Annotated in this window: 48 protein-coding genes and 2 pseudogenes; 23 read left to right on the top strand and 27 right to left on the bottom strand. The window is 77.1% G+C overall.

Features of this window, described 5'->3' with window-relative positions; translation table 11 throughout:
• Nucleotides 1-516 precede the first annotated feature (516 nt).
• Nucleotides 517-675 carry a hypothetical protein gene (locus ACFY07_RS20215; RefSeq protein ID WP_230652504.1) on the top strand — a complete coding sequence of 53 codons (159 nt, stop codon included), beginning with the start codon at nt 517-519 and terminating at the stop codon, nt 673-675.
• Nucleotides 676-1,220: 545 nt separating this feature from the next.
• On the opposite strand, the gene ACFY07_RS20210 is transcribed toward ACFY07_RS20215, so the two are convergent.
• From ACFY07_RS20210 to ACFY07_RS20200, 3 genes are all read right to left on the bottom strand, one after another.
• Nucleotides 1,221-1,970, bottom strand: coding sequence for a DUF4241 domain-containing protein (locus tag ACFY07_RS20210; protein ID WP_390870284.1), 750 nt, complete (start codon nt 1,968-1,970; stop codon nt 1,221-1,223).
• Nucleotides 1,971-2,059: 89 nt separating this feature from the next.
• Nucleotides 2,060-2,917, bottom strand: coding sequence for a carbon-nitrogen hydrolase family protein (locus ACFY07_RS20205; RefSeq protein WP_390870281.1), 858 nt, complete (start codon nt 2,915-2,917; stop codon nt 2,060-2,062).
• 284 nt (nt 2,918-3,201) lie between these two features.
• The gene (locus ACFY07_RS20200) at nt 3,202-3,891 is read right to left on the bottom strand and encodes an SDR family NAD(P)-dependent oxidoreductase (protein WP_390870279.1); all 690 of its coding nucleotides are present in this window, start codon (nt 3,889-3,891) and stop codon (nt 3,202-3,204) included.
• 439 nt (nt 3,892-4,330) lie between these two features.
• Between ACFY07_RS20200 and ACFY07_RS20195 the strand changes: the two genes are divergently transcribed.
• The 3 genes from ACFY07_RS20195 to ACFY07_RS20185 all read left to right on the top strand — a co-directional run bounded on the left by ACFY07_RS20195 (nt 4,331) and on the right by ACFY07_RS20185 (nt 6,591).
• Nucleotides 4,331-4,795 carry an ATP-binding protein gene (locus ACFY07_RS20195; protein WP_390870277.1) on the top strand — a complete coding sequence of 155 codons (465 nt, stop codon included), beginning with the start codon at nt 4,331-4,333 and terminating at the stop codon, nt 4,793-4,795.
• Between the two features lie 387 nt (nt 4,796-5,182).
• On the top strand, nt 5,183-6,031 hold the full coding sequence (locus ACFY07_RS20190) for an SDR family NAD(P)-dependent oxidoreductase (RefSeq protein ID WP_390870274.1): 849 nt from the start codon (nt 5,183-5,185) through the stop codon (nt 6,029-6,031).
• A 200-nt stretch (nt 6,032-6,231) separates the two neighbouring features.
• Nucleotides 6,232-6,591, top strand: coding sequence for a tetratricopeptide repeat protein (locus ACFY07_RS20185; protein ID WP_390870272.1), 360 nt, complete (start codon nt 6,232-6,234; stop codon nt 6,589-6,591).
• 340 nt (nt 6,592-6,931) lie between these two features.
• Here ACFY07_RS20185 and ACFY07_RS20180 read toward each other — a convergent pair whose 3' ends face one another.
• The 3 genes from ACFY07_RS20180 to ACFY07_RS20170 all read right to left on the bottom strand — a co-directional run bounded on the left by ACFY07_RS20180 (nt 6,932) and on the right by ACFY07_RS20170 (nt 8,967).
• Complete coding sequence (locus ACFY07_RS20180; RefSeq protein ID WP_390870270.1) at nt 6,932-7,486, bottom strand: GNAT family N-acetyltransferase; 555 nt, start codon at nt 7,484-7,486, stop codon at nt 6,932-6,934.
• Entirely contained in the window at nt 7,459-7,662 is a 204-nt protein-coding gene (locus tag ACFY07_RS20175; protein ID WP_390870269.1) for a hypothetical protein, read from the bottom strand. The genes ACFY07_RS20180 and ACFY07_RS20175 overlap by 28 nt, the downstream gene beginning before the upstream one ends.
• A 459-nt stretch (nt 7,663-8,121) precedes the next feature.
• The gene (locus tag ACFY07_RS20170; protein WP_390870267.1) at nt 8,122-8,967 is read right to left on the bottom strand and encodes an MFS transporter; all 846 of its coding nucleotides are present in this window, start codon (nt 8,965-8,967) and stop codon (nt 8,122-8,124) included.
• A 97-nt stretch (nt 8,968-9,064) separates the two neighbouring features.
• Here ACFY07_RS20170 and ACFY07_RS20165 point away from each other — a divergent pair, with 97 nt between their 5' ends.
• Nucleotides 9,065-9,709 carry a PadR family transcriptional regulator gene (locus ACFY07_RS20165; protein WP_390870265.1) on the top strand — a complete coding sequence of 215 codons (645 nt, stop codon included), beginning with the start codon at nt 9,065-9,067 and terminating at the stop codon, nt 9,707-9,709.
• An 82-nt stretch (nt 9,710-9,791) separates the two neighbouring features.
• Here ACFY07_RS20165 and ACFY07_RS20160 read toward each other — a convergent pair whose 3' ends face one another.
• Nucleotides 9,792-10,529 carry a hypothetical protein gene (locus ACFY07_RS20160; protein WP_390870263.1) on the bottom strand — a complete coding sequence of 246 codons (738 nt, stop codon included), beginning with the start codon at nt 10,527-10,529 and terminating at the stop codon, nt 9,792-9,794.
• A 246-nt stretch (nt 10,530-10,775) separates the two neighbouring features.
• Here ACFY07_RS20160 and ACFY07_RS20155 point away from each other — a divergent pair, with 246 nt between their 5' ends.
• Nucleotides 10,776-11,960: a zinc-dependent alcohol dehydrogenase gene (locus ACFY07_RS20155; RefSeq protein ID WP_390870261.1), complete on the top strand. Its 1,185-nt coding sequence runs from the start codon at nt 10,776-10,778 to the stop codon at nt 11,958-11,960.
• A 242-nt stretch (nt 11,961-12,202) separates the two neighbouring features.
• Nucleotides 12,203-13,021: an adenosylcobinamide amidohydrolase gene (locus tag ACFY07_RS20150; RefSeq protein ID WP_390870259.1), complete on the top strand. Its 819-nt coding sequence runs from the start codon at nt 12,203-12,205 to the stop codon at nt 13,019-13,021.
• 216 nt (nt 13,022-13,237) lie between these two features.
• Here the strand turns inward: ACFY07_RS20150 and ACFY07_RS20145 are convergent, their stop codons facing one another.
• Both ACFY07_RS20145 and ACFY07_RS20140 read right to left on the bottom strand, forming a co-directional pair.
• Nucleotides 13,238-16,108 (bottom strand): sigma-70 family RNA polymerase sigma factor, encoded by a 2,871-nt coding sequence (locus ACFY07_RS20145; RefSeq protein ID WP_390870258.1) that lies wholly within the window; start codon nt 16,106-16,108, stop codon nt 13,238-13,240.
• 292 nt (nt 16,109-16,400) lie between these two features.
• Nucleotides 16,401-16,853 (bottom strand): OsmC family protein, encoded by a 453-nt coding sequence (locus ACFY07_RS20140; protein WP_390870256.1) that lies wholly within the window; start codon nt 16,851-16,853, stop codon nt 16,401-16,403.
• 131 nt (nt 16,854-16,984) lie between these two features.
• Between ACFY07_RS20140 and ACFY07_RS20135 the strand changes: the two genes are divergently transcribed.
• A complete protein-coding gene (locus tag ACFY07_RS20135) occupies nt 16,985-17,431 on the top strand; it encodes a DNA-binding protein (RefSeq protein WP_390870254.1) in 447 nt (148 codons plus the stop codon).
• 218 nt (nt 17,432-17,649) lie between these two features.
• Nucleotides 17,650-18,243, top strand: coding sequence for a dihydrofolate reductase family protein (locus ACFY07_RS20130; RefSeq protein ID WP_390870252.1), 594 nt, complete (start codon nt 17,650-17,652; stop codon nt 18,241-18,243).
• A 50-nt stretch (nt 18,244-18,293) separates the two neighbouring features.
• Here ACFY07_RS20130 and ACFY07_RS20125 read toward each other — a convergent pair whose 3' ends face one another.
• The 3 genes from ACFY07_RS20125 to ACFY07_RS20115 form a co-directional block, all read right to left on the bottom strand.
• Complete coding sequence (locus tag ACFY07_RS20125; RefSeq protein WP_390870250.1) at nt 18,294-18,563, bottom strand: hypothetical protein; 270 nt, start codon at nt 18,561-18,563, stop codon at nt 18,294-18,296.
• Between the two features lie 177 nt (nt 18,564-18,740).
• On the bottom strand, nt 18,741-19,409 hold the full coding sequence (locus ACFY07_RS20120) for an SDR family NAD(P)-dependent oxidoreductase (protein ID WP_390870248.1): 669 nt from the start codon (nt 19,407-19,409) through the stop codon (nt 18,741-18,743).
• A gap of 132 nt (nt 19,410-19,541) precedes the next feature.
• Nucleotides 19,542-20,486, bottom strand: a complete 945-nt coding sequence (locus ACFY07_RS20115; RefSeq protein WP_390870246.1) for a DUF5996 family protein — start codon at nt 20,484-20,486, stop codon at nt 19,542-19,544.
• A gap of 168 nt (nt 20,487-20,654) precedes the next feature.
• On the opposite strand from ACFY07_RS20115, the gene ACFY07_RS20110 reads away from it, so the two are divergent.
• Nucleotides 20,655-21,521, top strand: coding sequence for an NmrA/HSCARG family protein (locus tag ACFY07_RS20110; RefSeq protein WP_390870244.1), 867 nt, complete (start codon nt 20,655-20,657; stop codon nt 21,519-21,521).
• A 58-nt stretch (nt 21,522-21,579) separates the two neighbouring features.
• Here ACFY07_RS20110 and ACFY07_RS20105 read toward each other — a convergent pair whose 3' ends face one another.
• Together ACFY07_RS20105 and ACFY07_RS20100 are read right to left on the bottom strand one after the other, a co-directional pair.
• Entirely contained in the window at nt 21,580-22,341 is a 762-nt protein-coding gene (locus ACFY07_RS20105) for a pirin family protein (protein ID WP_390870242.1), read from the bottom strand.
• A gap of 178 nt (nt 22,342-22,519) precedes the next feature.
• Nucleotides 22,520-23,047, bottom strand: coding sequence for a MarR family winged helix-turn-helix transcriptional regulator (locus tag ACFY07_RS20100; protein ID WP_390870240.1), 528 nt, complete (start codon nt 23,045-23,047; stop codon nt 22,520-22,522).
• Between the two features lie 58 nt (nt 23,048-23,105).
• Between ACFY07_RS20100 and ACFY07_RS20095 the strand changes: the two genes are divergently transcribed.
• From ACFY07_RS20095 to ACFY07_RS20080, 4 genes are all read left to right on the top strand, one after another.
• Entirely contained in the window at nt 23,106-25,289 is a 2,184-nt protein-coding gene (locus ACFY07_RS20095) for an MMPL family transporter (protein ID WP_390870238.1), read from the top strand.
• Nucleotides 25,290-25,492: 203 nt separating this feature from the next.
• A complete protein-coding gene (locus tag ACFY07_RS20090) occupies nt 25,493-25,864 on the top strand; it encodes a ClpX C4-type zinc finger protein (RefSeq protein ID WP_390870236.1) in 372 nt (123 codons plus the stop codon).
• A 506-nt stretch (nt 25,865-26,370) separates the two neighbouring features.
• Nucleotides 26,371-30,102 carry a S8 family serine peptidase gene (locus ACFY07_RS20085; RefSeq protein ID WP_390870235.1) on the top strand — a complete coding sequence of 1,244 codons (3,732 nt, stop codon included), beginning with the start codon at nt 26,371-26,373 and terminating at the stop codon, nt 30,100-30,102.
• A gap of 449 nt (nt 30,103-30,551) precedes the next feature.
• Nucleotides 30,552-33,920 (top strand): S8 family serine peptidase, encoded by a 3,369-nt coding sequence (locus tag ACFY07_RS20080; RefSeq protein ID WP_390870233.1) that lies wholly within the window; start codon nt 30,552-30,554, stop codon nt 33,918-33,920.
• Between the two features lie 286 nt (nt 33,921-34,206).
• On the opposite strand, the pseudogene ACFY07_RS20075 reads toward ACFY07_RS20080, so the two are convergent.
• Nucleotides 34,207-34,723: pseudogene (locus tag ACFY07_RS20075) on the bottom strand (DinB family protein).
• Between the two features lie 116 nt (nt 34,724-34,839).
• Complete coding sequence (locus ACFY07_RS20070) at nt 34,840-35,820, bottom strand: hypothetical protein (protein ID WP_390870230.1); 981 nt, start codon at nt 35,818-35,820, stop codon at nt 34,840-34,842.
• 260 nt (nt 35,821-36,080) lie between these two features.
• On the opposite strand from ACFY07_RS20070, the gene ACFY07_RS20065 reads away from it, so the two are divergent.
• From ACFY07_RS20065 to ACFY07_RS20055, 3 genes are all read left to right on the top strand, one after another.
• Nucleotides 36,081-36,428, top strand: coding sequence for a PRC-barrel domain-containing protein (locus ACFY07_RS20065; RefSeq protein ID WP_230652436.1), 348 nt, complete (start codon nt 36,081-36,083; stop codon nt 36,426-36,428).
• Nucleotides 36,429-36,652: 224 nt separating this feature from the next.
• Nucleotides 36,653-37,351, top strand: a complete 699-nt coding sequence (locus ACFY07_RS20060; RefSeq protein ID WP_390870356.1) for a heme oxygenase (biliverdin-producing) — start codon at nt 36,653-36,655, stop codon at nt 37,349-37,351.
• Between the two features lie 144 nt (nt 37,352-37,495).
• Entirely contained in the window at nt 37,496-39,979 is a 2,484-nt protein-coding gene (locus ACFY07_RS20055; RefSeq protein WP_390870228.1) for an ATP-binding protein, read from the top strand.
• A gap of 27 nt (nt 39,980-40,006) precedes the next feature.
• On the opposite strand, the gene ACFY07_RS20050 is transcribed toward ACFY07_RS20055, so the two are convergent.
• A complete protein-coding gene (locus tag ACFY07_RS20050; protein WP_390870226.1) occupies nt 40,007-40,414 on the bottom strand; it encodes a response regulator in 408 nt (135 codons plus the stop codon).
• Between the two features lie 23 nt (nt 40,415-40,437).
• On the bottom strand, nt 40,438-42,267 hold the full coding sequence (locus ACFY07_RS20045; protein WP_390870224.1) for a PP2C family protein-serine/threonine phosphatase: 1,830 nt from the start codon (nt 42,265-42,267) through the stop codon (nt 40,438-40,440).
• Nucleotides 42,268-42,544: 277 nt separating this feature from the next.
• Here ACFY07_RS20045 and ACFY07_RS20040 point away from each other — a divergent pair, with 277 nt between their 5' ends.
• Nucleotides 42,545-42,979, top strand: a complete 435-nt coding sequence (locus ACFY07_RS20040) for a nuclear transport factor 2 family protein (RefSeq protein WP_390870223.1) — start codon at nt 42,545-42,547, stop codon at nt 42,977-42,979.
• 47 nt (nt 42,980-43,026) lie between these two features.
• Here the strand turns inward: ACFY07_RS20040 and ACFY07_RS20035 are convergent, their stop codons facing one another.
• Entirely contained in the window at nt 43,027-43,215 is a 189-nt protein-coding gene (locus tag ACFY07_RS20035; RefSeq protein WP_390870221.1) for a hypothetical protein, read from the bottom strand.
• A 462-nt stretch (nt 43,216-43,677) separates the two neighbouring features.
• On the opposite strand from ACFY07_RS20035, the gene ACFY07_RS20030 reads away from it, so the two are divergent.
• Nucleotides 43,678-44,271: a hypothetical protein gene (locus ACFY07_RS20030; RefSeq protein ID WP_390870219.1), complete on the top strand. Its 594-nt coding sequence runs from the start codon at nt 43,678-43,680 to the stop codon at nt 44,269-44,271.
• Here ACFY07_RS20030 and ACFY07_RS20025 read toward each other — a convergent pair.
• The 5 genes from ACFY07_RS20025 to ACFY07_RS20005 all read right to left on the bottom strand — a co-directional run bounded on the left by ACFY07_RS20025 (nt 44,259) and on the right by ACFY07_RS20005 (nt 49,215).
• Entirely contained in the window at nt 44,259-45,356 is a 1,098-nt protein-coding gene (locus ACFY07_RS20025) for an ABC transporter ATP-binding protein (protein ID WP_390870217.1), read from the bottom strand. The genes ACFY07_RS20030 and ACFY07_RS20025 overlap by 13 nt on opposite strands.
• Nucleotides 45,353-46,210: an ABC transporter permease gene (locus ACFY07_RS20020; protein WP_390870216.1), complete on the bottom strand. Its 858-nt coding sequence runs from the start codon at nt 46,208-46,210 to the stop codon at nt 45,353-45,355. Before ACFY07_RS20020 ends, ACFY07_RS20025 begins: the two co-directional genes overlap by 4 nt.
• A complete protein-coding gene (modA, locus tag ACFY07_RS20015) occupies nt 46,207-47,004 on the bottom strand; it encodes a molybdate ABC transporter substrate-binding protein (RefSeq protein ID WP_390870354.1) in 798 nt (265 codons plus the stop codon). Before modA ends, ACFY07_RS20020 begins: the two co-directional genes overlap by 4 nt.
• 447 nt (nt 47,005-47,451) lie before the next feature.
• Nucleotides 47,452-47,958 carry a GNAT family N-acetyltransferase gene (locus tag ACFY07_RS20010; protein ID WP_390870214.1) on the bottom strand — a complete coding sequence of 169 codons (507 nt, stop codon included), beginning with the start codon at nt 47,956-47,958 and terminating at the stop codon, nt 47,452-47,454.
• A gap of 114 nt (nt 47,959-48,072) precedes the next feature.
• The gene (locus tag ACFY07_RS20005) at nt 48,073-49,215 is read right to left on the bottom strand and encodes an SPFH domain-containing protein (RefSeq protein WP_390870213.1); all 1,143 of its coding nucleotides are present in this window, start codon (nt 49,213-49,215) and stop codon (nt 48,073-48,075) included.
• 244 nt (nt 49,216-49,459) lie between these two features.
• Between ACFY07_RS20005 and ACFY07_RS20000 the strand changes: the two genes are divergently transcribed.
• Complete coding sequence (locus ACFY07_RS20000) at nt 49,460-49,822, top strand: hypothetical protein (RefSeq protein WP_390870211.1); 363 nt, start codon at nt 49,460-49,462, stop codon at nt 49,820-49,822.
• 899 nt (nt 49,823-50,721) lie between these two features.
• Nucleotides 50,722-51,360 (top strand): HNH endonuclease family protein, encoded by a 639-nt coding sequence (locus tag ACFY07_RS19995; RefSeq protein ID WP_390870209.1) that lies wholly within the window; start codon nt 50,722-50,724, stop codon nt 51,358-51,360.
• A 133-nt stretch (nt 51,361-51,493) separates the two neighbouring features.
• On the opposite strand, the gene ACFY07_RS19990 is transcribed toward ACFY07_RS19995, so the two are convergent.
• Together ACFY07_RS19990 and ACFY07_RS19985 are read right to left on the bottom strand one after the other, a co-directional pair.
• Complete coding sequence (locus tag ACFY07_RS19990; protein ID WP_390870207.1) at nt 51,494-52,219, bottom strand: GNAT family N-acetyltransferase; 726 nt, start codon at nt 52,217-52,219, stop codon at nt 51,494-51,496.
• 316 nt (nt 52,220-52,535) lie between these two features.
• Complete coding sequence (locus ACFY07_RS19985) at nt 52,536-53,714, bottom strand: aminotransferase class V-fold PLP-dependent enzyme (protein WP_390870205.1); 1,179 nt, start codon at nt 53,712-53,714, stop codon at nt 52,536-52,538.
• Nucleotides 53,715-54,343: 629 nt separating this feature from the next.
• Between ACFY07_RS19985 and ACFY07_RS19980 the strand changes: the two genes are divergently transcribed.
• Nucleotides 54,344-54,700 carry an aminoglycoside adenylyltransferase domain-containing protein gene (locus ACFY07_RS19980; protein ID WP_390870203.1) on the top strand — a complete coding sequence of 119 codons (357 nt, stop codon included), beginning with the start codon at nt 54,344-54,346 and terminating at the stop codon, nt 54,698-54,700.
• Between the two features lie 14 nt (nt 54,701-54,714).
• Nucleotides 54,715-54,960, top strand: a pseudogene (locus ACFY07_RS19975) (ATP-binding cassette domain-containing protein); the annotation flags it as partial.
• 152 nt (nt 54,961-55,112) lie between these two features.
• Here the strand turns inward: ACFY07_RS19975 and pcp are convergent.
• Nucleotides 55,113-55,757: a pyroglutamyl-peptidase I gene (gene pcp, locus ACFY07_RS19970; RefSeq protein ID WP_390870201.1), complete on the bottom strand. Its 645-nt coding sequence runs from the start codon at nt 55,755-55,757 to the stop codon at nt 55,113-55,115.
• Nucleotides 55,758-55,889 lie beyond the last annotated feature (132 nt).

Raw genomic sequence — 55,889 nt, 5'->3', positions numbered from 1 at the left:
TCCGCCAGGCCCGGCGTCGGGCCGCCCTCCGGCGGGAGGGCCGGGCCGGTGTCCTCGTCGCCGTAGCCGTTCCCGGGCGGCTCCTGGCCCACGTCGGGCTCCTCCTGCGCGAGCCGGTCGTCGAGGGACTCGCCCTCCTGCTGCTCGGCGGCGGTCGTCCCGAAGGACTCGACCGCGGCGGGCGCGTCCCCCGGTACGGACATCACCTGCGGGTCCTCGGCGCGCTGCTGCTCCGGGGTGCCGTCCTGGAGGTCGGGGATGCCCTCCGCCTCCGGGGCCGTTGCGGGGTCGTGGTGGCGTGCCACGGCGGTCTCCTCCCGTGTCGGGTGCGTCGTCTGTGCTGTCCGTGCTCCCGCTGCGGGTACCCGGCCGCGGCGGGGCCAACCGGCGGGTGCCTGCGGGCCCGAGCTGCGGCTCCGCCCGCCGCGGGGGAGGAGTGGCCCGCCTCGCATCGTCGCCGCGCAAAGATGTGACAATATGGATGAAAGGGATGAAGCGACCAAGGAGCCCCTTCGCATGGCCTTCGGAGCCCGCCCCGACGCTCCCGCCTCCTCCCCCCGCGTCGACGTCGCCCGTGCACGCTCCTGCGACGACTGCAGCGGCTGGGGAACCATCGTGCGCAACGGCCGTGACGAGCTGTGCCCGTCCTGCCAGCAGCAGCCCGGCTGCGACTGACCCGCGCGCCCCCTCCCGCACTCCGCCCCGGCCCCTCCGCCCCCGTGCGGCCCGCCCCGCATGCGCCGCGCCGCTCCCGGGGCGACCGGTCGCCCCGCCGCCCGGGTGCGGCGCGCTCCGGGGCGGCCGCAGCCGTCCCGCACCCCGCCGATCCGCACCCCGCCGATCCGCACCCCGCCGATCCGCACCCCGCCACCGGTGTCCCGGCCGGGGTGCCCGCCGAGGCCCCGGCCGGGACGACGCCGGTGGCCGCGCCCTCCTGCCGGCCCGGCAGCCGGTCCGGGCGGTGCCGGCCGGCGACCCGGGGCGGGGCCCGGTGCGGCGGGGGAGTGCGGCCCCGAGCGGGGCGGTCGGCCGTTCCCGGCTTCCGTCCCAGCCCTTCGCGGGCGGCCACGGCGGCTCTCGGGTGCCGGTGGGCGAGTCCGCCAGCCGCCCCGGGCGGTGACAGGCCCGGGACGGCGGCCGACCGCCCCGCTTCCGCGGCCGCCGTCCCGGCCCCGGCCGCACCCGGTGTCCGGTGTCCGGTGTCCGCCCCGGACGGGCCGTCAGGAGCCTTCGCCGGGACCCGGCTGTTCCAGCCCCTCCCCGACCGCCTCCGCGACGCCCGCCTCCGGAGCCTCCGGGCCCGGTGCGTCGCCACGGCCGTCGGGTATGACGAAGAAGTCGGTGACGAAGCAGGCGGCGTCGCCGTCCGCCGTCCGGCCGACCCAGGTGGGGTAGACGCCGTCGCCCCAGCCGGAGCCGAACGCGACGGCCTCCGCGCCCGCCGGGGCGGCGGTCCTCACCGGCACCGCGTCGAAGTCCACCGCCTCAAATCCGCCCATCAGGGCCTCGGTCTCCTCCTCGTGGTCCCCCAGCGCCTCCACGGCGGAGGCGTCCACGAAGCACCCCGTGCCCGCGTCCACCCCGTAGCCGAAGAACTCGTCCTCCCCCAGTCCGGCAAGGTCCTGACCTTCCGTCAGGGCGAGCTCCCAGCGGGCCACGGGCGCGTCGAGGACCGTGAGCCTGGCACCGGCCACCCGCCGGTGCGGCCGCTCCGGCGCGGCCTCGCCGGGGCCGGTGACGGTGACCGCGGAGAGGACCACGGGGTACCGGCCCGGTGGCACGGAGACGGTGAACGGGCCGGGGCCGTACGGTCCGAAGCCGGTGAACGGGTCGCAGGCGACCACCTGCCCGGTCGGCAGTCCCAGGTCGACGGGGTCGGTCACCGCGACCGTCCCCCGCCGCCCCTCGGCGAAGCCGAAGGAGTGTCCGGGGGTGAACATCGCGGTGACGTCGGGCGGGGGCAGGTGCACGGTGCGGTCCTCGCTGCGGGTGGTCGATGACGCCCTCCACGCTAGGCGCCGCCACTGACAACCGGTCATTCCGGCATCGCGGCAGGCCGTCAGCGCAGCCGGACGCTCCCGCGCGGGTGCTGCGGCGCCCGCAGCGAGGGGGCGGCCAGGACCGGCTCCTCCGCACGGACCCGGGCCAGGACCTCCGGCTCCAGGACGGCGACGGCCAGCCCGGGATCGTCCGTACCGGCGTCGGCGAGGAGTGCGCCGCGCGGGTCCCACACGGCGCTGCCGCCGCAGCCGTGGTAGCCCCCGCCCGGCCCGCTGTGGTCGGCGAGCACCGCGTAGCAGGTGTTGTCGAGCGCCCGTGCGGGCATGACCGTGGCGCGCTGGTGCACGCCTCCGCCCCGGCCGAACATCGCGCCCACCGCGTAGGCGTGGCAGCCGTCGAGGGCGGCGGCCCGGGCGTGCTCCGGGAAGGCGGAGTCCCAGCAGACGCTGAGCCCGATCCGCCAGCCGTGGAGCTCGACCGTGCCGCCCCCGCCGCCCGCGCCGAACCCGGCGGCGCGCTCCGCCGGTGTGACGTGCTGCTTGCGGTACCCCACCGTGAACCGCCCGTCCCGCCCGGCCACGAGGACCGCGATCCGCAGTGCTCCGGTCCCCGGGTCCCGCACGGGGGCGCCGACCGCCACCGCGGTGCCCGTCCCCGCGCAGACGGCGGCCGGCGGGTCGAGGCGGGGGTCGGCGGGGTCCGTGGTGCAGGCGGCCGGGCCGGCCGCGATCAGGCGCGGCTCGTAGCCCGTGAGGAAGAGCTCCGGCAGCACCAGCAGGGACGCGCCCCGGTCGGCGGTCCGGCGCACCAGGTCCACCGCGGCGGCGACGTTGGCGGGGAGGTCCAGCGGCGTGCGGGACGCCTGGCCCGCAGCCACGGTGAGCGGGGCGGACGGCAGCGCGAAGGGGGGTTCCACGGCGGCCAACCCATCCGGGGCCCGCGGGCCGGGCCCGCAGTGGGTCGCCGCCGACCGGGCCGCTTCCGGGGAAGCGCCGGACGAGGTCCGGTACCGGCCGGGGAGGCCCGCCGTCCGCGGCCTGCCGCCCGCCGCCCGCCGCCCGCGGCCGGCGGTGCGGGAGGCGCCGCGCACGCTGCGGACGTGCGTACGTGGGGGCCTGGACGTGGGTGCGGGGGACCCGGCCGTGCCCGTGCCGGTCCTCCCGGGCGGAGGACGCGGCCGGTGTGCGGACGGGGCCGCGGTCACCAGGGCAGCGGCCTCCCGTCCCGGAAGAAGCCGCCGGTGGGCCCGCCGTCGTCGAGCAGGCACGCCCAGGTGACGCTGCGGGCGCCCTCGGGGACGGGGCGGCCGCCGCCGCCCATGTCGGTGGCGGTCCAGCCGGGGCAGACGGCGTTGACCAGCACGTCGTCGGCGCTCAGCTCCGCGGCGAGCATCCGGGTCAGGCCGTTGAGCGCCAGCTTGGACAGGTGGTAGGCGGGCAGGCCGCCGGCCGACGAGGCGACCGAACCGCCCTCGCTGGAGACGTTGACCAGTCGGCCGTGGGGGCTGCTCCGCAGGTGCGGGGCGAACGCCTGGGCCGTGCGCCACGCGCCGAAGAGGTTCGTCCCGAGGGCGCGCTCCACCCGGTCGAGGTCGGCCGTCAGCGCCTGCTGGTCGGCGTCGTAGTCGATCGCGGCGTTGTTGACCAGGACGTCCAGCCGGGGCATCCGGTCCGCGAGCCGGGCGGCCCCGCCGGGGTCGGCCACGTCCAGCAGCGCCGGGCGCACGTCCCCGTCGCCGGACAGCGCCGCTGCGGCGTCCGCCGCCCGCTCCCCGTCCCGGGCGGTCAGCCACACGGTGAGGCCGGCGCGGGCCAGCTGCCGGCAGACCTCCACGCCCAGGCCCCGGGCACCCCCGGTGACCAGGGCGATGCTGCCCTCGCCGGGCCTCACGCCCGGCCCCTGCGTCCGGGTGCGTCCGCCGCGGTACCGCCGGCCGTCCGCACCGCCCCGGAACCGTCCACGTGCCCGCCTCCGCCCTCGCCGCTCCGCCGTCCGGGCCCGGCCTCCAGCCGCTCCCGTACCCGCGCCCGCACCCGCGCCGGACCGTGTCGGACCGCGCCGGGGCCGCAGGCGCGACGCCACACCGCCAACCTACGCCCGACCCGGGCCGGGGGCACCCGTGGCGCGGGGTCCGCACGCCCGCGTGGGGCGGTGTCCGGCGCGCCGGTGCGGGACCTGCGCGCCCGCGTGCGCGCCGTCCCCCGGCGGCTCCGGTGCGCGTCGCCGAGGCCCGCTGCCGCCGCCCGTACCGGTCGGGAGCGAACCAACCGCGGTCGGGAGGCGTCCTGCTCTCCGGTCGGCGGACAGCCGGCAGAAGGGGGACCGTGCGATGGCGCAGACCCTGCCCCACGACGGGGCCGCCCCCGGGGCCGCTCCCGGGCGGGCATCCGGCGGACCTGCGGCGCTGCGCCGGGAGGCGACGTTCGACGGCGCCCCCGGCACCGCCCTCGCGGCCCGCGCGTTCGCGGCCGACTTCCTCGCGCGCGCCGCCGCCGCGACCGGCCGGACCTTCGCCGACCGCACCCGCGACGCGCTGCAGCTCGTCGTCGGGGAACTGGTCGCCAACGTCGTCAGGTACGCCCCCGGTCCCTGCCTGCTGGACCTGGAACTGACCGGCGGGGCGCTGGAGGTGACGGTGTGGGACACCGAGGTCTCCCTGCCCGTGCCCCGGGTGTCCGACGCAGCCCGTGTCGGCGGGCACGGCCTGGAGATCGTCGCGGCCCTGTGCCGGTCCGTCGAGGCCGACCTCGCTGCGGGCGGCAAGCGCGTCCGCGTGCGCCTGCCCCTGGTCTGAACCGGGGCGCGGCCGGTGCGGCGGTGCGCTGCCGCCCGGCGCCACGCGCTGCCGGGCCGGGCTCGGGTCCGGCCCGGCGTGCCGACCCCGACCGCACCGGGCCGGGCCGAGCCCGGCCCGGGGGCCCGTCCCGACGGCCGCCCGGACGTGCGGACGACCCCGCGCGCCGCTTGACTGGAACCGCCGCACCCGGCGGGCGCCGCAGGGGAGCCGCTTGACCTGGAGTGCACTCCAGGCCGGAGGATTCCGGACATCGGGCACGACGCCCCGGCCGCTTTCGTCCGGACCGCCCGTCCGCCCGCCCGCACGGCCGACCGCGCGTCCGGACGTGCCGCGGACATCCGGCAGCGGCACCCCGCAGCAGCACCCGGCAGTGAGGAGCACCCCATGACCGCAGGCGACAAGGTCGTCATCATCTCCGGCACGTCCTCCGGCATCGGCCTGGAGACCGCCGTGGCCGCCGCCCGCGCCGGATGGCGGACGGTCGCCACCCTGCGCGGCTCCTCCCGCGAGGAGGCGCTGCGCACGGCGGTGCGCCGGGCGCAGGTGGAGGACCTGGTCGAGGTCCGCCGTATGGACGTCACCGACCCGTCCTCCGTCGAGCGGTGCGTCGCCGAGGTCGTGGCCGACCACGGCCGGCTGGACGCGGTAGTCAACAACGCGGGCGCCGGCCACGTCGCCACGCTGGAGCAGGAGACGGTCGACGACGTCCGCGCGGTGATGGAGGTCAACTTCTTCGGTGTGCTCCACCTCACCCGCGCCGCCCTGCCCCACCTGCGGGAGTCCGGCGGCCGGGTGGTCAGCGTGACCAGCGTCGGCGGCGTGGTCGGCCAGCCCTTCAACGAGGCCTACTGCGCGGCGAAGTTCGCCGTCGAGGGGTTCATGGAGGCGCTCGCGCCTGTCGCCGCGACCACCGGCGTGCGGGTCGTCGTGGTCGAGCCCGGGGCCGTCGCCAGCGACTTCGTCGACAACGCCGGCCTGGACCGGGACGGTGCCGTCGCCGCGGCCGGCCCCTACGCCTCGGCCCTGGCCTCCTACCTGGAGCGGGCCTCCTCGGCCTTCGCCGCCGCCCAGACCCCCCAGGACGCCGCCGCCACGGTGGTCGGCGCCCTCACCGACCCCGCTCCGCCGCTGCGCCTGCAGACCTCGGACCAGGCCCGTGCCTTCGTGGGCGCGAAGCTCGCGGACCTCGACGGCAGCCGGGTCCTGGGGATGACCTCCGGCTGGCTCGCCTGACGGACCGGCCTGTCCGGCCTGTCCGGCCCGTCCTGCCGGGGCACCGGGCCACCGGGGTGCCTCCCCCAGGCCTCCGGGCGGCGGCCGGATGCGGGAACAGACCGGCAGGGCGGTGCGTTCGGAAAGGTACTTGAGTGCTCAAGTATCTGTGGGGGCGGGCTCCGGCCCGCCCCGCAGGCCGGACGTCGGAAGGAAGTGCCATGACCCGCACCCCCGTCACGGACCGCCCCATCGGCGGCCCGGCCCGCGAGGAGGGCGCGGCGGAGCGCTGGGAGCGCGCCGTCGGACTCTTCGGGGAGAAGGCCTACGCCGAGGCCGCGCACCTGCTGGCCGCCGTCGTGGAGGAGTTCCCCGAGCAGGTCGGCCCCCGCCTCCTCCTGGCCCGCGCGTACTACCACTCGGCCCAGCTGCGCCGCGCCGAGGAGCAGCTGCGCGAGGTCCTCTCCCGCGACCCCGTGGAGTCCTACGCCCACCTGATGCTCGGCAGGACCCTGGAGCGCCAGGGCCGCGCCGGGGAGGCCGGCCCCTGGCTGCGCATGGCCGACGCGCTCTCCCCCTGAGACGCCCGTCCCGTGACCTGCGGCGGACCGGAGACGTTCCCCCGTCCGCCGCGGGTCCCGCCCCGCAGCCCGCCCCTGCTGGGCCGCCCGGGAGCCGTGGCGCGGGATGCTGCTCCCGCCGCTGCCCCGCCGTCCCCTCCCCGCCGCCGCGCAGGAGCCTCTCCCCGCCGCGGCGCGGGAGCCGGCGGCCCGCGTCGTCCTCGTCCGCCGAGCCTGCCCCGGCGCCTCCTCCCGGACGCGTGCGATCCCCGGATCCGGCGCCGCGGCCCCGCCGCCCGGCGCGTGCCCGTCCCGGACCGCCGTCCGACCCGGCCGCTCCCGGACGGTCACCCCCCGACGGTCACCCCTCCGGCAGCGTCAGCCGCCACCGGACCTCGCCGTCGTGCAGGTGCCCGGTGGGGGAGAGGCCCGCCGCTGCGGCGACGGCGGCCGACGCCCCGTGGTCCGGGTGGATGTGGGCGACGACGGTCCGGACCCCCAGCTCCCCGAGCCGGGCGACGAGGGCGCGGGCCGCCTCGGTGGCGATGCCCCGTCCCTGCCACGGGGTGCCCACCACCCAGGCGACCTCGGCCGTGCGGCCCGCGCCGTCGCCGCCGTCCTCGGTGACGGTCGCCTGGACCGTGCCGGTGAGGCACCCCTCCTCCCGGAGCAGGAGCACCCAGTTGCACCAGGAGACCGCCGGATCGGACGGTCCGGCGATCATGCGCGCGTAGCGGGAGCGCAGCTCCGGCACGGCCGCCGGAGCGCCCCCGGTGAAGGCGTGCAGGGCGGGGTCGGACAGGACGCCCGCCATCTCGTCCGCGTGCTCGGCGCGCAGCGGTACGAGCACCAGCCGCCCGGTGCGGATCTCCTCGGGCCCGATTTTGCTCACGCCCCGGCCTCCCCGGTCCCGCATCCCGTGGGCGCGCCGGTCCGCCCGTCCCCGCCTCCGCCCCCGTCGCCCCTGCCGTCCTCGGACCCGCCCTCCGCCGGGCGGCGGGACGGCGCGGCCGGGCCGGGGTGCCCGTCGGGCACGAGGTGGCGGTCCAGCAGGTCCATGGCATCGTCCCTCGTGCGGAAGCTCCGGTCCACGCGCGACCTCCTCGGCCGGCAGCCGCCTCTGGGGCCGCTGCGCCGATCCCGGTCGGCGGTCCCCGGGCACGGTCGGTGCGGCAGGCATCCTGCCATGCGTCGAGAGCCGGCGAAGGACTGCGCCGGCCTCCCGCGTCGCCTCCGGAGCCGCCCGGGCGTCCCGTCTCCCCCTCCGAGGGCGCGGTCCCGAGCCGACGGCACCGTGCAGGGCCCCTTCCCGGGCCCTTCCGGGCAGGGGGCGGACCTGCCTCCGGTTCCCGTCGCCGGCGCTCCCGGCGGATGCCCTCCGCGTGATCGTCCGACCCGCCGGAACCCCCGCCCTTGCCGCCCTCGCCGCCCTCGCCGGCCGACCGGCCGGGCGGTCACGGCCCCGCAGGGCCGCACATCCGACGGGCAGGGCCCCGACCGCGGCGCCACAGGCGCCTGCGGGGCGGCCGCGACCGGTCCCGTCGGCCACGGTCAGCAGGCCCCCTGCTCATGGCCGGCCCCGCGTTCCCGGCGTTCGGCCGGGTCCTCCACGGCCCGGCGGGCGGCCCGGGCGACCGCGAGGTCGTCCCCGGCGTCGGGGCTGCCCCCGACGCCGACCGCGCCGACGACCTCCCCGCCGCGGCGCAGCAGCAGCCCGCCGGGGAAGACGTTGACCGGGTGGGGCAGTCCTGAGACGAGGGCGGGGACCAGCGGGCTGGCGGGCGGGAGTGCCCCGGTGTCGGCGAGCAGGTGGACCGCGGTGCGGGCCTTGCTCTCGGCGCTGTGGGCGGCGGCGACGGCCGCAGCCGTGTCCCGGAGCAGCCCCAGGACGTGGCCGCCGGCGTCGACGACGCAGGTGGCGAAGGAATGCGGCAGGCCGTGTGCGGCCTCGCGGGCGGCGGCCAGGGCACGGGTGACGTCGTCGTCGGTGAGCCGGTTCATGCGGGTTCGCTCCTTCTCGCGGGGGAACGCGGCGGTGATCAGCGCCAGGCCGCTGGGGGACACCGCGGCGCCGGCCACGCCCTGGACCGCCCGTCCGGCGGGCAGCCACCCGGCGGAGGGGGCGGCCGCACAGAGCGCCGAGCCGGCGGTGAAGAGGGCGAGGCCCGCCGTGAAGAGCCTCCTGTGCCCGACGCGGTCGCCCAGGGCGCCGCAGGTGAGCAGCGTCGCGGCGAAGGGCAGCGTGCAGGCGTCGACCACCCACGCCAGCCCTGACAGGGAGGCGTGCAGGCCGCGGCCGATCGACGGCAGGGCGACCGGCACGACCGTGACGTCCAGCAGGACCATGAAGGATCCGGCCCCGGTGATCACCAGGGTGGCGGTCCTCGGCTGCGGCATCCGCACCACGGACCTCCTTAGTCAAGTGTTGACTAGTGCACTGTTGACTGTGCACGAGAGGGCCGACGCCCGCAAGGCGGACTGGGATACTGGCCCCATGCCCCAGCCGAAACGCCGCAGCGACGACACCGGGTCCACGCCGCGGCCGCCGTCGGTGGGCGGCTACGTCGTCCTCGGCCTGCTCCTGGACGGACCGGCCAGCGGATGGGAGCTCGCGCGTCTCGCGGACCGGTCGATCGGCCACTTCTGGCCGGTGACCCGTGCCCACATCTACGCCGAGCTGCCCAAGCTCGCCGATCGCGGCTGGGCCACCGCCCGCGACGTCCCGCAGAGCGGCGCGCCGGACAAACGGGTCTACCGCGCCACCGCCGAGGGCGAGGCCGCCTTCCGCTCGTGGCTCGCCACCGTCGACCTCACCGAGGAACGGGGGCGCCAGCCCCTCCAGCTCCGGCTCTTCTTCGCCGCCCACGACGACCCCGCCCGCCTGGAGGAGCTCCTCGCCGCCTGGCACCGCCGCGCCGCCTCGACCGAGGAGCACTGCGCGGACATCCTCCGCCGCAAGGGCGTCGACACCACCGCCCTGCCGCGGCTGGAACTCCGACCCGCCCCCCGGAGCCCGCAGGCCCCGGACGGCGGTCCGCCCCGGCTCGACGCCCGCGGCATGACCGCCCTGTTCGGCCTCCGCCGGGCCCAGGCGGACCTGGCGTGGCTCACCGAGGTGCGGGCGATGCTCGGCTCCTGAGGGCCGCGTCCGCCGCGCCGGCCCCTCCCGCGGGGCTGCGTGCGCCGCGCAGTCGGGCGGCCGAGGTCCGGGACCGCGCCGCTCAGGCCCGCGCGGGCGCCACCTCCAGGAACCGCACCCCGCCCGACGCCCGGTACGGCAGGGCCTCCCACCCCCACCGGCCCAGCAGGGACGCGCACTCCCGCAGCCGCCGCTCCGCCTCGTCCGCCGCCGCGGGCGTGCCGGGCAGGACCAGCCACTCCACCCTGGCCGACCCGGTCCCGCCCCCCGCCGTGACCCTGTAGCCGGCGCGCACCCGCCGCCCCGAGGCGTCGGCGACGGCGGACGGCACGCCCGCCGCCTCCAGCGCCAGCGCCACCGCGGGCACCGGCCGCCCGCGCTCCCACGCGGCGGGCGTCCGCCGCGCCGCGCCCCCGGACCCCGGTCCGCCCCCGGAGCCGGTCACCCGGCGGATCTCCAGCAGGGCCTCCCACGCGGCCGCCGCCGCGGCCGCCCGCCCCGGGACGGGCGCGCCCGTGCCCGTCTCCCCGCCCGTCGCCGCCGCGAACCCCGCGGCCCGCCCGCCGCCCTGCTCCCGGTCCTGCTCCTGCTCCCGTTCCGGACGCCGGTCCGCCTCCAGCCCGGCGCGCACCTGCCGCCCGAACGCCGTCAGGTACCGGGCGCCCCGCCTGCCGTACGCCGCGACAAGTCCCTTGGCCGCCAGCGCCCGCAGCACCGCCGCGCTCCCGTCCGCCTCACCCGTGACCGGGTCCGCCTCCAGCAGCACCCGCCGCTGCGCGGCGCTCAGGGAGGTGCCCCGCCCGGTCGGCCACTCCGTCACCACGTCCCTCCTCACGTCCGCCCCGGGGCCGCCGTCGGCCGCCGGGTCGGCGGGTGCCCCGGGCGGCCGGCCCTCCGGGCCCCGCACCCCACGGGCAGTATCGCGCGGCCCGCCGACAACGCCCCGGCCGCGCGGCCGACGGGGTTTCGGCGCACCGCGCCGGGAGAGGCGACCGGGGCGGGGGAACCGGCAGGGGGGCGAAGCGGGACGGGAGCACCCGGGCACCGCATCACCGGAGGAGAGACCATGAGAGCCCTGACCTGGCACGGCAAGCGCGACGTCCGCGTGGACACCGTGCCCGACCCGGCGATCAAGGATCCGGCCGACGTGATCGTCAGGATCACCACCACCGGCCTGTGCGGGTCCGACCTCCACCTCTACGAGCTCTTCGGGCCGTTCATCGACGAGGGCGACATCCTCGGCCACGAGCCGATGGGCGTCGTCCAGGAGGTCGGGCCCGAGGTCACCGCGGTGCGCCCCGGCGACCGCGTGGTCGTGCCCTTCAACGTCTCCTGCGGCACCTGCTTCATGTGCGGGCAGGGGCTGCACTCGCAGTGCGAGACCACGCAGGTCCACGAGTACGGCACCGGCGCGTCCCTGTTCGGCTACACCAGGCTGTACGGCCAGGTCCCCGGCGGCCAGGCCGAGTACCTGCGGGTGCCCTTCGGGAACACCCTCCCGGTCGCCGTGCCCGACGGGCCGCCCGACGAGCGCTTCGTCTACCTCTCCGACGTGCTGCCCACCGCCTGGCAGGCCGTCGAGTACGCGGCCGTGCCGCCCGGGGGCAGCGTCGCCGTCCTCGGCCTCGGACCGATCGGCGACATGGCCGCGCGCATCGCCGCCCACCGCGGCGCGGGCACCGTCATCGGGGTGGACCTCGTCCCGGAGCGCCTGGAGCGGGCTCGCGCCCGCGGCGTCCACGCCCTGGACCTGCGCGAGCACGGGAAGCACCTGGTCGACGCCGTCCGCGACCTCACCGGCGGCCGGGGCCCCGACGCCGTCATCGACGCCGTCGGCATGGAGGCCCACGGCGCCCCCGTCGGCAAGCTCGCCCAGCAGCTGACCGGACTGCTGCCCGACGCCCTCGCCGCCAAGCTCATGGAGAACGCCGGCCTGGACCGCCTCAGCGCCCTCCACCTCGCCATCGGCCTCGTCCGCCGCGGCGGCACCGTCTCCGTCTCCGGCGTCTACGGCGGCATGGCCGACCCGATGCCGCTGCTCACCATGTTCGACAAGCAGATCCAGCTGCGGATGGGCCAGGCCAACGTCCACCGCTGGGTCGGCGACATCCTGCCGCTGCTCACCGACGCCGACCCCCTCGGCGTCGACGACTTCGCCACCCACCGGGTCCCGCTGGAGAAGGCGCCCGAGGCGTACGCGATGTTCCAGAAGAAGGAGGACGGCGCCGTCAAGGTGCTCTTCAAGCCCTGAGCCGCTCCCCCGGGAGGGCGCCGGGGGCCGCCTCCCGTGACGTGCAGCCGGTCTGACGCCACGTCACAGGAGGCGGCCCCCGCTGCCGCGGCGGCGGCACCGGGCGGCGGAGGCGGTCCCGGTGCCGGGAGGGGCGGTCCCGCCCGCCGGCCTGTCCGGGCCGGTCTGGGAGACTGCCCGGCGGACGGCTGCCGGACGGACCGGCCGCGACGGCCGCACGGCCGCGACAGGGAGGGGCGACGGTGACGCTGCTGCGGGAGGAGGCCTGCGGGCCGGAGGAGGGCTGCCCGCCGCCGGGCGTCGTGGTCGAGCGCTCCTGCCGCACGGAGGACGGCGCCTGCCGCCACCTGCTCGTCTGGCGGGCCGGTCCGGGCTGGCGGATGGTCAGCAGCGCCGTCCTCGGCGGCGGCCTCGGCGAGCGCCACTGGGTGGTGAACGCCCAGGTCCGCGCCGGGTACGCGCGCATGGACCCCGACCGGCACCTCGCCCGGCTCGCCGCGGCGCACGGCCTCGCCGGGGAGGGCGTGGGCCTGATGACCGCCGCGGAGGTGGACGACGTCACCCGGGCGGTCGACGGCGGGGTGACCGCGGTGGTGACCTCCGGCATCGGGGTGCCCGTGTGGGCGGCGGCCCCGGACCCGGCGGGAACGGCCCCAGCCGGTTCCCCAGCCCGGGCCGCGTCGGCCGCGCCCTATGTCCCCGGCACGGTCAACATCCTCGCGATCGTCCCGGCGGCGGTCACCGACGCGGGCCTGGTCAACCTCGCCACCACGGCGGCCGAGGCCAAGGTGCAGGCTCTGCTCGACGCCGGGTACGACTGCTCCGGCACCCCCTCCGACGCGGTCTGCGTGGCGGTGCGGACCCCTGGGCCCGGCCGCCCCGCCGAACCCTTCGGCGGACCCCGCTCCCTCTGGGGCGCCCGGCTGGCCCGCGCCGTGCACCGGGCGGTGCGGGAGGGCGCCGAACGCGACCGCGAGCGCCGGGCCGCCGGCCCCGCCCCCGACCACCCCGGCCCGCTCCCGGGCTGCCGCGGCGTCCTGCCGCCCGCCGGCCCGCGCTGAGCGCCGCACACGCGCCGGCCGGCCGCTCCCCGCGGCCCGGTCGGCGGGGGCAGCCCGGCCGGCGGTGAGGAGCGGTCCTCTGCGGACTGCGTGCGCCCGGACACGGCCGTCCTCTCCCCAGCCCGGGCCGCCCCCGCCGCGCCGCCCGGACCGCCGCCCCGTGCACGGCGACGGTCCGGGCGGCGGGCCGGCCCGGGGAGGCGCCCCGCCGTCCGGTCAGGAACGCCGCCGTCGGCGGCGCGCCCCCAGGAACAGCACGCCCCCGGCGACGAGGGCGGCCGCCCCGGCGCCCAGCGGCGCCAGGTCGGCCCCGGTGTGCGCCAGGGTCCGGCCTCCGTCCGCCGGGCTGTCCGCGGGGGCCTGCCCGGCGGGCAGGGCACCCGCCTCCGCAGCGTGCTCCGTGGCACCGCCCTTCCCGGACGGGGCGGCCACGGCTCCCGAGCCGGGACGTGCGGTCGTCCCGGCCCCGGTCCCGTCCTTCGGGCCGGCCGCTCCCGCAGCGGAGCCCTTCGTCCCCGCTGCAGGGCCGTCCGCCCCCGGTGCGGGACCGTCCGCGCCCCCGGGGCCGGACACCACCGGCGCCGGGAGGCCGCCCGCCGCGCCGCCCAGCGGGACGCCGCTCAGGAGTGCGCCGCGGTCGGGGGCGCGGCGGCCGCCACGGGCGGTGCCGGACCCCTGGGCCGCCGGGAAGGGGAGTCCGGTGCCGACGGCCGGGGAGTGGGGGCGCAGCCGGAAGTCGGCCTCCCCGAAGACGGTGCCGGGCCTGGCGAACAGCGGGTCGGCGACGATGTCGTGGGGGCCCTTCACCTCGGGCCGCCGCCCGTTGTAGTAGACGTTGTAGTCGTAGGTGACGCGGACGTTGCGGGACTTCGAGTTCACGTACCCGCCCGGCCGGGCGTAGGCGATGTTGTCGAGCAGGCGCACGTCGGTGCTGTTCGCGGCGAAGATGTCGCCGTAGTACTTCATCCGGGGGCTGCGGCCGTTCATGAACGCGGTGTTGTTGACGATGTCGACGTGGATGCCCTTGAAGGAGTGGATCCCGGACCCGCCGTTGTCGAAGGACACGTTGCCGGCGACCAGGACGCGGCCCCGGTAGTCGGGCCCCTTGCCGTCCTTGTCCTTGAGGGTGTCGATGATGATGCCGTTGCCGTCCGAGTAGCAGTGGCAGCCGTCCCACTTGACCTTGGTCTCGTTGTCGTAGGACACGTTGCGGGTGACGCGGATCTTGTAGCGGGAGGGGTCGCCGCGGTCCACGTCCCGGGCCCGCAGGACGGAGATGCCGCTGGTGCCGTACGCGGTGTACCAGGAGGTCGAGTGGACGCGGTTCCGGTCGATCGTGACGTGGTCGGCGTCGGCCACCGAGATGCCCGCCCCGGGGCAGTCGTGGACGAGGTTGCCGGTGATCGTGAGGTGGTGCGGGAAGCTCCTGTAGCCCTTCGCCGCCGACAGGCAGTTCGTGTTGAAGGCCGGCCTGCCGGGGACGGAGTGCCGCTCCGCGTCCGCCAGGGACAGCGAGGCGCGGGTGCCCCGGATGTCCAGGCCGCGGACGGTGATGTAGGAGGCGCCGGAGACGGAGATCCCGTTCCAGCCGGTGACGGGGTGGATCACGGGGTGGTGGCCCGGGTACGCCTGGTAGGTGATGGGCCGTCCGGGTCCGCCCGAGCGGGTGATGCGGACGACGTCCAGGCCCTCGCGCGCCTCCGTGTACGTGCCGTTCATGACCGACACGGTGTCGCCGGGGGCGGTCAGGTCCGCGGCCCGCTGGATGGTGCGCAGGGGCGCCCGGGGCGAGGTCCCCGGGTTGCGGTCCGAGCCGCCGGGGCTCACGTAGTAGGTCCTGCCCGTGGGACGGGCCGGCCGGGCCGGGACCGGGTAGCCGGTGTCGGCCATCGCGGGTGCGGACCGCTGCGAGCGGCTGGTGCGGGTCGGCACCGCCGAGGACTGCGGACGCGGCTGCGGGACCGGTGCGGCCGCCGCCGACCGCACCGCGGCCGACGGGGAGGGGGCGGACGGGTGCGCGGAGGCGAGGTCCTGCCGCGGCGGCAGGGCGACCGCGACCGCGGCGGCCGCCGCGGCGACGGCCGCCGCGCCGACGGTGGACTTCACCGCCAGGGCCTGCAGGCTCGGACGCGCCCGGCCCGCCCGCCGTGCCGCCCGGGCGCCGCGCACCGCCGCGTCGGCCCCGTGCCTCCCGGTTCCGGCCGCGTGCCCCCCGGATCCGGTGGCGGTGGTCGTCCCGGGTCCGGTCGGGATCCCCGCCAGGGCGCCGGACAGGTGCGCGTCCAGGCCGGGCGGCAGCGGCACCAGGCCCAGCCCGGTCAGCAGCCCCTCCGCCGGCACCAGGCCCTCGCCGAACCGCCGGCAGGACGGGCAGGCCCGCAGGTGCCTGGCCAGCCGCTTGCGCATCAGGGCCGACGGCACCCCGTCCCAGCCGTCGACCAGGGAGCCCAGCAGGTCGCACCCGTCCCCGGGCGCGGTGGCGCCGTGCGCCTCCAGGGCGCGGACCACCGCCCGGCACACGTCCAGCTGTTCGCGCATCCGCTGGACGCGCACCGCTGCGTGCGCCGCGCCCACCCCGAGCGCTCCGGCCACCTCACTCCGGGTCAGCTCCCCGGCGACCTCCAGCCACCACAGGGCGGCGGTGTGCCGGTGCTGCTCGTCCAGCCACGCCGCCGCGACGGCGGTCTCCCGGCGCTGGCCGCCGAGCCGCAGCCGCCAGATCGCCCACTCCTCGAACCGGACCCCGGCCTGCGGCCGCCGCTCCTCCAGCGCCGCCAGGTCGGCCGCCGCCTCGGGGGCGGCCGACCCCGACCGCCACCGGTCCCTGACCTGCCGCAGCGCGATCGTCACCAGCCAGGACCGGTACCGCTCGGGCTCCCGCAGGCCGCCGAGCGCCCCCAGCACGCGGAGCATCGTCTCCTGCACCAGGTCGTCCACGTCCTGGCCGCCGCCCAGCGCCCGGCCCACCAGGTTGTAGACCAGCGGCACCGACCGCCGCACCAGCGCCTCCAACGCCTGCGCGTCCCCGGCCTGCGCCGCCCGCACCAGGTCCGCGTCCCCACGCGCGTCCGTACCGCTCACCCTCATCGTCGACCACCTGTCGTCTCGCACCGCCCTTCCGTTCCGGGCGGCCCCACCTCAGCAGACGCCTGCACGGGACCGGCATAACAGGAAACCGCGGAGCGGATTCCCCCGGCCCCCCGGGGCCCTGCGGGGGCGAGGACATGACGCGCACCGGGCGCGCGGCGTTCACCGCCTCCGCCGGCCCCGGGATTCGCGGAGGCGGTGAACGCCCGCCCTGTGCCCGTGCGGCGCCCTCGCGGAGCGGCGCCTGCGGGAAAGGCGCGTGCACGCAGGAGTGCCGGACCGAACGATCGGCTCATGCATCGTTCACCGTGCCGGGACTGGTGGCGCTCCTTCTAGGAGCGGCCGTACCCCCTTGCACGACCGGGCCGTTCGCCCGCCCTCCGGGGGGCTGCCCGGCAAACCGGCGGACCGGCGAGAGGGCGGACGGACGGCCCCCGCCGCCGCTCCCGTCCATCGCCAGCACGCCGTGGGCACGGTCCTCGTACGCGGTCACCACGACCCCGCCGGCCGCGCACAGGTGCAGGTACCAGAGCATGTGGCACTGGGACAGCGAGGCCACGAGCAGCTGCTCGGGGTTCCAGCGGGCCGGGTCGCCGCGGAAGGCGGGGTCGGACGAGCCGGGCAGCGGCGGCGGGCCGTCCGCCCGCACCTCGTGGTCGCGGGCGTAGGAGCGGTAGCCGTCGGTGCCGGTCCCCAGGTTCCCGGTCCACGCGACCGTCACGTCGTAGGTGTGCGTCGTCGTCATGGCCGTGCAGCCTATGGCGCCCGCGGCGCCACCGCCGTGCGCCGGCCCGGGGCCGGGGCACGCGTCCGATGGAACGCGGTGTTCACTCCGTACCGCTGACAACACCTGTTTCATCATGGCATGCTGACGTCATGTCACCCACATCCGACCCGTCCCCCGGTTCCTTCGCGCCGCCCGACCCCGAGCAGGCCCGCGCCCGGCGCGTGCACCCCGCGCTCTTCCGCATCGCCGAGCGCCACGCGGCCACGGCCGAGCAGCGCGGCCGGCAGGTCCACCCCGCCGTCCTCGGGCCGCACGAGGCCGTTCGGCTGGTGTCGTTCCTGATGAGCGGGACCGCGGAGCGTGCCGACGGCGAACCGGAGGTGGACCGCGACGACGTCACCGCCGCCCTCACCCTCCTCCCGCTGGTGCGCGCGGAGACGGACGAGCTGGAGCTCGGCCTCCTGGAGATGGCGCGCGGCCGCGGCATGACCTGGCAGGAGATCGCCTTCGGCCTCGGGCTCGGCACCCCGCAGGCCGCCCGGCAGCGCCACGAGCGCCTGGCCGGCCGGACCGGCGCGCAGGCCGCCGACGCGTAGCCCGCCGCCGTCCGGGCCGCACCGGCGCCGCGGACGGCGGGGCGCCGCTGCGGCCGCCCCGGGCGGTCCGGCCTCCCGGCTCCCGGCCGTTGTCGTAGGTGCGTGCAACGCTGGGTCCGTGCCGCCCTCCGCGGTGCCGTCCGGGTGCGACGAGTCCGGCCGGCGCGGTGCGGCGGTCTTCCCTGCCGCACCCCGGACGAGGACGAGGAGCGCGTCGTATGCGCATCGTGGTCAGTGAGTTCATGAGCCTGGACGGCGTGGTGCAGGCGCCGGGCGGGCCGGAGGAGGACACCGACGGCGGCTTCGCCCACGGCGGCTGGTCGCACCCGTTCTTCGACCCGGAGACGGTGGGCGGCGCCTTCGCCGAGGCGCTCTCCGGGGCCGAGGCGCTGCTGTTCGGGCGCCGCACCTGGGAGACGATGGCCGCGGCCTGGCCCGGACGGGCCGGCGACCCGTTCGCCGACCGGATGAACGCCATCCCCAAGTACGTCGTCTCCGGCACCCTCGGCGACGACAAGCTGACCTGGCAGAACACCACGCGCATCCCCGGCGGCGAGGCCGTTGCCCGCATCCGGGAGCTGCGCGGGACGGGCGGCGGCGACCTGCTGGTCATGGGCAGCCCCGCACTCGTGCGCACCCTGCTCGGCGAGGGACTGGTCGACGAACTGCGGCTCGTGGTCATGCCGGTGCTCCTCGGCGGCGGGAAGCGGATCTTCCCCGACGACGGCGTGCTGCGCACCCTGGAGCTCGTCTCCGCCGTCACCAGCCCCGGTGGCGCCCAGGTGTGCACCTACCGTCCGGCGGCCCGCTGACGGGCCGCCGCGGCCGGGCACTCCGCCGCCCCTCCCTCGGACGCCGCCCCTCAGGCGCCGACCGCGAACGCCGCGCGGACCCGGCGGAGCGCCTCCTCCAGCGTCGCCACGGTCTCCTCGTGGCCGCTGAAACCCTCGTCCTCGCCCGGGTCGACCGACAGGCCCCATCCGGAGTCGGGGTGGCCGTCGATGGTCGCCGTGTGCGTACCTGCGCCGAGGGTGATCGACAGGTTTCCGGCCGGGAACTCGATGACGTCGACGCGCGGCAGGGCGTCGCCGAACACGGAGCGGATCGTGCCGCGTGCGGTCTGTGCGTCCATGGTCGTCTCCTCTGTGGTGCTGCGGGGGTCTCCGGTGCGCCCGCCGGGGCCCTGGGGGCTCTGGTTCCGCGGTGCGGGGGGGAGGCGCCGGTGCGGACAGGGGTACGGCGCGGTGCCGGCGGGGCGGGAGCCGGGCGGAGGCCGCCCGTCCGCCCGGTGCGGCCCTCAGCGCGGCCCTCAGGCACCGCCCGCGTCGGTGCCGGTCCAGACGCGCTCCACCTCGTCGCCGTCGCGCAGCGCCAGGAACGCCCGGGCGATGAGGTCGGGGTCGAACGCCGTGCCCGGTGCGACCGGCCCCGCCACGGTCAGCGTGCGCACCCGCACGCCCCGTTCGCCGAGGTCCGCGGCCAGGATGTGGGCGGCCGCCCGCAACCCCGCCTTGCCCAGGGAGAGCACCCCCTCCTCCGCGCTGGGGCGCAGCGCCAGCCCGCCCCCGGTCAGCAGCACCGAGCCCCGGGTGCGGACCAGGTCGTCCCGGGCCGCCCGCACGGCCGCCAGCGCGGAGAGCACGTTCACCTCGTGGGCGTGCCGCAGCTCGTCGAGGCCGCAGTCCGTGAGGCGTCCCGCCCGGTGGGCGGCGTTGTAGGCCAGCACCTCCACCGGCCCGTCGGCGCCGAGCGCGCGCACCGCCTCGGCGACCTCCTCGGCGCGCCCCGCGTCGGCGGTCCGGACGGCGACGTCCGCCCCCTGGCCGGACAGGTCGGCGGCCAGCCGTCCCAGCCGGCCCGCGTCGCGGGCGACGAGCCCGATCCGGTGGCCCTCGGCGGCCAGGGCACGGGCGAGGGAGGCGCCGATGCCGGGGCCCGCGCCGACGACCAGTGCGGTGGTGGGTGGGGGAGTGTCCACGGCGGGTCCTTTCTGGGGTCCTGTCGGACGGGTCGGGCCGGACGGCCGGGCGGACGCCCCGTGCCCTCCGGAGGTCCTGACGTCCGGCGGCAGCGGGCCCGGCCCGGGCGCGGGAGCCCTGCGCCGGAATCCTCACCCCGGCCCGGCGGCGACCACCGGGTCGGTGGCGCCGTCGGGGCAGGCGTCGCGGGCGGTGTCCCAGCCGGCGAGCACCGCCCCGCCCCGGTAGGCGCTGTCGAGGAAGGCGAGGACGGCGCCCTTCGGGTCGGGCGCGGCGCGGGCGTCCTCGTAGTCCAGCACCGCGAGGTGGCTGCCGTTGCGTTCGACCCACCGGGCGGCCGCGGGTTCCAGCGGCTGCCCGGCCAGGCCCTCGGGCTCCGGCGCGGTGTAGGAGTAGAAGGCCGGCCGCGGGAAGGCGGGGTCGCCGAACCAGAAGCCGGCGCTGACCACCTCCCGGGAGTACGCCTCCCGGGTGACGGGGTCGACGGTGGCCGGGTGGTGGACGACGCGTCCCGAGAAGCGGGTGACCGCGATGTCGAAGGTGTGCCAGAAGTGGTGGACCGGCGACGTCTTCCCCGACCACTGCGCGGCGTACTCCTCCAGGACCAGGTTGACCTGGGAGAGGATCCGCCAGTACCGGTTCGCCTGCGCCGGGTCGTAGGTGCAGTGCTCCTCGTCCTCCGCGAAGGGGCGGCCGGAGTCCGGCAGGTCGAAGGGCCGGGGGAGGGCGATCGCCGCGTGGGCGCCCACCCCCGCCAGGGCGGCGCGCAGCCGGTCGTGGAAGGCGGCGACGGACAGCCCCGGCAGGGCGAAGGACGCCGCGGAGCCGTCGCCCGCCGTGACCTCCAGGCGGTGCGCGGTGAAGTCGAAGTCGACGCAGAAGAACCCGCCGTCGTCACCGAGCCCCATGGGGCGGGTGGTCATGCCCCGGCCGGTCAGGTGGAACGGCACGTTCCACCAGTGGTTGCGGCGCGGCGAGGCCGCCAGGCGCACCTTGCCCACCACCTGTGCGAACCGGTGCAGGGTCTCCTTCGTCGCGCGCCACTCCTCGTACGGCAGCGGTGGGAACAGCTCCACGGTGCCTCCCTGCGGTGCGTCGGCCCCCGGTGCGGACACCACCATCGTGCGCACACCGGCCCCGGACCGCGACCGGCCGTCACCCGGGACGCCCCCACCGATGGCGGGGGAGGGGGCCCCCGGCGACCATCGGAGGGACGGGAACGGCGGCCGAGGGAGTCGGGGCGGATGTCCTTGCACGTGGCGGTACTGGGGGCGACGGGCGGTCAGGGGGGTGCCGTCGTGGACGCCCTGCTGGAGGGCGGGCACGCGGTGCGGGCGGTGGCCCGCGACCCCGGCAGCCTGCGGGCGCGGGCCCTGCGGGAGCGCGGGGTGGAGGTCGTCCGCGGGGACCTCGGCGAGCCCTCCTCCCTGGGGGGCGCGCTGGAGGGGGTGGACGCGGCGTTCGCGGTCACCACGCCCTTCGAGTTCGGGCCCGAGGCGGAGGTCGAGCAGGGGCTCGCCGTCGTGCGGGCCGCCGTACGGACCGGCCTGCCGCACCTGGTGTTCTCCTCGGTGGCCTCCGCCGACCGGCGGACGGGCGTGCCGCACTTCGAGAGCAAGCGGCGGATCGAGGAGGTCCTCGCCCAGGAGGGGCCGCCGTGGACGGTGGTCGCCCCCACGTACTTCTTCGAGAACCTCCTCGGCGACCCGCAGGCCCTGCGCTCGGGCTGGCTGGAGTTCCCGATCCCGCCGGACCGGCCGCTGCAGCAGGTGGCCCGCCGGGACCTCGGCGCGCTGGTGGCGGCCGTCGTCGCCGACCGCGACCGGCACCTGGGCCGCCGCGTCGAGGCGGCCTCGGACGCGCCGACCCCGGCGCGGATGGCCGCGGTCCTGGAGCGTGCGCTGGGCCGTCCGGTCGAACCGGTGCAGGTCCCGCTCTCCCTCGTCCGGCAGGGGAGCGCCGACATGGGGGCGATGTGGGACTTCCTGTCCCGCGAGGGCTATGCCGTCGACATCGGCGCCCTGCACCGCGCCTACCCGGACATCGCCTGGACCTCCTTCGAGGCCTGGGCCGAGGGCCTCACCGCGGGCGCCCCGCGGCCCGCCCGCTGAGGGCGGCGCCGCGGGGCGCGGGCCCGGCCGCCGGCGGGCCGGTCCGCCGGCCGCCGTGTCAGCCGACCGAGAGGGTGGCGTCCATCTCCCACATCAGCACCTCCGCGCCCTCCGGCCCACCGGTGATGCGGCGGCCGTCGGAGCGGGTGATCCGCGCGGCGTCGCCCTGCGCGAGGGGGCCGGAGCCCTCCAGCGCCACCTCGCCGCGGGCGACGAAGACGTGGACGAAGGGCGCGGTGGCGACCTCCAGGGTCTCCCCGGGCCGGATCTGCGCCACGTGCAGGGCGGCGTGCTTCTGGCGGATGCCGATCGCCCGCTGCTGGAGGTGCTTCGGCATGCCCGAGGCCAGGGTGGTCCAGCCGCCGCGGGCGAGCTCGCCGCCGATGTCGAGCTGCTCGTAACCGGGGGCGATGCCGGCCTCGTCGGGGATGGTCCACATCTGGATGAACCGCACCGGGGTCTGGTGCTCGGGGTCCCCGGTGAGGGTCCAGGAGTCGTTCTTCTCGCTGTGCAGGATGCCGGTGCCGGCGCTCATCCGCTGGGCGAGCCCGGGGTGGATCACACCGTTGTGCCCCTCGGAGTCCTGGTGCACCAGGCTGCCCTCCAGCACCCAGGTGATGATCTCCATGTCGCGGTGGGGGTGGGTGTCGAAACCGGTGCCGGGCGCCACGACGTCGTCGTTGGAGACGAGGAGCAGCCCGAAGTGGGTGTTCCCGGGGTCCCAGTGCCGGGAGAACGCGAACGAGTGGCGGGAGTCGAGCCAGCCGGCGCGGGTGTGGAAGCGCTCGCCTGCGCGGCGGATGTCGACGAGGGAGGACAAGGCGTCTCCTTGGCGCTCGGGGAGCGGGGCCGCTCCGCGGATGTTGTTGAATCTTATACAAATTTTCGGCCGCAGGCATTCCCGCCCTCGCCGCGGTGCCGTGCGGAGGCTCCGGGACCCCCGCGGGCCCGGCCGCGCCTCCGCCGAGCGGGGCCTCCGGGCGTGTCTGCCAGGTGTGCTAGCGGCCCGGCCGCTCCGGCCCCGGGCCGGCCGCGGCCCGGTCCTGCGGCCGGTCGAGGAACGCGCGGTAGGCGGCGGCGACGTTCGCCAGGTACCGGAGCGCCGCCCCCCGCTCCTCCTCGGACATCCCGGCGGAGGCCCCGCCCAGCAGGCCCAGCAGGGGCGCCAGTTCGCCCATGACGTGGCGCATGCCGGTGTCGGTGACCTGCAGGACCTGGCGCCGCCGGTCCGCCGGGTGGGGCGTGCGCTCCACGTGCCCCTCGCCTGCCAGGCGGTGCACGGACTGGGTGGCCGCGGCCGAGGTCACCCCAAGCCGCCGGGAGAGCTCCACCGGTCCGAGCTGCTCGCCCGCGGCCTCGGCCATGATCACGTGCTCGACCGCCTCGACGTCGGTCAGCGGCATCCCGAGCCGGTGGGCGAGGGCGCCGCGGGCGAGCTGGGTCAGGGTGAGCACCTCGCGCAGCGCCTCGGACAGCTCGTCCCCGGGGCCGCCGCCCGGAGGGTGGGGTGTGTCGGGTTGCGCCATGGTCCACAGTCTGACACGGTGATAATCGCTAAGCTGCTTAACGACATATGGGGTCATCGTGTCTCGAACCATGCCCGGCTCCGGCCGCCAGGGGCCCGCCGCTCCCGGCGACGGCCCGCACCGGGCCCTGCGCCCCTCCTCCCGCCGCCTGCGCGGCGCGGCGTGGCTCGTCCTGCTGCTCACCGCCCTCGGCCTCGGCGCGGCCTTCACCCTCGGGCCCGCCGACGCCACCACCACCGCGACCACCGGATCCGGCCTCCCGGCGAGCTCCCAGTCCGCCCAGGTCTCCCGCATCGTCGGGACCCTCCCCTCCGGAGCGGTCGCCCCCGCCCTCGTCGTCTACAGCAACGCCGACGGCACCCCCCTCACCGCCCCGCAGCGGGCGCAGATCGAGCAGCGGGCGGTGCCCCTGGGCCGGCTCGGCCTCGGCGGGGCGCCCGCCCGCGCCGCCTACGCGAAGGACCGCGTCGCCACCGTCGCCGTCCCGCTCCGCAGCGGCGTCGGGGACGACGAGAACGCCGCCCGGATCGACACGATCCGCCGTACCGCCTCCCAGGGCCTCCAGGCACCCCTGCGGGCCCAGGTCACCGGCGGCCCCGCCTTCTCCGCCGACCTCGGCAAGGTCTTCGACGGCGCCGACACCACCCTGCTGCTGGTGACCGCCTCCGTCGTCGCGCTGCTCCTCCTCGTCACCTACCGCAGCCCCCTGCTGTGGGTCGTCCCGCTGCTCGTCGTCGGCGCGGGCGACCGCCTCGCCTCCGTGCTCGTCGGGGTCCTCGCCCCGATCGCGGGCGTCGACGTCGACGCCGCCTCCGCGGGCATCCTCTCCGTCCTCGTCTTCGGCGCCGGGACCGACTACGCCCTGCTCCTGGTCTCCCGCTACCGCGACGAGCTCCACCTGGAGGGCGACCGCTTCCGGGCCATGGCCCGCGCCTGGCGCGGCACCGCGCCCGCCGTGCTGGCCAGCGGCACCACCGTCGTCCTCAGCCTCCTCACCCTCCTCGCCGCCGAACTCACCGGCAACCGCGGCCTCGGCTTCGCCGGGGCGGTCGGCATCCTCACCGCGATGCTCTGCGGCCTCGTCGTCCTGCCCGCCGCCCTCGTCCTGCCCGGACGCGGCATCTTCTGGCCCTTCGTGCCCAGGGTCGGCGACCCCGTCACGGCCGACCGGCGCGGGGGGTGGGCCCGGCTCGGCCGCGCCGTCGCCCGCAGGCCCGCCGCCGTCACGGCCGCCGGCACGGCCGTCCTGGTCCTCCTGGCCTCCGGGGCGCTCGGACTGCACACCGGCCTCTCGCAGAACGACTCCTTCCGCAGCAGGCCGGAGGCCGTCCTCGGCCAGGAGACCCTCCAGTCCGTCCTCCCCGCCGGCGCCGGCGACCCCCTCACCGTCGTCTCCGCCTCCGCCGCCGCGGACGAGGTCGTCCGCGCCGCCCGCGGCGTGCCCGGCGTCGCCCAGGTCACCCCCGGCGAGCGCACCGCCCGCCACGCCGCCGCCGAGGTCGTCCTGGAGGACGCGGCGGGCACCCGCGCCTCCGACGCCGCGATCGCCCGGCTGCGCGGCCGCCTGGCCGAGGTGCCGCGCGCGGACGCGCTCGTCGGCGGCACCACCGCCGAGACCTACGACGTCGCCCGGGCGACCGCCCGGGACACCCGCGTCGTCGTGCCCCTCGTCCTCGCCATCGTCCTGGTCGTCCTGGTGGTGCTGCTGCGGGCCCTGGTCGCGCCGCTCCTGCTGGTCCTGACCGTCATCGCGTCGTACTTCGCCGCCCTGGGCGCCTCCTGGACGCTCTTCCGCACGGTGTACGACTTCCCGGCCCTGGACGCCGGCGTCCCCCTGCTGTCGTTCCTCTTCCTGGTCGCCCTCGGCGTCGACTACAACATCTTCCTCATCGCCCGCACCCGCGAGGACACCCTCGCGGGCCACGGCACCCGCGCCGCGGTCCTCCGCGCCCTCGCCTCCACCGGCGGCGTCATCACCAGCGCGGGCATCCTGCTCGCCGCCGTCTTCGCCGTCCTCGGGGTGCTGCCGCTCATCACCCTCACCCAGATCGGCGTCATCGTCGGCGTCGGCGTCCTGCTGGACACCCTCCTGGTGCGGACCGTCCTCGTGCCCGCCCTCGTCCTGCTCACCGGGCGGCGCTTCTGGTGGCCCGGCAGGCCCGAGGAGGCCGCGCGGCGGCCGTCCGACGGCCCCGCCGCCCCGGACCGGCACGGCGCCACCGCCGTGTCCGGGCCCCGCTGACGGCGGCCGCGCACCCGCATCCGCATCCGCCCCTCCGCCCCTCCGCCTCGGGAGGGGCGGAGGGGCGGACGGGCGGGTGGAGACGGGCCGCACGGGCGGCGCGGGGTGTCCGCCGGGCTGTTGTCAGCCCCCTCCTGACGCGCTACGGTCGTCACGACAAGGCGTCAGGACCAGACTGACGCGGGATCGATGACGGAGGATCCATGTCCGCGCAGCTCTTCGCCGACCGCACCCTCCACTGCTCCTTCTGCGGCAGGCCGGAGACCGAGGTGAGCAAGGTCGTCGCGGGCCCGGGCGTCTACATCTGCGACGGCTGCGTCCGCCTCTGCGGCGACATCCTGGCCCGTCCCGCCGCCCCCGGGGAGACGCCCGAGGTCCCCGTCTCGGAGACGATGACCGACGACGAGATCCTCGAACTCCTGCCCCGCATCGCCTCGGTGAGCGCCCAGGTCGACGCGAGCCTGCAGACCTGGGTCGACCGGCTCCGCGCCCGCGGAGTGCCGTGGGCCCGCATCGGCGCCGCGCTGGGGGTCGCCCGGCAGTCGGCCTGGCAGAAGTTCTCCGGCCAGGCCTGACGGTCCGTCCCGTCCCGCACCGGAGGGACGGGGCCCAGGTCGTCCCCGGGGCGCGGCGTGCGCCCCCGCTGCCGGGCGCGTCCGGCCGAAGCCGCCGCCCGCGCTCTCGGAACCGCCCGGACGAGGTCCGCGCCCGAGCGGCGGCGCGTCCGGATCCGACACTGCCTCAAAGGGAAAGGCCCGCATGCCTGTCGAGGCAGGAATACGGCTCCCCTGCCGCGGTGCGCCCGGTCCGGGCGAGGGGACGGGGCCCGTGCGGCGGGCGGCCTCCTCCCGGTGAGGCCGGGCGGGTGCGGTCGCCGGCGGGAAGGCCCTCCGCGGTCGGGGGCCCCTGCGCATCCGCGGGCCCCTGTCCAGACCGCCGACACGTGATCGACGTCACTCGGCGGCCCGAAGGCGCGGGCCCGTATCTTCCCCCACGAGTCCGCGGCGCCGTCCCACCCCGATGTGCCGAGCGGCTGCAGGCGCAGCGATCCCCGCCTGTCCCGACGCCCACGAGGAACCTGTTGAAGCCACCACCCGCACGCTGGACGGTCCTGGCCACCGCCGGCGTGGCCCTCCTGGCCACGGCCGCCCCCGTCGCCGCCTCCCCGGCACCCCCCGGGCCGGTCCCGGCGGCCGCGCCGCCCGCGTCCACCGCACCGGCCCGGGCGGCCGTGCCGCCGGGGGTCCACACGGTCACCCTGGTCACCGGCGACGTCGCCACCGTCCGCGGGTCCGGTGGGAGGGGCGGCACCGTCGACGTGCGCAGCGGCGACGGGTCCCCCGCGGAGGCGCGCGTCATGGAGTCGGGGGGCCACCTGTACGTCTACCCCGACGCTGCCCTCCCGTACGTCGCGGCGGGCACCCTGGACCGGCGGCTGTTCGACATCACGGCCCTCATCGCCGACGGATACGACGACGCGCACCGCGACCGGCTGCCGCTCATCGTCTCCTACACGGACGGGGCGGCGCAGCTGCGTTCCGGCGCGTCCCCGCAGGGCTCCACCCGGGTCAGGACCCTGGACAGCGTGCAGGGCGCCGCGCTCACCGAGGACCGCAGGCACGCGGCCGGGTTCTGGTCCGCCGTCACCGCCGCGCCCGCGGGCGCCGCGAGGGCGGGGACGCGGTCCGGCGCCCCGGGCTTCAGCTCCGGCATCGCGCGGATCTGGCTGGACGGCCTCGTGAAGGCCGACCTCGCCGACACCACGGCCCGGATCGGCGCGCCCGACGTCTGGGCGGGCGGTGACACCGGGCAGGGCGTGGACGTCGCGGTGCTCGACACGGGGGTCGACCCCGGGCACCCCGACGTCGCGGACCGCATCGCCTCCTCGCGGAGCTTCGTCCCCGGCGAGGAGGTCGTGGACCGCAACGGGCACGGCACCCATGTGGCCTCCACGATCGCCGGGACCGGCGCCGCGTCCGGCGGGCGGGAGAGGGGCGTCGCGCCCGGCGCGGACCTCCGCATCGGCAAGGTGCTCGCCGACGACGGCTCCGGGCAGGACTCGTGGGTCCTGGCGGGCATGGAGTGGGCGGCGCGCGACCAGCACGCCAAGGTCGTCAACATGAGCCTCGGCTCCGACGCACCGTCCGACGGCACCGACCCGATGAGCGAGGCGGTCGACCGTCTCAGCGCCGAGACGGGGGCCCTGTTCGTGGTCGCCGCCGGCAACCAGGGCGCGCCCGGCAGCATCGGCGCGCCCGGCGCGGCGGACTCCGCACTGACCGTCGGCGCGGTCGACTCCGCCGACGACGTCGCCTCCTTCTCCAGCCAGGGGCCCCGCGTCGGTGACGGCGGCCTCAAGCCGGAGATCACCGCCCCCGGTGTCGACGTGCTCGCGGCCCGCTCGCAGTACGCCCCGGAGGGCGAGGGCAGCTACCAGACGCTGAGCGGCACCTCGATGGCCACGCCCCACGTCGCGGGCGCCGCCGCACTGCTGGCCGCCGCCCACCCGGACCTGACGGGGAGCCGGCTCAAGGACCTGCTCGTCAGCAGCTCCCGGCCCACCCCGCAGTACGACGCCTTCCAGGGCGGCAGCGGCCGCGTGGACGCGGCGGCGGCGGTCCGGGCCACCGTCCTCGCCTCCGCCACCGCCTTCGCGGGGCAGGCGCCCGCGGGCGGCTCCAGCACGGTCCTGCGCCCCGTGACCTACACCAACCTCGCGGACACGCCCGTCACCCTCGACCTGTCCGTCGAGGCCCCCGACGCCCCCGCGGGCATGTTCCGGCTGTCCGCGACCCGGGTGGCCGTGCCCGCGCACGGGTCCGCGTCCGTCACCCTCACGATCGACGGCTCCCAGGCCTCCGCCGGCAGGCGCTACAGCGGTCAGATCACCGCTGCCGACCCCGCTGGGCATCAGGTCGCGCACACGGCCGTGGCGCTGGGCGACGTCGTCCACAAACTGACGATGACCCTCAAGGACGGCGAGGGCCGGCCCATGTCCGGGGTCGTGGAGGTGCTCAGGTCGGGCGACTCCTTGCCCACCTTCTACCTGGTCGGCATGACGGGCACGCTGACGACGTTCCTGCCCGACGACACGTACTCGGTCCTCTCGTTCAAGACCGTCCAGGGCCTCCACGGCCCGCACTCGATGGGCATGGCGCTGCTCGGCGACCCCGACGTCACCATGGACCGCGACACCACCGTCGTGCTGGACGCCTCGAGGATCCGCCGGGTCGACGTGACCACGCCCCAGCGCACGGAGGCGACCTACCAGCGCCTCGAGTACCACCGCTCCATGGGCGGCGCCTCCTGGCGCGACTACATGGAGACCCAGACCAGCTACGACAGCCTCTGGGCGCAGCCCCTGCGCACCAAGGTGACCCACGGCGACTTCTACCTCGCCGCGCGCTGGCGCAAGGAGCAGCCCGCGCTGAGCGTCGCCCTCGGAGCCACCGACTTCTCCGACGTCCTCCAGCAGACGGGCATGACCCCCCTGCCGAAGGGGCGCCGGAACCTGAAGGCGGTCGTCGCCGGCGACGGCGCGGCCGCGGACTACGCCGGGGTCGACGCGCGCGGCAAGGCGGTGGTGGTGCGCCGCACAGCCTCGGTCAGCGACGCGGACCAGGCCGCCGCCGCCGTCCGGGCCGGGGCGGCGCTCCTGCTGGTCGTGAACGACCAACCCGGACGCTGGGTCCGCGACTACAGCCCCCGACCGCTGACGCCCGCCGGGATCGACGTGGCGCTGCTCAGCACGGACGAGGGCGAGAAGCTCATCCGGATGGTGCGCGCCGGCGACGCGGTGCTCCGCGTCGACTCCCAGCCGGTCAGCCCCTACGTCTACGACCTGATGCGGACCTGGCACAACGAGATCCCGGACGACCTGGTCCAGCAGGGAGGTCCGGAGAACCTGGCCCGGGTCGACGTCACCTTCGACAGCCCGGACCCGGCGCGGGGCGGCGGGGAGTTCCGGTTCGACTGGCCCGCCTACTCCGACTGGGGCATCGGCACCACGATGCGCGAGCCCGTGAACGGGAAGCGGGTCGACTGGGTCTCCACCGGCGGCGCGTTCACCTGGGGCCAGGAGGCCTACGTCGACGGCCTCCTCTACGAGATCGAGCCCAGGACCGCCTACCGTCCCGGGAGCACGCAGGCGGAGGAGTGGTTCAAGCCGGTCGAGCGCCCGTACCTCAACAACAACTACAAGCTCCCCCGGCGCAGCGGGAGCTGGCTGAGCTTCGACGTCCCCGGCTGGGGCGGCTCCGACCACGTCGGCATGACCATGGACTACCAGCGCACGCGCCAGGCCCTCACCCTCTACCAGGGTGACACCCTCCTGGCGCAGGGGTCGGCCACCGTCGTCGGAGCCGACGCGCCAGGCCCGGACAGGCTCCCGTACCGCCTGGTGCTGGACACCGGCCGGGACGCCTCGGTCAGCCCCTACTCCGCCACGACGCACACCGAATGGGCCTTCACCTCGAAGGCGCCGTCGTCGGACGACCCCGAGGTGCTGCCCCTGCTGCAGCTGGACTACGCGGTCGCCACCGACGCGGCGGGCCGGGCGGGGAACGGTGCGGACCTGTCGGTGTCCGCCCGCCACCTCCCCGGTGCCGTCGGCGCGGGCGCGCTCGCACCGGTCGCGGTCGAGCTGTCCTACGACGACGGACGGACCTGGCGGAGGGCCGTGCCCGGCCACGGCGGCCGGTTCGGCCTGTCCGCACCGAAGGGAGCCCGGTTCGTCTCCCTCCGGGCGAGCGCCCGGGACACGGCCGGCAACACCGTCACCCAGACGGTGATCCGGGCCTTCGGGATCCGGTGAGCCCGTAATGACCGGCTGACCGGCTGACGGGCTGACCGGCGCGGTCGCCCGGCGACCGCGCACGACCGGCCCGGGGCGGGCCGCACAGGACCGTGCGGTCCGCCCCGGTCCCCGGCGCGGCCCGGCCTGCCCGTGTGCGCGGGGGCCGGGGGAGTGGCCCTCCGCGGGCACCCGCGTCGCGGCGCGGCCCGCGGCGGAGGGCCCTGCCTCCGGGACGGACCCCCCCTGTGCCCGGCGGTGGCCGAAGCCCGGCACCCCGCGAAGAGCCACCCCGCGCAGGAGCCTCCCCACGAGGGCCCGGCAAGCAGCCGACTGACGGCCCGTCCGGGCACGGGGGTTCTGTTCGACCGTGCATGTGTCCGGCGTCGGACACTGCGTCCGTTGTGTCGCCGCTCGGCCCCGGCTGTGGAAGCACAGGCCGGTGCGGAGCGGCAGAGCGAGAGGAAACCGTGAGATCCATCTTCATGAGACCCGTGTTCGGCATGGCCGTGGGGCTCGGCCTGCTGTCGGTCGCCGCCGCCCCGCCGGCGCCCCCGGTGCTCGCAGGCTCCACCACCGCGGCCCACCCGACGGTGGCCCCGTCCCCGGACCTCGGGCCCGCTCGGGACGGCGGTGACGCCGGCACCCGCACGGCACACCGCTGGATCCCCCTGATCACCGGTGACCGGATCGGGGTGGACGGCAAGGGCGAGGTCGTCTCCGCGCGGCCCGCCCGGGGCCGCGAGGACATCCCCATCCGTGTCGAGACCGCCGGAGGGCACACCTACGCCGTGCCCGACGACGCGCGGGGCCTGATCGGGAGCGGCCGCCTGGACCGGCGTCTGTTCGACGTCACCACGTTGAGCTCCCCTGCCTATGCGCAGCGCAGGGACCTGCGGCTCATCGTGATGTACGACGCGGCGCGCCCGGCGGCCAGGACGGCGCTGCGCGCCACCGCCGGCGCCGACGTCGAGCGCACGTTGAGCAGCATCGACGCCGACGCCGTCGCCGCACCCGCGAACGGGACCGCGGACCTGTGGTCCGCCGTCACCAGGGGGACGGCGGGCGACGCCGGCCGCACGGTGGCGCCCGGCATCGCCTCGGTGTGGCTCGACGCCGTCGTCCACGCCTCCCTGGACAGGAGCGTGCCGCAGATCGGCGGCCCCGAGGCGTGGGCGGCCGGCTTCGACGGCACCGGTACGCGCATCGCCGTCCTCGACACCGGGGTGGACACCACCCACCCCGACCTGGCCGGCCAGGTCGTGGCCGAGCGCAACTTCTCCCAGTCGCCCGACACCGTGGACCGGTACGGCCACGGGACGCACGTCGCGTCCATCGCGGCCGGCACCGGGGCGAAGTCCGGCGGCAAGTACCGGGGCGTGGCGCCGGGAGCCCGGATCCTCGCCGGCAAGGTCCTCGACGACAACGGCAGCGGCAGCATGTCCCAGATCATCGCGGGCATGGAGTGGGCGGCGGCGGAGAAGGCGGACGTCGCCAACCTCAGCCTCGGCAGCTACGACACCCCCGAGACCGACCCGATGGAGGAGGCCGTCGACAGGCTGTCGGCCGAGAGCGGGACGCTCTTCGTCGTCGCGGCCGGCAACACCGGTGAAGGCGGGCCCGGCACGATCAACACGCCCGGCAGCGCCGACGCCGCCCTCACCGTCGGCGCCGTCGACAAGCAGGACGTGCTGGCACCCTTCTCCAGCACCGGCCCCCGGGCCGCCGGCGGCGCGATCAAGCCGGACATCACGGCGCCCGGTGTGGCCATCGGAGCCGCGGCCGCGCACGACAGCCTGATGGCCGGCGCCGGTACGCCGGTCGCGGACGGGTACGTGGCGCTGAGCGGCACCTCCATGGCCACCCCGCACGTCGCGGGCGCGGCCGCCATCCTCGCCCAGCAGCACCCCGACTGGACCGGCGACGACATCAGGCAGGCGCTCGTCGCGTCGGCCACGCCGGGTGCGTACGGGCCGTTCCAGCAGGGCTCCGGCCGGGTCGACCTGCGGAAGGCGATCAAGCAGACCGTCGTCGCCCGTCAGACCTCGCTCCCCTTCGGCCTCGCCCAGTGGCCGCACACCGACGACCAGCCGCTCGTCCGGGACCTCACCTACCGCAACCTGGGCAGCACGCCGGTCACCCTGGACCTGGCCGTGGACGCCACCGGGCCCGACGGCGGCCCGGCGCCCGCCGGGATGTTCACCACCGACGCCCGGGTCACCGTCCCGGCGCAGGGCGAGGCCACGGTGAAGGTCACCGCCGACACCCGGCTCGGGGGCGACGCGGTCGGCACCTTCACCGGGCGGGTCACCGCCACCGGCGACGGCCGGACCGTCGGCACCGTGTTCGCCGTGGACCGTGAGTCGGAGCACTACACCGTCACCGTGGAACCCCTGGACCGCGGCGGCAGCCCCGCCGCCTCCTGGGACGCGTACCTGCAGGCGCTGACCGGTCCGCTGCGGGGCAACGACATCGCCCTGGGAGGGGAAACGCACTCGGTGCGCGTCCCCAAGGGGCGCTACTTCCTGAACAGCATGGTCCGCGTGGACCCGGAGGGTTCGTACAGCCAGGGCGCCGACTGGTTCAACCGGCCCAACCTGGACGTCACCGAGGACACCACGGTGACGCTGGACGCGCGCACCGCCAAGGCGATCGACGTCACCGTGCCGGACCGGACCGCGCAGCCGACCTTCGGGTACATCAGCGCGGGCGTCGACCTGCCCGACGGGACCTTCACCCGCTTCGGGCTCTTCGCCGCGAACCTCGGCAAGTTCCACACCGCCCACGTCGGCCCGAAGGCGTACCCCGGGGACACCCTGAACCAGCAGCTCTCGCTCGCCTTCTCCACCGGCACCGAGGGGCACGACGACTACGCCCTGGTGTACCGGCCGGAGGGCGACACGTACCTGACCGGTTTCGCCGACCACCCCGCTCCCCGGGACTTCGCCGACGTCAGGCTGGGGATGGGTGCGCCGGCCAAGGGCAAGACCGGCTTCGTCACCCCGGTCACGGAGGGCGGCACCGGCCTCGGTGAGCCCCGCGCCCTTCCCCACACGACCACCCTGCACCTGCTGTCGGCCGACACCCCCTGGACGCTGATCTTCGACCAGGTGGACGCCGACGACTCCTACGAGAGCAGCTACGTCTGGTCCGACCAGGCGTTCCGGCCGGGACGCTCCTACCGGCACACGTTCAACGTGGGTGTCTTCGGACCCTCCCTCCCGGACGGCGCCGGGCTGCTCCGCAACGGCGAGGCGATGCTCGGCGCGATCCCGCTGTTCTCGGACGGCAGCGGCGACTTCAGCGACAACAACGCGCCGTACGACAGCGCGCTGACGACCTTCTACCGCAACGGACAGCTCGTCCACCGGAGCATCTACCCCTTCGACTACTTCTACGTGGCGCCCGACGAGCGGGCCGACTACCGGCTGACCGTCTCCGTCGCCCGCGGAGCGGTGGCGGACGTGTCCACGGCCATGACCGCGTCCTGGACGTTCTCCTCCGCCTACGCGCCGGGCATCGCCAGGATCCCCACCTCCGTCGTGCGCTTCACCCCCGAGCTCTCCCTGGACAACACGGCCCGGGAACGGGCGAGGGTGCGGGTCCCCGTCACCGTCGAGGGATCCGCGCAGGGGCGGAACCTGGGATCCCTCGCGGTCTGGGTCTCGTACGACAGGGGTGCCGACTGGCAGAAGGCCGCCGTGCGCGACGGCGCCGTCGAGGTCACCAACCCCCGCGCCGGCGGCAGCGTCTCGTTCAAGGCCGAGGCGGCCGACCGGCAGGGCAACACCGTCACCGAGACGATCATCGACGCCTACCTGACGAGGGCCGAGGGGTGATCAGGGCCCTGTCGGGTCCTGCCAGCACCGGCTGACCGCCAGGAACGGAGGAGGGCCCCCGCCGTGCAGGCGGGGGCCCTCCTGCATCACGTCCTGCAGCGAGCCGGGGGCCGTCCTCCGCCGGGAGGCCCTCCGGTCCGTCCGCCCCTCCGTCCCTCCCGCGGCGCAGGGGCGGACGGGACGGGCGGAGGGGCGGGCCGCACGGGTGGCGCGGGGTGTCCGCCAGGCCGTTGCCGGCCTCCTCCTGACGCGCTGCGCTCGTCACGACAAGGCGTCAGGACCGGCCTCAGGCGCCGGTCCGCCCGTCGACGAGCTCACGCACGACGTCGAGGTGGCCGTTGCGGCGGGACGTCTCCCCGATGAGGTGGAGCATCACCCATCGCAGGTCGACGTGGCGGCCGTCGCTGACGGGACGTCCGGCCCTCGAGCTCAGGTCGTGGCCGGACACCAGGCGGCGGTAGCGGGCGCACTGCTCCTCGTACTCGGCGAGGAGCCGGGGCAACGGGATGTCGACCGCTGTCCGCATCTCGGGGTCGGGGTCGTCGTCGGTCGCCCCGGCGAGCGGCCCCGGCGAGCTCCTCGCCCAGGAACACCACCTGCCACCAGTAGTACTCGACCCAGCGCAGATGGCTGATCAACCCGCACAGCGTCATCAGCGGCGAACCCGGGAGCGGGGCCTTGCGGGCGTCCTCGGGGGACACGCCCTCGCACGTGGCCCGCGCGGTGCCACGGGCGTAGTCCAGGAAGGTGGCCAGCTGTGCACGCTCGTCCCACGTAGGGGGCGTGTCGGTTCGTGGCGGCATCGGGAGGAGTCTCCCCCGGCCCGGGACGGGTGTCGACCCGGCCGAGCGGACGCACCGTCGCGTGCCCCGGCACCCGCTGCGCCCGGGGAGGGCCCGGCCGGACCACCGGACAGGTCCTAGCCCGCCAGGGCGCCGCCGAAACCGAAGGCGTCGGCGGCGGGCAGTCCCCGCAGGCCGGCGCGCCCGACGGCGGCCGCCGCCGGGCACGGACCCGGCCGGGCCGCGCAGGAGACGTGCAGCACCCCGTGGCCGTCGTCGGCGCCGGTCGCGGCGGAGAGCAGTTCGGTCCGGCCGTCCCCCGTCACGTCCGCGAGGAGCACGGTGCCGCCGAACACCTCCTGGACCCCTTCGGGCGCCGGTCGGCCGGACACGACCTCCCGCACGCCCCGCACGGACAGTCCGTGCGGCCCCCCGCGGAGGAGGAGCACGACGCCGGCGCGCGCCGGTCCGGGGCCGCCGTCGTCGGGCACGCCCACGGCGACCTCGGCCCGGCCGTCCCCGTCGGTGTCGCGCACGGCCACGGCGTGCCCGAAGTACGCCGCGTCGGCGCCCGGCACCGGCCCGGGGACGCCCGGTGTCCGCTGCGTGACCTCGGTCCCCCCGGGCCGCAGGCCGCGGGCGCCCCCGTACCGGACCACCAGACGGCCCGCCCCCTCCCCGGCGTCCGGGTCGCCGAGCGCCAGGTCGGTCCGCCCGTCGCCGTCCAGGTCGCCCGCGCCCACGGTGCCGCCGAAGCCCTCGTCGGCCCGCACCGGGCCGGGCACGCCGGGGCTGTCGCGGGTGACGGCGACGGGGCGCGCCAGGCCGCGTGCGGAGCCCCGGAGCACCACCACGCCCCCGGCCCGCTCCCGCCCGCGCACCGTGCCGTCGCCCGCGCCCACCGCCACGTCGCCGTACCCGTCGCCGTCGAAGTCCACCGCCGGGCGCGCGGCGGGCCGGGCCGCGGCCGACGGCACCGGCCGCCCGCCCCTGCGCACCGGCCCCGCTGCACCGCCGCCCGGCCCGCCGCCCCCGCCCGCGGCGCAGGCGGCCAGGACGAGCATCCCGGCGGCGAGCGCGGCCCCGGCGGTCCCGCCGGCCGTGGCCCTGCGACCCATGGCGTCCCCCTCCGTCACCGGAGAAGACACGTCCCGCCCCGAAAGGTTGTACGCGCGCCGGTGACCGGGCCCGCCGGCAGGGGAGGTGGCGGGGCGTCAGAAACCTTTTCCCGGAGATGCCCTGCCCGGGAGCGGTGCCGCCCGGTTCCCGCGCGGGACGGGATGACTGCCCGCGGGATCCCGGGGTAGCGGCTGCCCCGGAGAGAAGTGCGGACGGCGATCCCGTCCCGGCACTCCGACACTGCGGAAGGACTGCGGACATGAGCGAGACCATGTGGGGCTACGGCGCGGACAGCGGCTACACGGCGGGCGTGGACCTCGTCGGCTACCGCGTCGAGGCCACCGACGGCCACATCGGCAAGGTCGACAAGGCGAGCGAGGAGGTCGACGGCCAGTACCTCGTCGTCGACACCGGCCCGTGGATCTTCGGCAAGCACGTCCTGCTGCCCGCCGGCACCGTCTCCAGCATCGACGCCAACGAGCGCACCGTCTACGTCTCGCGCACCAAGGACGAGATCAAGAACGCGCCGGAGTACGACAAGGACAAGCACGCCGTGGACTCCGGCTACCACCAGCAGTACGGCCAGTACTACGGCGGCCACCGCTGACGCGGCCACCGCTGCGGACTCCCGCGGCCCCGACCGGAGCCTTGCCGGCCGGGGCCGCGGGCCGTCCGCGTCCGCCGGAGCCCGCGCTCCGGGCCGCGACGTGCCGTGCGCCACGTGTGCCGAGGGCGGGAACGGGCAGGCTGAGGCGCGCGACCACCTGCGGACATGCCTCCCGCGCCCCCGACCCAGGAGCCCCCTTGCCGTCCGACCTCATACCCGACCTCATACCCGACCTCCCGCCCGGCCCCGCACCCGGTCCCGTACCCGACCTCCCGCCCGGCCCCTTCTCCGACGCCCTGCGCACCGCCACCCGCGCCGCCCACACCGAGGCCGAGGAGTCGGCGTTCATGGGCGACCTGCTGGGCGGGCGGCTCGGCCTCGACGCCTACGCCCGCTACACCGAGCAGCTGTGGTTCGTGTACCGCGCCCTGGAGGACGGGGCCGCCCGCCTCGCGGACGACCCCGTGGCGGGACCGTTCGTACGGCCGGAGCTGGAACGGGTCCCGGAGCTGGAGCGGGACCTGCGGCACCTGGCGGGGGAGGACTGGCGCGCCCGCGCCTCGGCCCTGCCGGCCACCCGGCGCTACGCCGCGCGGATCGCGGAGGTCGCCGCGCACTGGCCCGCCGGGTACGTCGCCCACCACTACACCCGCTACCTGGGCGACCTCGCCGGCGGGCAGGTGGTCCGCCGCACCGCCGAGCGGACCTGGGGACTCGACGCCGGGGGCGACGGGGTCCGCTTCTACGTCTTCGAGCGGATCGGCAGCACGCCCGCCTTCCGGCGGGAGTACCGCGGGCTGCTCGACGGCCTCCCCGTCGGGGAGGCGGAGCGGCGCCGGGTCGCGGCGGAGTGCTGCGACGCCTTCGCGCTCAACAGCGCCGTCCTCGCCGGCCTCGCCGCGCTCTTCCCGGCGCGCGTCTGACGGCACCGCCGGTTCCACCCGCCCCCCGGGGACCGGTCGGCGCAGCGTCCCCGCAGGGGGGACGATGCAAAGAGGGGGGCGACGCACAGCGACAGACGGACCGGCCCGCCCCACCGCGGCCGGCCCCACCGGGAGGAGCCGGGCATGGCCGAGCGGGTCCTGTCGACGGGACAGGACGGGCCCCCGGCCCCGGGCGGCCGGACGGAGGCGCAGGACCGCCGCCCGCGGCACGACTGGCTGTCGGAGCGCGCGGTGGAGGCCGAGCGCCAGGTGTCCGACGCGTTCGACCTCGGCGCGTGCGTCCGCGAGCCCATCCACCTCCTGGGGGGCGTCCAGTCCTACGGCACCCTGCTCGCCGTCCGCGCCGCCGACGGCGTGGTGGACAGCGCCGCCCTCAACACCGGCGACCTGCTCGGGGCCGAGGCGCAGGACCTGGTCGGCACCGGGGCCGCCCGCCTGCTCGGGGCGGAGCAGTGGGCGCAGGCACGGGAGGCCGCCGAGACCGACCCCGCCGGGGGAGGGCTGCTGCCCATGACCGTGACCGTCGACGGCTGCCCCCGCCTCTTCGACGTGACGGTCCACCGCACCGACGACCTGCTGGTCCTGGAGTTCGAACCGCGGACCGCGGGCGCGCCCTTCGCCTTCCAGGACTTCTACCCGGGCGTCCGCCGGGCGCTGCGCCGCCTCCAGGGCGCCGCCACCGCGGCCGAGTGCTGCCGGGCCGCGGTGCGCGAGGTGCGGGCCCTGACCGGGTACGACCGGGTGGTCGCGTACCGCTTCGACGGCGAGGACGGCCCCGGCGAGGTGGTCGCCGAGGAGATCGCGGAGGGCCGCGAGCCGTGGCTCGGCCTGTGGTTCCCGGCCAGCGACATCCCGCCGCAGGCCCGCCGCCTGTACACGCGCAACTGGATCCGGGTCATCGCCGACGTCGACGACCCCACCGTCGGCCTCCACCCGCCGGTGCGGCCGGCCACGGGGCAGCCGCTGGACCTGTCGGGATCCGTCCTGCGCACGGTCTCGGGCTACCACCTGGAGTACCTCCGGAACATCGGTGTCACCTCCTCGATGTCCGTCTCCCTGCTGCGCGAGGGGCGCCTGTGGGGGCTGATCGCCTGCCACGGCGACACCCCGAACCGGCTCTCCCCGGAGCTGCGGGCCGCCTGCGAGTTCTTCGGCACCGCCCTCTCGCTCCAGCTGGCCGCCCTCGACGAGCGCAGCCAGTCCGAGACGCTGGCGCGCAGCCGGTCCGTCCTCGCCGGCCTGGCCGGCCGGATCACCGGCGACCTGGCGGGCAGCCTCATGGAGACGCCCGGCCTGCCGGAGCTGGCCGCGGCCGACGGCGTGCTCCTGCTGCGCGGCGGCACCGCGGCGGCCGGGGGAGCCGAGCCGCCCCCGGCCCTCGCCCCCCTGCTGCCCCGGCTCGCCGCGGGACTGCCCGCCGGGACGGTCTGGTGCACCGACCGCCTCCCGGAGACCCTCGCGGAGCAGGACCGGGCGGCCGCGGGCACCCCCGCCCCGGGCGCCACGCAGGACGCCGCCGTGCACGGCACGGCCACCGCTCCCGCCGCATCCGCGCCCGTGCCCCCGTCCGGCCCGGCCGCGCAGGACGGCGGCCTGCCGGCGGGTCTGCTCCTCGTCCCCCTCACCGGCGAGGGCGACGTCCTCGCCTGGTGGCGCCGCGAGTGGCCCACCTCCCGGGACTGGGCCGCCGACCCGGCCCGCCCGGTCCGCCTCGGCCCCCGCGGCGAGCGCCTCACCCCGCGCGGCTCCACCGCGGTCTTCCGCGCCACCGTCCGCGGCCGCAGCCTGCCCTGGACCGCCGAGGACCGGGCCGCGGCCCACCAGCTGTGGCGCACCCTCTCGGACCTGCTGCTGCGCCGCGCCTCCGAGCTCTCCCAGCTCAACGAGGAGCTGCGCCGCATCAACGAGGACCTCAACTCCTTCGCGCACGCCGCCGCCCACGACCTGAAGGAGCCGCTGCGCGGCATCTCCAACGCCTCCGCCTTCATCGTGGAGGACGCGGGCCCCGACCTGGACGCGGCCACCCGCCGCCGGCTGGACACCGTGCAGCGGCTCGCCGCCCGCATGGACGGCCTGCTCGACTCGCTCCTCCACTTCTCCCGCCTGGGCCGCGTCGGCCTCCAGCGCGAGCGGACCGCCCTGGACACCCTGCTCGACGAGGCCCTGGAGGTCGCCGGGGACCGCCTGGCGGAGCAGCAGGTCGCGGTGCTGCGGCCGGGCCCGCTGCCCGTCGTCTCCGCAGACCCCGCCCGCCTGCGGGAGGTCCTCGTCAACCTCCTCGTCAACGCCGCCAAGTACGCGTCCGACACCGGCCCGCGCACCGTCGAGGTCGCCGCCGGGAGCGCCGTGCCGCCCGGCGGCGACGGCCCCGTGCCCGCCGTCGTCGTCCGCGACAACGGCATCGGCATCCCCGCCGACCAGCACGAGGAGGTCTTCCAGCTCTTCCGCAGGCTGCACCGGCGCACCGAGCGGGGCGGCGGGTCGGGTGTGGGCCTGGCCGTCGTCCGGCGCATCGTGGAGCGCCACGGAGGGGTGCTGTGGCTGGAGAGCGCGCCGGGCGAGGGCACCGCCGTCTGGTTCACCCTGGACGGGGGCGCGGAGGGCTGAGGGCCGCCCGTCCGGTACGGCCCGGCCTCAGTGGCCGCCCTGCTGCTGCCAGTAGTCGACGGCGCCCCTCAGCACCGTCCGGAACAGGTCGAAGTTCACCGGCTTGTACACGTAGCTGTCGGCGCCGGCCGCGTAGCACGCCTCGACCTCGGCGGGCGCGGTGGAGGAGGTGAAGACCACCACGGTCACGTCCGCCAGCTCGCCGCGCGCGCGGATGTCGGCGAGCAGCGAGTGCCCGTCGCGGCCCGGCATGTTGAGGTCCAGCAGGACCAGGCCCGGACGCGGCGCCGCGGGGTCCAGCAGCCGCGCCAGCACGCCCTCCGTGCCCGACGCGAACTCCAGGGCGACCTCGGGGTGGGACCGCGACAGCGCGCGCTCGATCGCCTCCGTGTCCTCCTCGGAGTCCTCCACCACCAGGATCAGGCCGCCTGCCACCGCTGTCCCCTGCCGTCCGCCCGTCATCCGCACCCCTCTCCGCCGCCCCCGGAGCCGTCCGTTCCCCCGCTCGCGCCCCCGTCCGCTCTCCGGTCCGCGCCCCCGTCCGCGCCCTCGTCCGCGCCGCGGACCCGCGCCACCAGCAGGGCGATGTCGTCCGCACCGGAGGCCCGGAAGTCCACCGCCTGGTGCGCCAGCTCCTCGGCCACCCGCGCCGCCCCCAGCCCCCGCAGACCGGCGAGCCGCCCCGGCAGCAGCCCCTCGAAGAAGGACCCGTCCCGGGCCCGCGACTCGGTCAGGCCGTCGGTGAAGAACACCGCCGTGTCCCCCGGCCGCAGCCGGTCCTCCGCCACCGTGTACCGCGGCTCGTCCACCACGCCCAGCAGCAGTCCCCCCGCCCGCACCTGCTCGACCGCGCCGTCCGCCCGGAGCAGCAGCGGCGGCGGGTGCCCGGCGCTCGCGGTCCGCAGCAGCATGCCCTCCCCGCCGTCGGGGTCGAGGCACGCGATCGCGCCCGTGACGAAGCGGGAGGTCCGCTCCCGGCGCAGGGCGGCGTTGAGCCGGCTCAGTGCGGTGCCGGGCGGCGCGCCGTCCTCCAGCAGGGTGCGGAGGGTGTGGCGGGCCAGCCCGGTGAGGGCCGCCGCCTCCGCCCCGCGCCCGCACACGTCCCCGATCACCAGGGCCGCCCCGCCGCCGCGGGGGACCACGTCGTAGAAGTCCCCGCCGACGTCCAGCATGGGGTCGCCCACCTCGTACGAGGCCCCGAGGTCGAGGCCCTGCACGTGGGGGAGTTCCGCGGGGAGCAGGTGGCGCTGCAGCGAGAGCACGTGCTGGCGGCGCTGCTCGTAGAGCATCGCGTTGTCGAGGGCCAGCGCGGCCCGTTTGGCCAGGTCCCCCAGGAAGAGCGCCTCCGGCATCCGGGGCTCCGGTCGGCCGTACAGGAAGGTGATGGTGCCCAGCACCCGGCCGCGTGCCCGCAGGACGTCCACCGTCACCGCGCCCACGTCGCCCACCTCGCCCGCGTCGTCCGCCGCGGAGAAGGGCCCCCCGCCGAGCTCGCCGGCGTTCAGCCGCAGCCCCTGCGGGCTCCGCACCGCCCGGGCGATCAGCCGGGCCAGCCACGGGTCCGAGCGGCCCAGCTCGGCCGTCCCCCGCTGGCTGCGGGCCGCGACGTGGACCGCGGCGACGCACTGCAGCTCCCGGTCCCGGTACAGGTGCACCAGGCAGCCGACGGCCACGGCGGGCACCGCGATCCGGGCGACCCGCTGCACGGTCTCCTCGACGTCCAGCGAGGCGTCCATCTGCAGGGACGCCTCGGCGAGCAGCGCGTCGGCCGCCCGGAGCCGCTCGGCCAGGCCGCGTTCGGCGATGCGCCTGCCGCAGGCGGCGACGATCTCGGAGACCTGCCGCAGGCGGGCCTCCAGCAGCTTCCGCTCCGGGAGGTCGCCCGTCCCCAGGGTGAGGGCCGACCACTCCCCGTCCCCCAGCCGGAAGGTGCACGTCAGGGCCTGGGACACGCCGGCCGCCCCCAGGACGCCCGCCTCCGGCCACGCCGGGCCCCGGAGCTCCGCCACCGCGTGCTCCCTGACCTCCGCCGAGGCCGCCGGCCGCCGCGGTGTCCCGTCGTACGGGCCGTGCGCGAGCAGCTCCAGCGTCGGGGCCGCGTCCCCGGGGGCCAGGGCGCGCAGGTAGCGCCCCCGGGAAGCCCCGTCCCACCGGGTCCCCACCACGACGCGGACGCCCGGCAGCCTCAGCAGCACGTCGTACAGGTCGTCCGCCAGGACCATGACGTCGACGGCCTCGTCGGCGGCCTGCCACAGCCGGTGGAGGTCCTCCGCCCACCTGTCGTCCACGCCGCCTCCGCTCCTGCCGGCCGCCGGGCGCGCCGACCCCGACCCGCTCCGGGCCCTGACCGGGCCGTTTCCACGGGGACCCCCTACCCCGGGATGCCGCACCGACTAACCGCCGCCCGGGGAGGGGACGGCGGTCCGGCCGCCGCGTCTCCCGTCCGGGGGTGCGGCCGGGACCGTGTGCCGCAGGGCCGCGGTGTCCCTTCCGCTGATCCCCCGGATCGGGCATCGTCCTCCTCGGCAGTACGACCCGTCACCCTTTCCGGTCCGAGGAGGACCCATGGACACCGCAGAGCGCTTCCGGACCGCAGTCGAGGAGCACGACCTGACCGCCCTGGACGAGCTGTTCACCGAGGACGTCCGCTTCCACAGCCCGGTGAAGTACGCCCCCTTCGACGGCCTGCCTGCCGTCAAGGGGCTCTTCGGCGTGCTGCTGCGCACCTTCGAGGACTTCCGCTACGTCGGGCGCCTGGACGGGACGGCCGAGACCGGTGCGGGCGGCGGCCGGGTGCCGTCGGCGGCGCTCTTCTTCCGGGCCGCCGTGAACGGGCGGGAGATCCACGGCGTCGACCTGCTCCAGTTCGACGGCGCGGGCCGGATCGAGGAGTTCACGGTCATGGTCCGCCCGCAGTCGGCGGTCCACGCCCTGGGGGAGGCGGTCACCGCGGCCCTGGTCGCCGAGGGGATCGTGCCGGACCCGGCCGCGCGCGGCTAGCGCCGTGTCCGCGGACACCGCGACGCACGGGCAGCTGCTGTCGATGATCAACGGTTGAGGCCGGGTGCCGCTCCGGCGGTCACGCCGCCCGCCGGCAGCCCCCCGCGCCGCCCCGGGACGGAGGGGCCGACGGGGAACGGCGCAGGGGAAGGGGGAGGCACGGACATGGTGCAGAGCGAGCGGCCGGCCTGGCCCACCACCTCGACGGTCTCGTCGAGGGCTCGTTCCGCTCCCATCCGTCGGAGGGGGCCCACCGCCGGTACTTCGCCGACCACGCCGACCGGACGGGCGGCCGGGGCTCCTTCGCGTCGCGCGACGCCGCTGTCGCGTCCGCCCGACACGGCGCCCTCGGGGCCCTTCCCGACTCCGCAGGGCTGCCCGACTCGTCCGCCGGCCGCGCGCTGCCCGCGCTCTGCGAGGACGTCGGCGGGGAACTCGGTACGACACCGCGACGGCTCCGCACGACGGGCCACTGACGATCACGTCCCGAGCCGGACGGCGCGTGCGGCGGCCGCGGTGGCGCCGGGGAGCGCGCAGCGCGTCCCCGAAGGGCGGGCGCGACGCGCACCGGCCGCGGCGGGGCCCGTCGGCACCCGCCGGCCGGGCCGCGTCTGCGGACCGCCTGCTGCCCGAGGTACCGGCCCGCCGGGTAGGGTGACGCCCCGGGAGCGTGCATCCGAAGAGGGCGGGGGCCTTGCGTGGACCAGCCGATCGTGGTGGGCCGCCGCAGGTGGCTCCTCCTGGGCGGGCTCGGCGGCCTGGCCGCCGTGGCCGGCGGTGCGGCCCTCCTCCTGGAGGCGGACGACCGCGACGCCGTCCCGGACCGCGGCAGGGTGCGCACCGACACCGCGCCGCTGCAGCGCAGGTTCCCGGCGGTCGGCCGCCTGTCCGATGCCCACTGGCTCGGCTACGACCCGGACGGGTCCGGCCGTGGGGCGATTCCGAACCCGGACGCGCGGGTCCGGGTCGTCGGGGTGGCCCGGCTGCCCGCCGGCGCGGTGCGCGCGATCACGGCCGTACCGGGACGCGCCTTCGCCCCCGCCGAGCAGCCCCGGATACCACAGGAGCTCGCGCGATACCTGCCTGCGGACGCCCGGTGGACGGCCAGCGCCCGGTACGACGACCTCGTCACCCGCTCCCGCTACCCCGGCCGCTTCCACCTCGACCCCGTGACGGACACCGTCTGCTTCGACACCCTCGACCCGGTGCCCGTCGACGGTCCCGGGGCCCAGGAGGGCACGGCGTCCGTCCTCTCCGGCCCGTCGCCCCGCCCCTCCGGTCAGGCGGGATAGGCCCGGACCTGGGCCGCCTTGACGGTCGCCCACACCGCCGCCCCCGGGTGCAGCCGCAGCTCGGCGGCGGCCTCGGCGGTGAGGTCGGCCGCCAGCGGCAGCTCGCCGGTCAGGTCGAGGCGGATCCGGTCGCCCTGGGCCTCCAGCCCGGCGACCTCGCAGCGCCACAGGTTGCGGGCGCTGGAGGCGGTGGGCCGCTCCCGGTGGACGGTGACGGCGCCAGGGGAGAAGGCGACGAACGCCGGCCCGGTGAGGTCGCCGTCCGCGGTGACGGCCGCGCCCCCGTCGAGGCGGACGGTGCGGCCCTCGGCGCGGCCCTGGTAGAGGTTGAGCCCGACGAGCCGGGCGACGTAGTCGGTCCGCGGGTGGCGGGCGATGTCGGCGGGCGTGCCGTCCTGGACGGCACGCCCGCCCTCGACCACGACGACCCGGTCGGCCAGCACCATGGCGTCGAGCGGGTCGTGGGTGACCAGGACGGCCACGGCGTCGAAGTCGGCGAGGTGCCGGCGCAGCCCGGCGCGCACCTCCAGCCGGGTCCGGGCGTCGAGGGCGGCGAGCGGCTCGTCGAGGAGGAGCAGCCGGGGCTCGGTGGCCAGGGCGCGGGCGAGGGCGACGCGCTGCGCCTGGCCGCCCGAGAGGCGCCGCGGCTTCGCGTCCGCCCGGTCCGCCAGGCCCATGCGGTCCAGCCAGCCGGCGGCCAGCGCCCGGGCCCGCGCCCTGGGCACCCCCTGGCACCGCGGGCCGAAGGCGACGTTGTCGAGGGCGGTGAGGTGGGGGAAGAGCAGGTAGTCCTGGAAGACGACGCCGACGGGACGCTTCTCCGGCGGCGCGTCCTCCAGGGAGGCGCCGTCCAGCCGGAGGCGGCCCCCGGTGAGGGGGGTGAGCCCGGCCAGGGCGCGCAGGGCGGTGGTCTTGCCGGAGCCGTTGGGGCCGAGCAGCGCGAGGACCTCGCCGGGGGCGGCGGTGAGCCGGACGTCGAGGCGGAAGGCGCCCCGCTCGACGACGAGGTGGGCGTCCAGTCCGGGCGAGTCCGGGCCTGCGGGGTCCGTGGCGGGGGAGCCCGTGCCGGGGGAGGGGGCCGTCATGCGGCGGCCGTCCAGCGGTCGCGCAGGGCGGCCAGCACGGTGACCGAGACGGCGAGCAGCACCAGGCTGAGCGTGACGGCGGCCTCCGGGTCGTCCTGCAGGGCCAGGTAGACGGCCAGTGGCATCGTCTGCGTGCGGCCGGGGAAGTTGCCGGCGAAGGTGATGGTGGCGCCGAACTCCCCCAGGGCGCGGGCCCAGGCCAGGACGGCCCCGGCGGCGACGCCGGGGGCGATCAGCGGCAGCGTGACCCGGCGGAAGGCGGTGAGGCGGGAGGCGCCGAGGGTGGCGGCGGCCTCCTCGTAGCGCGGGTCGGCGGCCCGCAGGGTCCCCTCCACGCTGATGACGAGGAACGGCATCGCCACGAACGCCTCCGCGACGACCACGCCCGCGGTGGTGAAGGGCAGGGTGATGCCGAAGGCGGAGTCCAGCCAGCGCCCCGCGATGCCGTTCCGGCCCAGGGCGAGCAGCAGCGCGACGCCGCCGACCACCGGCGGCAGGACCAGCGGCAGGGTGACCAGGGCCCGCAGCAGGCGGCGGCCGGGGAACTCGGTGCGCGCGAGGAGCCACGCCAGCGGCACCCCCAGCACCAGCACCACGGCGGTGGCGGCGGTGGCGGTGGTCAGTGACAGCCGCAGCGCCTGCCACACCTGCGGGTCGGCGAGCTGCCGCGGCAGGTCGGACCAGGGGGCGCGGACCAGCAGCCCGACCAGCGGCAGGACGAGGAACGCCAGGCCGAGCAGCGCGGGCAGCAGCAGCGCCGGCGGGACCCCGCGGCGGGGGCGGCGTGCGCCCGGGCGGCGCGGCCCGCCCCTCCCGGGGCGGGCTGCGGCGTCGGACGGGGTCCGGGAGGTCACGGGGCGAGGAACCCCGCCCCGGTCAGCACCTTGGCGCCCTCGGGGGAGGTCACGAGGGCGATGAACTCCCGCGCGGCCCCCGCGTTGGGCGCGTTCTTGAGCAGGACGACCGGGTAGTCGTTGACGGCCCGGGCCGACTCGGGGAACTCCACACCGTCCACCCTGCCCGACGCCGCCCTCACATCGGTCCGGTACACGACGGAGGCGTCGACCTCCTTCAGCTCCACCTTGGTCAGGGCGCTCCTGACGTCCTGCTCGTAGGAGACGGGGGTCAGCCTCACCCCGGCGGCGTCCAGCGCCTTCCGCGCGGCGGCGCCGCAGGGCACCTCCGCCGCGCACAGGGCGACCTTCAGGCCGGGGGCGGCGAGGTCCGCGAGTCCGCGGATCCCCTTGGGGTTGCCGGGCGGCGTCGCGATCTCCAGCCGGTTGCGGACGAACGTCACCGGGGTGCCGGCGGCGTCCTTCGCGTCGGTGACGGTCTGCATGGTCCTCGGGCTGGCGGCGGCGAAGACGTCGGCCGGGGCCCCGGAGGTGATGGAGGCGGCGAGGGTGTCGCTGCCGCCGAAGTCGAAGACGACCCGGGTGCCCGGGTGGGCCGCCTCGAACGTCCTCCCCAGGGCGGTGAAGCCCTCCTTGAGGGAGGCGGCGGCGAACACGGTCACCGTGCCGGACGGCTTCCCCGCGGAGGCCGCCGACGAGGCGGAGGGGCCGGAGGAGCCGCACGCGGTCAGCGCCAGCAGCACCGCGGCGCCCCCGCCGGCCAGCCGCACGGTCCTGCGGCGCACGGAGCGCATGGTCACAGGTCTCTCCCTCTTCCTGTCCCGGGCCCTCGTCCACCGGGCCGACCGCGGCCTTCCGGCGGCCGTGCCGGTCCGTGCGGCCGCTCCGGTGGTACGGCGGCAGGGGCGCCCGGCGCGGGCTCTGTCTTCTGCCCTCGCCGATGATAGTGCCGCATGAGCGGCCCGGAGGGAACCTTCTCCCTCGCACCTGCGCATCATCAAGGGATCCACGGTGGGCAGGTGCGGTTCCTCCCGTGCGTCTGTCCGTCCCTGCTGCGGGGCGCCCGCGCTCGCCGCGGGCGCCCGTACCGGCCCGCGCCCGCCGCGGGGGCCCGCGGTCCGAGGCCCGGCCGCCGCGTCCTCACGGAGCCGCCTGCCCGCCGCCCGACCCCGCCCGCCGGGCCGCCTGTCCCCCGCCCGACCCCGCCCCCCGCCCGCCGCCGGGCCGCCCGGGCGGCCCGGTCACACGGGTCGGCGCATGCACACCCGCGGCCGCAGGTCGAGGCCGAGGTCCGCCTCCCGCCGCACGAGCGCCCGCAGCTCCGGCCCGGGCTGCTCCTCGTCCATGGTCCGGAAGCCGCAGCGCCCGTAGTAGGGCGCGTTCCACGGGACCTCGGCGAACGTGGTCAGGGTCAGGGCCGGCATCCCGCGGGCGGCGGCGTGCCCGGCGGCGTGGTCCAGCAGCGCCCGCCCGATCCGGTGGTGCGCGTGGTCGGGGTGGACCGAGACCTGCTCGACGTGGAGGGCGTCGTCGACGGGCTCCGCGAGGAGGTACGCCACCGGCACGTCCGCCCCGTCCACCGCGGCCCAGGCCAGGCCCGCCCGCCGGTACCGGTCCAGCTCGGCGTCCGTGAACGGCTCGTCGTCGGCGATCTCCGGCAGCCCCACCTCGCGGAAGCACTGCCCGGACGCCCGCTCGATCTCCTGCAGGCGTCCGTGGTCCGCGGCCCGGACCTCCCTGATGCGCATGCGCCCAGTGTCCCCGTGCCGCGGGCGCCGGTCAGCCGGATTTCCCGCACCCCTCCGTACGGCGGCCGCCCCGCACCCCGCCCGGTGCGGCGGCGGTGCGGGGCGGCCGGCGCCTCACTTGCCGGGCGCGGTCACGGCGAAGTTCTGCCCGGGGGCGAAGGTGGTGACGCTCGGCGGGATCGCCTTCATCTCGTCGATGACCGCGCAGGCCGGGCACTTCTGGTAGCCCTGCTGGCGGGCGCTGTTGGCCGCCGCGTCCGCCTTGGCCTGGGCCACCCGGGCCTGCGCCTCGGAGACGGCGGCGAAGGCCGCCTGGGCCTTGTCCACGGCCGCCTGCACGTTGTCCGGCAGGCTGACGCGCACCAGGTTGAACCGCAGGCCCTGCAGGAACTCGTCGCCCAGCGTGACCTTCAGGTCCTCGGCGAGGGAGCTGTTGACGGCGTTCTGGACCGCGGCGATGTTGCCGTTGTTGGTCTTCCCGGCCCCGGCGGGCGGGACCCCGGGCGACCCGCTGTTCTGCACCAGGGCGCAGGAGGAGACCAGCTCCGCGCAGCGGAACCTCGAGATCTGCTCGCGCAGGTCGTTGTCGATGACCGGGCGGATGATCTGGTCGAGGAAGGCCGACCAGCCCAGGTCGCCGTCGTAGGCGTGGTACAGCCTGCCGTCCGCGCCCGTGAAGCCGCGGGTGCCGAACTTGTTGTCGAAGTCCCGGAGCGTCTTCTGGTCGAGGTTGAGCGTGAAGTACAGCGTCCCCTCGATGCCCATGTCCACCCCGTCCGAGGAGGGGTGCGGACCACGTCGACGCCCGGCCGGTCGCCCGCGCCGGCCCGTGCGGTGATGGTGTAGAACCGCTGCTGGCTCGGGTACTTGTGGCTGGTCGAGTAGAGGCCCGTCCAGGTCAGCCCCGAGGCCGGCGGGATGATCTGCCGGATGTTGCGGTCGTCGGACATGCCGCCGTTGCGGACCACCGCGACCTCGCCGCCGTCGGTGCGGTCGAACCCGCCGAACAGCGCCGACAGCACGTTGATCACCACGATCAGGACGGCCACCCCGGCCGCGCCGTACGCCGGCTTCCTGCGTGTCACTTCTCGTCCCCCGTGCGGAGCAGATGAGCACTGTGCCGGGACCGCACCGTACGCCCCACTCCGGGGGTCCCGCCCACCGGGGTGCGCACTGTTGCGTCCGCGGCGCACCGGGGGCGCCCCTCCCGCTGAACGCGCCGCTCCGGGCCACCGGCCGTCCCCGGGGGACGCCCATGGGTCCCCGCGGCCGACGGGGCGCCGGAGGGCGGCCGCGACCGCCGCCCGGCACTCCTGACGGCGTCTCGGACGCGGAGTGTCCCGCCTCCGATGCGCCCCCTCCCGGGTGTCCGGGGCCGGGAGGCGGAGGGGCGTGCGGGAGGGTGCGGCGGAGGGTGCGGGAGATCGATTTGCCGTCCCCCGAGGCCGGGTTCATGGTGAGAAGGGCATGCATGTCACCGCACTCCGAGGAGGCCGGAACCATGCGCACAGGAAAGCAGAAGCGGGCAGCGACTCTCGGGTCGCTCCTCTTCGCCGCCACCCTCGCCCTCACCACGGCGGCCGTCCCCCAGGCGTCGGCCGCACCGGGCACGGCACACCGGGCCTCCGTCGCGGCGGCGGCGTCGGCGCCCTCGTACGGCAACCCCTACCGGCAGGGCTTCCGGCAGGGGTACCGCGACGGGTACCGCGACGCCCGCGAGGACTGCCGTCTGCGGCACGCCCGACGGGAGTTCAGGCCGCACGACAACGGAGGCGACCGCCGGTGGGCCCGGGGGTACGCCGACGGCTACGACGCGGGCTACACCCAGGGCCACTGGCGGTTCTGCTGGTGGGACCGCCACTGACCCTCCCTCACCCCCTCCGTCCGCCGCCCCGCCGACCCCGGCGGGGCGGCGGACCGCCTTCCTGCCGGCGGCGGGAGGCCCGGCCTCCCCGTCCGCCGGGCGACCCGCCCGGTGCGGCGGCGGAGCGCGGCCCTCCGGCCCTCCGGTGACCTGCCTGCCGGCTCGTGCCCGGGCCCCGGACCTCTGCTCCTCTGCGCCCGCCGCTCTGCTCCGGTCGGGCGGCCCGCTGCACGTCGCCGGGCGCCGCGGCGGCGGTCCCGACCTGGCGCCGCAGCCGGTCCGGGCCGACCGGCGCCGCAGCCGGGGCCGCAGCCGGGGCCGGAACCGGCGCCGGGATCCGCGCCGCCGCTGAGACCGGCGCGCCGCCGCAGCCGGGGCCGACGTCCCGCCGCTGCCTGCTGCCGGTCCCCCTCCCCTCCGGCCGCGGCCGGGCCGTACCCGGCCGGTGCGCACGGCCGGAGGCGCCCCGCCCTGTCCGCCCCCCGCCGCGGACGGCGGGATCCCCGACGGGCCCGCGCCCCAGCACCCCCTGCCCCCGTGCGCCCCTGCCCCGTACGGTCGTGCCCTCGCGCTCCTGCGCCCCCGCGTCCGTGCCCTCGCGCTCCTGCATCCCGCCCCGACCCGTTCCGTGGACGGTCCTGAGCCGCGGCGGTCCGGCCGGGAGCGGCGCGGCCCACGACTCGTCCGCAGCGGTCCCCGAGGGCCGTCGGCGCTCTCATGACGGTCCGTCATCTCGAAGTGCGGACCTTCGGCGCCCTCGCGTCCGTCGGAGTGGCGGGCCGGACACGAACTGGTCATGAACAATTCACAAGCGGGTGTCTACCCGCATAGACCCCCCGGCGCAATCCTGGTGCGGCACCCCCTCCCTTGCCCCTCCTCCGCAGCAGGAGTGCCCCGCCATGCCCGGAACCGTCCGCCGCCTCGCCGCCGCCCTCACCACCGCCGTGCTCGCCGCCGGCCTGCTCACCGCCGCCACCGGCACCGCCGACGCGGCGCTGCCCACCCCGATATCGGCGTCCACCGCCCGTACCTACCTGTCCTCCCTGAAGGTCGCCACCGAGAACCGCACCGGCTACAGCCGCAGCCTCTTCTCCACCTGGGACACCATCTCCGGCACCTGCAACACCCGGGAGTGGATCCTCATGCGCGACGGCGCGGGCGTCGTCACCGACTCCTCCTGCGCCGCCGTCTCCGGCACCTGGTACTCGCCCTACGACGGCGCCACCTGGACCGCCGCCTCCGACCTCGACATCGACCACCTGGTGCCGCTGGCCGAGGCGTGGGACTCCGGCGCGTCCGCCTGGACCAGCACCAAGCGCGAGCAGTTCGCGAACGACATCACCCGCCCGCAGCTCCTGGCCGTCACCGACAACGTCAACCAGTCCAAGGGCGACCAGGACCCCGCCACCTGGCTGCCCCCGCTGACCTCCTACCGCTGCACCTACGTCCGCGCCTGGGTCCAGGTGAAGTACTCCTACGGCCTCTCCGTCGACACCGCCGAGAAGAGCGCCCTGACCGGCGTCCTCAACGGCTGCTGACCACCACGTCCGCCGCCCGGCCGCCCGGTCCGGCTGCCGGACGGCGGCCGCACGGGCAGCACCTCGGAGGGCCCGGCTCCCGGCGGTCCGGAGCGTGCGGGGCCGCCCGTGGGCGCGGAGCGCCTGAGGCCGCCTACCGCCGCCCCGGGCCCGGTTCGACGCTCAGCTGGACGCCCAGCTCCCGGAAGCCCAGGGCCGCGGCGGCACGTCTGGACGCCGGGATCCGGGCCCGCCACTGCGGCAGGAGCCCGGCGGCGAGGGCGTGCGCCGCCGCTGCCGACCCCGTGGCCCGGGCCAGACCCCGCCCCCGCCAGGCGGGGGCGGTCAGGACGCCGATGTGGGCCGCCCGGCCCTGCCACACCTCGTACCCGGCCGCGGCGACGACCCCGCCCGCCGCGCGGACCGCGAACAGCGGCGAGGTGGCCCCCTCCAGGCCGGCCTCCCCGGCGTCCGCCTCGCCCGCCTCCTCCTCCAGGCCCCGGAGGTCCGTGTGACCGGAGGGCAGCCGATGCACCGTCGGAGAACCCGGCGGAACCGGGCGGAACTCCTCCCGGGACGTGTACGCCGGCGTCGCCGGGCCCAGGACGCGTGCCACCGGCAGCACCCCGCGGACCGCGTCGACGTCCGCGACCGCCTCCGGCGGCAGGTCCGCCAGGGCGCGGGCCCTCGCTGCGGTGTCCTCGTCGGGCACGGTCACGATTGCCGCCCCGCCCAGGGACACCACGCCCACCCAGCCCGGGGGGCACAGCTGCGACCGGGGCGAGACGGCCACACGCACACCGCCCGTCCCCGGGAACGGCACCGACGCCAGGCCCTCCCACAGCGCGCGGGCCCTGACCGGCAAGGGATCCGTCGACATCGTCCGATTCTGTCAGCCGTGCACGGGACCGGCCACGGAATTCCGCCGCCGCGCCCGCGCGCGGCGGTCCCGCCGCATCCGCCGCGGACGGACAGCCCGAGGACACGGCCGACCCGCCGGGGGCAGGCCAGCCCCACCCCGGCCGCGCCGCGCGCCCCCCTGCCGAGTCCCCGGGGACGTCCTGAGGGTGTCTCGGCTCAGCCGTCCGGCGCTCGGGGCGGCGGGGGCGTCGGTCGGTCGACGTGCCCGCTGCCGGCCCCTCGGGCATCGCGTCGCTCGCGGCCTCTCAGCACCGCGCGGAGCTGCGGTCGGACGATCAGGCCGGCGCGGGCAGGGCGTCGACCAGCCGGTCGATCTCGTCGTCCGTGTTGTAGTAGTGCACGGAGGCGCGGACGACCGATGTCAGGGACCGGGGTTCGAAGTCCCAGCGCGCATGGTCGGCGATGGAGACCGAGACGTTGATCCCGCCGGCCCGGAGGGCCCGTGCGACGTCCTGGCTGTCGTGGCCCTCAACGGTGAAGGTCACGATGCCGCACAGCCGCACCCCCCGGTCGTGGACCCGCACTCCGGGCAGCGTCCGGAGGCGTGCGCGCAGGGTCGCGGCCAGCCGGGTCACCCGTGCCCCGATCGCGTCCAGGCCGAGGTCGAGGGCGTAGTCCACCGCGGTCCCGAGGCCGATCTTGCCGGCGCAGTAGGTCTCCCAGTTCTCGAACCGGCGGGCGTCGCCCCGGACCCGGTAGCCGTCCGCCGACGTCCAGGCGGCCGCGTGCAGGTCCAGGAACGGCGGTTCCAGCTGTTCGCGGATCCGCGGCGAGCAGTACAGGAAGCCGGTGCCGCGCGGGGCGCGCAGGAACTTGCGGCCGGTCGCGGTGAGCAGGTCGCAGCCGATCTCGCCGACATCGACGGGCATCTGGCCGATGGACTGGCAGGCGTCCAGCAGGTAGACGACGCCGGCCTGCCGGGCCACCTCGCCGATCTCGGCGGCCGGATTGACCAGGCCGCCCTGGGTCGGCACGTGCGTGATCGCGATGAGCCTGACCCGTTCGTCGACCATGGCGCGCAGCGCGTCGACGTCGAGCTGTCCGTGCGCGTCGTCGGGGACGACGTCGACGCGCACACCGTGGCGGCGGGCGGTCTGCAGGAAGGCGATGGCGTTGCTCGCGTACTCGGCACGGGCGGTCAGGATGCGGTCGCCCTCGGCCCAGGGCAGGGAGTGGAACGCCATGTCCCAGGCGCGGGTGGCGTTCTCCACCACTGCGATGTCGTCCCGTCCGGCGCCGACCAGGCGGGCCAGCGCGTCGTAGGTGTGCTCGATCCGCCCGGCCTGCGCTGCCGCCGCCTCGTACCCGCCGATCTGCTCCTCCAGGCGCAGATGCCCGATCACGGCGTCGACCACCGGCCGGGGCGGCAGCGACGCCCCGGCGTTGTTGAGATGGACCACCCGTGCGACCCCCGCCGTCTCCCGACGGACCCGCTCGACATCGATCAGCGCCATCGGCACCCAGCTCCTTCAGGACCCTGCATCTCTTCGTGGCGGGCGGCGGAGTACGACCTGATACTCGCAGGCGGCCGTGTCGTCCCAGAAGACCGGACGGGTGTCTGCGGTCTCCGGGCACCCGAAGGGCCGGGCCGTGGGCGGGCGGGGGTGTGCGGAGACCGTCGGCGGTGGGGCCGCCGAAGCGGAGCACGTTCTCGCGTCGGCGGGTACTGGGCACCGCCAGGTCGCCCGTGTCCGGGGTCCCCCTGCGTGGGCCGTCCGACGCGGGACGCCCGTCATGTCGACGGCGGGGGAGAACACCACGCCGACGGTGAGGCGACCGGCGCACGCGACGGCCTTCTCCGGCAGCCCGGGACCACGGCCGGCGAGCCGGCCGGCGTGGCCGAAACGGAGCCGCGCAGGCGTCGGCCACCAGGGGACGGGCGGTGCCGCCAGAGCCGCCGTACCGGATCGAGGGCGCGGCCGTCCCGGCCAGGAGGCCGGCGACGGCCGCGCCCGTCGCGGTCCCGTCCACCGGCTCCCCCCGAGGGCCGTCCACGAGGGACGGGCGCGAGGGTCGGGCGCGGGAGTCGGGCGATCGCGGCGGAGGGCCCGGCGGCCGGCGGCGCCACGACTGCCATCGGCCCGTGGAACCGCAGTTGGACGACGCCGCACGGTCCGCCCTGGACACCTACCTGTCGGAGCTGGACCGGGCGTGCCCCGGCCTCGCCTCCCGCGACCCGCACGCGCCGATCCCCGCCGACGCCGTCGCATGGCTGGTCCTCGGCCCCGGCCGCCTGCACCACACCGTGGCCACCGGCGGCGTCATCTCCAAGACGGCGGCCGCCGACCACACCGCGCACCTCCTTCCCCGGTACGCCGCCCTGCTCTCCCGGGCCAGGTCATGGCGCCTGGGCGACGGGACGGTCGCGTTCACGGCCGCCGACGGCCTGGCCGCCTGCGACCTGGTCGAGGCCGTCGCCGACCACGCCGACCGGCTGTAGCCCCCGTCCGCGTGCCGCAGGCGCCGTCGACCGGCCAGCAGCAGCGCGTCGCCATCGCCCGCGCCCTGGCCAATGAGCCCTCGCTCGTCATCGCCGACGAGCCCACCGGCCAGCTGGACTCCGCCACCGGGCGGGCCGTCATGCGGCTGCTGCGGGCCGTGGTGCACAGCGAGGGGGTGACCGCCCTGGTCGCCACGCACGACCCCCAGCTCATGGAGCTCGCCGACCGGGTCGTCGAGCTGGGCGACGGCCGGATCCTCTCCCGCTGGCGTCGGGCGCCGGACGGCGCCCGACGGGCGGTGCCCCGAGGCCGCCGCCGTGCCCTGCCCTGCCCTGCCCCGTGCCGGCCGGTCGGCCGGTCCACGGCCCCGGCGGGTCGGTCGGCCGGTCCACGGCCCCGGCGGCCCACCGGTCAGTGCACGGCCCCGGCGGCCAGGCGGATGTCCTCGCGCACGGTGGCCGCGGCGGTGAGGATCGCCCGCAGCCCGCGCGCGGCCGTCTCCGCCGGCATCGCGGGACCTGCGCCGTCCAGGACCTGCTCCGGGAGGGAGGGCACGTGCACGAAGCCGCCCCGGACGTCCGGGTACCGGGTGGAGAGCAGGTGCATCAGGCCGTAGAAGAGGTGGTTGCACACGAAGGTGCCCGCGGTCTGGGAGACCGAGCACGGCACACCCGCCGCCCGGGCCGCGGCCGTGCAGGCCTTGACCGGGAGGGTGGCGAAGTACGCGGCGGGTCCGCCGGGCACGACCGGACGGTCCACCGGCTGCCGGCCGGCGTTGTCGGGCAGGCGCGCGTCGTCGACGTTGACCGCGATCCGCTCCACCGTCAGGCCGCTGCGGCCGGCCGCCTGGCCGGTGCAGAGCACCAGGTCGGGAGCGGTCCGCTCCACCGCGTCGTCCAGGACGCGCAGGCAGTCGCCGAAGACGCAGGGCAGCAGGAGGGGTGAGACCTCGGTCCCGGGCGGAGGCTCCTCGGCGACCAGGCGGGCCGCCTCCCACGAAGGGTTGGCGGACGCCCCGTCGAAGGGCTCGAATCCGGTCATGAGCACACGGACCACCAGGTCTCCTCCTGCCGTTCGGCACCCCCGGCCGCCGCACCGGCGCGACCGGCCCGGTGCCCGCACCGACTGTAGCGACCCCGCCCGCAGCTGCAGGCGGCGCGATCCCGCCGGCCGCCGCCGGCCGGCCCG

This window comes from Streptomyces sp. NPDC001380 (assembly GCF_042895785.1).
Taxonomy (GTDB): domain Bacteria; phylum Actinomycetota; class Actinomycetes; order Streptomycetales; family Streptomycetaceae; genus Peterkaempfera.
Note: the sequence above shows the minus strand (reverse complement) of the source record. Positions and strands in the feature narration are given on the sequence as shown.

What these genes read in the sequence shown, in the direction of transcription:
- ACFY07_RS20125 (WP_390870250.1), bottom strand. Translation starts at nt 18,563, where the DNA reads ATGGACGCACAGACCGCACGCGGCACGATCCGCTCCGTGTTCGGCGAC.
- ACFY07_RS20165 (WP_390870265.1), top strand. Translation starts at nt 9,065, where the DNA reads ATGCCCCAGCCGAAACGCCGCAGCGACGACACCGGGTCCACGCCGCGG.
- ACFY07_RS20070 (WP_390870230.1), bottom strand. Translation starts at nt 35,820, where the DNA reads ATGGGTCGCAGGGCCACGGCCGGCGGGACCGCCGGGGCCGCGCTCGCC.
- ACFY07_RS20155 (WP_390870261.1), top strand. Translation starts at nt 10,776, where the DNA reads ATGAGAGCCCTGACCTGGCACGGCAAGCGCGACGTCCGCGTGGACACC.
- ACFY07_RS20215 (WP_230652504.1), top strand. Translation starts at nt 517, where the DNA reads ATGGCCTTCGGAGCCCGCCCCGACGCTCCCGCCTCCTCCCCCCGCGTC.
- ACFY07_RS20185 (WP_390870272.1), top strand. Translation starts at nt 6,232, where the DNA reads ATGACCCGCACCCCCGTCACGGACCGCCCCATCGGCGGCCCGGCCCGC.
- ACFY07_RS19990 (WP_390870207.1), bottom strand. Translation starts at nt 52,219, where the DNA reads ATGTCGACGGATCCCTTGCCGGTCAGGGCCCGCGCGCTGTGGGAGGGC.
- ACFY07_RS20025 (WP_390870217.1), bottom strand. Translation starts at nt 45,356, where the DNA reads ATGACGGCCCCCTCCCCCGGCACGGGCTCCCCCGCCACGGACCCCGCA.
- ACFY07_RS20010 (WP_390870214.1), bottom strand. Translation starts at nt 47,958, where the DNA reads ATGCGCATCAGGGAGGTCCGGGCCGCGGACCACGGACGCCTGCAGGAG.
- ACFY07_RS20035 (WP_390870221.1), bottom strand. Translation starts at nt 43,215, where the DNA reads ATGGGAGCGGAACGAGCCCTCGACGAGACCGTCGAGGTGGTGGGCCAG.
- modA (WP_390870354.1), bottom strand. Translation starts at nt 47,004, where the DNA reads ATGCGCTCCGTGCGCCGCAGGACCGTGCGGCTGGCCGGCGGGGGCGCC.
- ACFY07_RS20100 (WP_390870240.1), bottom strand. Translation starts at nt 23,047, where the DNA reads ATGGCGCAACCCGACACACCCCACCCTCCGGGCGGCGGCCCCGGGGAC.
- ACFY07_RS20135 (WP_390870254.1), top strand. Translation starts at nt 16,985, where the DNA reads ATGTCACCCACATCCGACCCGTCCCCCGGTTCCTTCGCGCCGCCCGAC.
- ACFY07_RS20005 (WP_390870213.1), bottom strand. Translation starts at nt 49,215, where the DNA reads ATGGGCGTCCCCCGGGGACGGCCGGTGGCCCGGAGCGGCGCGTTCAGC.
- ACFY07_RS20065 (WP_230652436.1), top strand. Translation starts at nt 36,081, where the DNA reads ATGAGCGAGACCATGTGGGGCTACGGCGCGGACAGCGGCTACACGGCG.
- ACFY07_RS20000 (WP_390870211.1), top strand. Translation starts at nt 49,460, where the DNA reads ATGCGCACAGGAAAGCAGAAGCGGGCAGCGACTCTCGGGTCGCTCCTC.
- ACFY07_RS20055 (WP_390870228.1), top strand. Translation starts at nt 37,496, where the DNA reads ATGGCCGAGCGGGTCCTGTCGACGGGACAGGACGGGCCCCCGGCCCCG.
- ACFY07_RS20140 (WP_390870256.1), bottom strand. Translation starts at nt 16,853, where the DNA reads ATGACGACGACGCACACCTACGACGTGACGGTCGCGTGGACCGGGAAC.
- ACFY07_RS19995 (WP_390870209.1), top strand. Translation starts at nt 50,722, where the DNA reads ATGCCCGGAACCGTCCGCCGCCTCGCCGCCGCCCTCACCACCGCCGTG.
- ACFY07_RS20170 (WP_390870267.1), bottom strand. Translation starts at nt 8,967, where the DNA reads ATGCCGCAGCCGAGGACCGCCACCCTGGTGATCACCGGGGCCGGATCC.
- ACFY07_RS20195 (WP_390870277.1), top strand. Translation starts at nt 4,331, where the DNA reads ATGGCGCAGACCCTGCCCCACGACGGGGCCGCCCCCGGGGCCGCTCCC.
- ACFY07_RS20180 (WP_390870270.1), bottom strand. Translation starts at nt 7,486, where the DNA reads ATGCGGGACCGGGGAGGCCGGGGCGTGAGCAAAATCGGGCCCGAGGAG.
- ACFY07_RS20130 (WP_390870252.1), top strand. Translation starts at nt 17,650, where the DNA reads ATGCGCATCGTGGTCAGTGAGTTCATGAGCCTGGACGGCGTGGTGCAG.
- ACFY07_RS20110 (WP_390870244.1), top strand. Translation starts at nt 20,655, where the DNA reads ATGTCCTTGCACGTGGCGGTACTGGGGGCGACGGGCGGTCAGGGGGGT.
- ACFY07_RS20040 (WP_390870223.1), top strand. Translation starts at nt 42,545, where the DNA reads ATGGACACCGCAGAGCGCTTCCGGACCGCAGTCGAGGAGCACGACCTG.
- ACFY07_RS20090 (WP_390870236.1), top strand. Translation starts at nt 25,493, where the DNA reads ATGTCCGCGCAGCTCTTCGCCGACCGCACCCTCCACTGCTCCTTCTGC.
- ACFY07_RS20190 (WP_390870274.1), top strand. Translation starts at nt 5,183, where the DNA reads ATGACCGCAGGCGACAAGGTCGTCATCATCTCCGGCACGTCCTCCGGC.
- ACFY07_RS20145 (WP_390870258.1), bottom strand. Translation starts at nt 16,108, where the DNA reads ATGAGGGTGAGCGGTACGGACGCGCGTGGGGACGCGGACCTGGTGCGG.
- ACFY07_RS19985 (WP_390870205.1), bottom strand. Translation starts at nt 53,714, where the DNA reads ATGGCGCTGATCGATGTCGAGCGGGTCCGTCGGGAGACGGCGGGGGTC.